The 43,566-nt window shown below is 58.5% G+C and carries 38 protein-coding genes and 2 pseudogenes (1 of these 40 running past the window's edge); 25 read left to right on the plus strand and 15 right to left on the minus strand.

What is annotated here, in order from left to right; genetic code table 11:
• Positions 1–112: the end of a MarR family winged helix-turn-helix transcriptional regulator gene (locus AC3FKH_RS30550; protein WP_488679428.1), read on the plus strand. It extends 542 nt beyond the left edge of the window; 112 of the gene's 654 nt are visible here — the last part of the coding sequence; its start codon lies off the left edge, out of view; it ends in the stop codon at positions 110–112.
• 91 nt (positions 113–203) lie between these two features.
• Here AC3FKH_RS30550 and AC3FKH_RS30555 read toward each other — a convergent pair whose 3' ends face one another.
• A complete protein-coding gene (locus tag AC3FKH_RS30555) occupies positions 204–551 on the minus strand; it encodes a hypothetical protein (protein WP_488679429.1) in 348 nt (115 codons plus the stop codon).
• A 191-nt stretch (positions 552–742) separates the two neighbouring features.
• Complete coding sequence (locus tag AC3FKH_RS30560; protein WP_488679431.1) at positions 743–1,654, minus strand: LysR family transcriptional regulator; 912 nt, start codon at positions 1,652–1,654, stop codon at positions 743–745.
• A 92-nt stretch (positions 1,655–1,746) separates the two neighbouring features.
• Between AC3FKH_RS30560 and AC3FKH_RS30565 the strand changes: the two genes are divergently transcribed.
• The 11 genes and pseudogenes from AC3FKH_RS30565 to AC3FKH_RS30615 all read left to right on the plus strand — a co-directional run.
• Positions 1,747–2,985, plus strand: coding sequence for a CaiB/BaiF CoA transferase family protein (locus AC3FKH_RS30565; RefSeq protein ID WP_488679433.1), 1,239 nt, complete (start codon positions 1,747–1,749; stop codon positions 2,983–2,985).
• Positions 2,986–3,027: 42 nt separating this feature from the next.
• Positions 3,028–4,476, plus strand: a complete 1,449-nt coding sequence (locus AC3FKH_RS30570; protein ID WP_488679434.1) for an NAD-dependent succinate-semialdehyde dehydrogenase — start codon at positions 3,028–3,030, stop codon at positions 4,474–4,476.
• Positions 4,477–4,542: 66 nt separating this feature from the next.
• Positions 4,543–5,790 carry an ABC transporter substrate-binding protein gene (locus AC3FKH_RS30575; RefSeq protein ID WP_488679435.1) on the plus strand — a complete coding sequence of 416 codons (1,248 nt, stop codon included), beginning with the start codon at positions 4,543–4,545 and terminating at the stop codon, positions 5,788–5,790.
• Positions 5,791–5,801: 11 nt separating this feature from the next.
• Positions 5,802–6,563 carry an ABC transporter ATP-binding protein gene (locus AC3FKH_RS30580; RefSeq protein WP_488679436.1) on the plus strand — a complete coding sequence of 254 codons (762 nt, stop codon included), beginning with the start codon at positions 5,802–5,804 and terminating at the stop codon, positions 6,561–6,563.
• A complete protein-coding gene (locus tag AC3FKH_RS30585) occupies positions 6,550–7,266 on the plus strand; it encodes an ABC transporter ATP-binding protein (protein WP_488679437.1) in 717 nt (238 codons plus the stop codon). Before AC3FKH_RS30580 ends, AC3FKH_RS30585 begins: the two co-directional genes overlap by 14 nt.
• 4 nt (positions 7,267–7,270) lie before the next feature.
• Positions 7,271–9,190, plus strand: a complete 1,920-nt coding sequence (locus tag AC3FKH_RS30590; protein WP_488679438.1) for an ABC transporter permease — start codon at positions 7,271–7,273, stop codon at positions 9,188–9,190.
• Between the two features lie 156 nt (positions 9,191–9,346).
• Positions 9,347–10,396 carry an alcohol dehydrogenase gene (locus tag AC3FKH_RS30595; RefSeq protein WP_488679439.1) on the plus strand — a complete coding sequence of 350 codons (1,050 nt, stop codon included), beginning with the start codon at positions 9,347–9,349 and terminating at the stop codon, positions 10,394–10,396.
• A gap of 32 nt (positions 10,397–10,428) precedes the next feature.
• A complete protein-coding gene (locus AC3FKH_RS30600) occupies positions 10,429–11,400 on the plus strand; it encodes an alpha/beta hydrolase (protein WP_488679440.1) in 972 nt (323 codons plus the stop codon).
• Positions 11,401–11,478: 78 nt separating this feature from the next.
• Positions 11,479–12,303: an SDR family NAD(P)-dependent oxidoreductase gene (locus AC3FKH_RS30605; protein WP_488679441.1), complete on the plus strand. Its 825-nt coding sequence runs from the start codon at positions 11,479–11,481 to the stop codon at positions 12,301–12,303.
• A gap of 235 nt (positions 12,304–12,538) precedes the next feature.
• A complete protein-coding gene (locus AC3FKH_RS30610; protein ID WP_488679442.1) occupies positions 12,539–14,191 on the plus strand; it encodes a flavin-containing monooxygenase in 1,653 nt (550 codons plus the stop codon).
• 450 nt (positions 14,192–14,641) lie between these two features.
• Positions 14,642–14,939, plus strand: a pseudogene (locus AC3FKH_RS30615) (IS3-like element ISAzo10 family transposase); the annotation flags it as partial.
• A 274-nt stretch (positions 14,940–15,213) separates the two neighbouring features.
• Here AC3FKH_RS30615 and AC3FKH_RS30620 read toward each other — a convergent pair.
• From AC3FKH_RS30620 to AC3FKH_RS30665, 10 genes are all read right to left on the minus strand, one after another.
• Entirely contained in the window at positions 15,214–16,011 is a 798-nt protein-coding gene (locus AC3FKH_RS30620) for a 2-keto-4-pentenoate hydratase (protein ID WP_488679443.1), read from the minus strand.
• Complete coding sequence (locus tag AC3FKH_RS30625; protein ID WP_488679444.1) at positions 16,008–16,874, minus strand: alpha/beta fold hydrolase; 867 nt, start codon at positions 16,872–16,874, stop codon at positions 16,008–16,010. Before AC3FKH_RS30625 ends, AC3FKH_RS30620 begins: the two co-directional genes overlap by 4 nt.
• Before the next feature lie 241 nt (positions 16,875–17,115).
• Positions 17,116–17,745, minus strand: coding sequence for a TetR/AcrR family transcriptional regulator (locus AC3FKH_RS30630; protein WP_488679445.1), 630 nt, complete (start codon positions 17,743–17,745; stop codon positions 17,116–17,118).
• A 117-nt stretch (positions 17,746–17,862) separates the two neighbouring features.
• Positions 17,863–18,597, minus strand: a complete 735-nt coding sequence (locus AC3FKH_RS30635; protein WP_488679446.1) for a class II aldolase/adducin family protein — start codon at positions 18,595–18,597, stop codon at positions 17,863–17,865.
• A complete protein-coding gene (locus tag AC3FKH_RS30640) occupies positions 18,594–18,932 on the minus strand; it encodes a non-heme iron oxygenase ferredoxin subunit (RefSeq protein ID WP_488679447.1) in 339 nt (112 codons plus the stop codon). Before AC3FKH_RS30640 ends, AC3FKH_RS30635 begins: the two co-directional genes overlap by 4 nt.
• An 8-nt stretch (positions 18,933–18,940) precedes the next feature.
• Positions 18,941–19,711: an SDR family oxidoreductase gene (locus AC3FKH_RS30645; protein ID WP_488679467.1), complete on the minus strand. Its 771-nt coding sequence runs from the start codon at positions 19,709–19,711 to the stop codon at positions 18,941–18,943.
• Positions 19,712–19,716: 5 nt separating this feature from the next.
• On the minus strand, positions 19,717–20,655 hold the full coding sequence (locus AC3FKH_RS30650; protein ID WP_488679448.1) for a VOC family protein: 939 nt from the start codon (positions 20,653–20,655) through the stop codon (positions 19,717–19,719).
• 11 nt (positions 20,656–20,666) lie between these two features.
• Positions 20,667–21,209 (minus strand): aromatic-ring-hydroxylating dioxygenase subunit beta, encoded by a 543-nt coding sequence (locus tag AC3FKH_RS30655; protein ID WP_488679449.1) that lies wholly within the window; start codon positions 21,207–21,209, stop codon positions 20,667–20,669.
• Between the two features lie 10 nt (positions 21,210–21,219).
• The gene (locus AC3FKH_RS30660; RefSeq protein ID WP_488679450.1) at positions 21,220–22,524 is read right to left on the minus strand and encodes an aromatic ring-hydroxylating oxygenase subunit alpha; all 1,305 of its coding nucleotides are present in this window, start codon (positions 22,522–22,524) and stop codon (positions 21,220–21,222) included.
• A 32-nt stretch (positions 22,525–22,556) separates the two neighbouring features.
• On the minus strand, positions 22,557–23,765 hold the full coding sequence (locus AC3FKH_RS30665) for an NAD(P)/FAD-dependent oxidoreductase (RefSeq protein WP_488679451.1): 1,209 nt from the start codon (positions 23,763–23,765) through the stop codon (positions 22,557–22,559).
• Between the two features lie 435 nt (positions 23,766–24,200).
• Here AC3FKH_RS30665 and AC3FKH_RS30670 point away from each other — a divergent pair, with 435 nt between their 5' ends.
• Together AC3FKH_RS30670 and AC3FKH_RS30675 are read left to right on the plus strand one after the other, a co-directional pair.
• Positions 24,201–25,295, plus strand: a complete 1,095-nt coding sequence (locus AC3FKH_RS30670) for a porin (protein WP_488679452.1) — start codon at positions 24,201–24,203, stop codon at positions 25,293–25,295.
• Between the two features lie 97 nt (positions 25,296–25,392).
• The gene (locus AC3FKH_RS30675) at positions 25,393–26,067 is read left to right on the plus strand and encodes a dienelactone hydrolase family protein (protein ID WP_488679453.1); all 675 of its coding nucleotides are present in this window, start codon (positions 25,393–25,395) and stop codon (positions 26,065–26,067) included.
• Between the two features lie 270 nt (positions 26,068–26,337).
• On the opposite strand, the gene AC3FKH_RS30680 is transcribed toward AC3FKH_RS30675, so the two are convergent.
• Positions 26,338–29,091, minus strand: coding sequence for a winged helix-turn-helix domain-containing protein (locus AC3FKH_RS30680; RefSeq protein WP_488679454.1), 2,754 nt, complete (start codon positions 29,089–29,091; stop codon positions 26,338–26,340).
• 245 nt (positions 29,092–29,336) lie between these two features.
• Here AC3FKH_RS30680 and AC3FKH_RS30685 point away from each other — a divergent pair, with 245 nt between their 5' ends.
• From AC3FKH_RS30685 to AC3FKH_RS30730, 10 genes are all read left to right on the plus strand, one after another.
• Positions 29,337–30,092: an SDR family NAD(P)-dependent oxidoreductase gene (locus AC3FKH_RS30685; protein WP_488679455.1), complete on the plus strand. Its 756-nt coding sequence runs from the start codon at positions 29,337–29,339 to the stop codon at positions 30,090–30,092.
• A gap of 48 nt (positions 30,093–30,140) precedes the next feature.
• Positions 30,141–31,625: an aldehyde dehydrogenase family protein gene (locus AC3FKH_RS30690; protein WP_488679456.1), complete on the plus strand. Its 1,485-nt coding sequence runs from the start codon at positions 30,141–30,143 to the stop codon at positions 31,623–31,625.
• A gap of 43 nt (positions 31,626–31,668) precedes the next feature.
• Positions 31,669–32,778, plus strand: coding sequence for an alkane 1-monooxygenase (locus AC3FKH_RS30695; RefSeq protein WP_488679457.1), 1,110 nt, complete (start codon positions 31,669–31,671; stop codon positions 32,776–32,778).
• Positions 32,779–32,845: 67 nt separating this feature from the next.
• On the plus strand, positions 32,846–33,364 hold the full coding sequence (gene styC, locus AC3FKH_RS30700) for a styrene-oxide isomerase StyC (RefSeq protein WP_488679458.1): 519 nt from the start codon (positions 32,846–32,848) through the stop codon (positions 33,362–33,364).
• Complete coding sequence (locus AC3FKH_RS30705; RefSeq protein WP_488679459.1) at positions 33,361–34,422, plus strand: 2Fe-2S iron-sulfur cluster-binding protein; 1,062 nt, start codon at positions 33,361–33,363, stop codon at positions 34,420–34,422. Before styC ends, AC3FKH_RS30705 begins: the two co-directional genes overlap by 4 nt.
• A 165-nt stretch (positions 34,423–34,587) precedes the next feature.
• Positions 34,588–35,355 (plus strand): OmpW/AlkL family protein, encoded by a 768-nt coding sequence (locus AC3FKH_RS30710; protein ID WP_488679460.1) that lies wholly within the window; start codon positions 34,588–34,590, stop codon positions 35,353–35,355.
• A gap of 129 nt (positions 35,356–35,484) precedes the next feature.
• Positions 35,485–36,639 (plus strand): CaiB/BaiF CoA transferase family protein, encoded by a 1,155-nt coding sequence (locus tag AC3FKH_RS30715; RefSeq protein ID WP_488679461.1) that lies wholly within the window; start codon positions 35,485–35,487, stop codon positions 36,637–36,639.
• A 76-nt stretch (positions 36,640–36,715) separates the two neighbouring features.
• A complete protein-coding gene (locus AC3FKH_RS30720; RefSeq protein ID WP_488679462.1) occupies positions 36,716–37,795 on the plus strand; it encodes an acyl-CoA dehydrogenase family protein in 1,080 nt (359 codons plus the stop codon).
• Positions 37,796–37,817: 22 nt separating this feature from the next.
• On the plus strand, positions 37,818–38,972 hold the full coding sequence (locus tag AC3FKH_RS30725; protein WP_488679463.1) for an acyl-CoA dehydrogenase family protein: 1,155 nt from the start codon (positions 37,818–37,820) through the stop codon (positions 38,970–38,972).
• 319 nt (positions 38,973–39,291) lie between these two features.
• The gene (locus AC3FKH_RS30730) at positions 39,292–41,004 is read left to right on the plus strand and encodes an AMP-binding protein (RefSeq protein ID WP_488679464.1); all 1,713 of its coding nucleotides are present in this window, start codon (positions 39,292–39,294) and stop codon (positions 41,002–41,004) included.
• A gap of 29 nt (positions 41,005–41,033) precedes the next feature.
• On the opposite strand, the gene AC3FKH_RS30735 is transcribed toward AC3FKH_RS30730, so the two are convergent.
• Positions 41,034–42,416, minus strand: coding sequence for an IS701 family transposase (locus AC3FKH_RS30735; RefSeq protein ID WP_488679465.1), 1,383 nt, complete (start codon positions 42,414–42,416; stop codon positions 41,034–41,036).
• A gap of 134 nt (positions 42,417–42,550) precedes the next feature.
• On the opposite strand from AC3FKH_RS30735, the gene AC3FKH_RS30740 reads away from it, so the two are divergent.
• On the plus strand, positions 42,551–43,144 hold the full coding sequence (locus AC3FKH_RS30740; RefSeq protein ID WP_488679466.1) for a hypothetical protein: 594 nt from the start codon (positions 42,551–42,553) through the stop codon (positions 43,142–43,144).
• Positions 43,145–43,477: 333 nt separating this feature from the next.
• On the opposite strand, the pseudogene AC3FKH_RS30745 reads toward AC3FKH_RS30740, so the two are convergent.
• A pseudogene (locus tag AC3FKH_RS30745) lies at positions 43,478–43,566 on the minus strand (AAA family ATPase); the annotation flags it as partial.

Below are 43,566 nucleotides of genomic sequence, written 5' to 3' on the forward strand. Positions count from 1 at the left end.
CATTCACGATCGGCACGCACTGGCGGGAATGCTTTCACTGATCAAGAACAATCTTTTGTCGCTGAAACAGGACAAGAATGTCGATGGTGCCCAATCCGAGTTCCCTTACTAATTTCCGGGGCATTTGGAAGGAAATACTCGCTATTCGCGCAGAGGAACACTAGTTGCCCTCACCAGAACGATTGCTCTCAAAGCGTTTTCGATCAGCTTTGCCGTTGCGCAGCCATGCTGTACCACGTGCGAGGCATGCGGCGATGTGCAGTCCAAAATAGCACACGCAACGGATAGCCCTCAAGGCCGCTGATGGCTGCGCCGACATCAGGAGGGTCGACCAATACTCCCAACTCAGCAGCGGTCGCATAACCGATGACGCGGTCACGCATTGCCGGTGAGCGCAGATGGTCTTCAAGCAGGACACGTGTCATTTCCCAGCGGTCTTTTTGGTTGATGGCATTGTGCGATGCTACATTAGCTCGTATTTCAACTGCGCGCCTCAGTGCCTTTACTTCCTGCAGAAGATCGTAGAGGGCATCAATTTTGGAAATGATCATTGGAAAAGGAGGGACGGGCGCTGCGCGAAATATAGTATGCATGCATACTATCATGAGATGTCTGATAGTCCAACTCCATCCGGAAGCCAACGCGACAGAGATGTTGGAGCGTTAGCTCGAGACTGATTGGATGGCTTTCGATTCGACATGGAGGGTTGGGATGACGCTGTCCGTAGAGACGGGGGGCGGACTCAGGTCTGCTGCTGTTCCTTGAACAGCATCTCTCGCATTTGCCGCGCGGCGGGGTTTAGCGCGTGATTCTTGCGATGGATGAAGTAGATCGGTCGCGTCATCATCTTCGGACTAATCCGCACGGCAACGGTAGGGAGCAGACTAAACTGCGGGAGCGCCGTCTGTGGAGACAGGCACACGCCGAGGCCCGCGGCAACAAGGCCGGAAAGCGTCGCAAGGGTGCTTACATCAAAACCCGTCTCAACTATGCCGGCCTCCTGGAGTACTTGTCGCGCTCCTTTCAATCCCTTGTTTGTGCGCACTAGCGTGCCGCCAGTACCTTGGATATGCAGAAACTTCACGCCCTGCATCATGCGCGGTGTAATTAATGTCTCCTTGGCCAAAGGGTGATCCGGTGGGCACACCATGTACATGGGCTCCTCGAAAAGCAGCTCTGCGTTAACTTCACGCGGCGTTCCTGGTTGCGAGTTGAGCGCAAAGTCGACCATGTTTTGACGGACCAGTTCCAAGCAACGCGTCGACGACTGGTCATAAAGCTGGAGCCGGACACCGGGGTGCCGTTTCCGGTACAGGCCAAAAATGCGGGGAAGCCACGTCACAGCGAGTGACGGAACGGCCGCCAAGGCGACATATCCCGCCTGCAGCGTGGCCACATCGCGAAGATCTGCCAGAGTCTGATCCAATTCGCTTGTAATGCGGCGAGCGGTTTCAACCAGGCGATGACCTTCAGCAGTCAAGGTCACAGACCGTGAGTCTCGGTTGAACAGCAAGACACCGACGCGATCCTCCAGCTTCGAAATCATTTGGCTTAGCGCTGACTGCGTCATATGGCACTGCTCAGCAGCGACGACGAATTGGCCACTCTCCGCGAGAGTCAGGAAGCTGCGCAGAACATGGTCAGAGAGGTGCATGGCAACAGATGACTTTAAGTATTAGTAAAAGTTAAGGATAGTGAAGAACATTTAATTTTACAAATCATTCCTCTCTTTCCACAATGACGCACATGGATACTTCCGATACCCCCGATATGTCGAAGGCGTTACTGGCCGGTGTGCGTGTGCTCGATCTCTCCAGGGTGCTGGCGGGACCTCTGTGCACGCAGTACATGGGCGACATGGGCGCTGATGTAATCAAAGTGGAAACGCCAGGGTTGGGTGACGATACCCGCTCTTGGCCGGAGTTTCGTGTGGCACCGGACGGTCGACGAGCTTCGGGACCATTCCTAAGCGCAAATCGCAACAAGCGCAGCCTCGCGATCGACCTGAAGAGTGATGAAGGCCGTGCTCTTGTGCACCGTTTGGCCCAAGAGTCGGACGTCGTTGTCGAGAGCTTTGCGCCCGGCGTTGCGGCCCGGCTGCAGGTCGATGCGCAGACCCTGAGAACTCAAAACCCTCGGTTGATCCATTGCAGCATCTCAGGCTTCGGCTCGGTCGGGCCTATGCGACACGGGAAGGGCTACGATCTCATTCTGCAAGCCTTCAGCGGCATGCTGTCAATCACCGGTGAGGCCGACAGCCCACCGATGCGGAGTCCCTTTTCGCCAGTTGACCAAGGCACAGGTATGCATGCACTGATCGGCATCCTGGCGGCCTTGAACCGGCGCGACCGTACCGGCGAGGGTTGCACGGTCGAAGCCTCACTCTTCGATACCTCGGCGGCATTCCTCGCCTATTTTCTGCAGAACTACTGGGAGAGCGGTTGCGAGCCCAGGAAGGCCGGCGTGGGCCACGCTTCTCTCTGTCCCTATGGAGTTTTCGACACGGCCGACGGTCCGCTGATTCTGGGCATTGCCAACGACACCCTCTGGCGCAAATTCTGCGCCCTTGCCGGCCTGGAGAGCCGCTACGCGCTCAATGAACTAGGCACCAACGAAGCGCGCGTTAGGCAGAGGGCGGAGACTGAGGCCCTGGTGAGTGTCACGCTGCGCCGGCGCGGACGCGAGTTCTGGGTGTCCCTGCTCGATGACGCCGGCATTCCATGTTCGCCCGTCAATACCTTGGGCGAGATGTCAGCCCATCCGCATACGGAGGCTTCAGGCATGGTGCTGCATTACGACCACCACCATTTCGGCCCGCTTAAGGGCGTGGCACAACCACTGCGCTTCGACGGCGAGCGGTCCCCGCAAAGGCGCATCCCGCCGCTTTGCGGGGAGCACACGATGGACATCCTGCGCGAGATCGGATGCACCGACAACGACATTCGTGCGCTGATGGAAAAGGGTGTGGCCTTCCAGCAAGCCTGACCTGAAACCCGGCCCCCCAATAGAAAAAACTGGAGACAAGTGATGAGTTCCAATCGAGACGGGGTCTACCCTGCGCCCCAGCAGTTTATTGACGGCTGCTGGCGCACAGGCGGCGATGGCGTTGTCGGTGCAGTGGTTAACCCGGCAACCGAAAGTATGCTGGCCGAGGTGCCGCGTGCCAGCAAGCAGGACCTGGACGACGCGCTTGCCGCCGCGGCCCGTTCATTCGAAGTGTGGCGCCACACGCCGGCGCAGGAACGTGCGGCAGTGCTGAGGCGTGCCGCGGCCCTGCTGCGCGAGCGCATGACAGCGATCGCGCTTCGCATGACGTTAGAGCAGGGCAAGACCCTGCGTGAGTCGCAGCTGGAGGTGGAGCTCAGCGCTGAGACCTTCGAATGGTACGCGGCCGAAGGGTTGCGGGCCAATGGACGGATGATGCCCGCGCGCGTTCGCGGTACACGGCAAATGGTATTGCCGCAGCCTCTGGGTCCGGTGGCGGCCTTTACCCCATGGAACTTCCCGGCTCTGCTGCCGGCCCGCAAGATTGCCCCCGCGCTTGCGGCCGGCTGCACGATGGTAATGAAGCCGTCGGAGGAGACGCCTTCGTCCGCGCTGGCCTTGGCTGAAGCACTGGCCGATGCGGGCCTCCCCAAAGGGGTTCTCAACATGGTGCTGGGTGTGCCTGCCGAGGTGTCGTCGTACCTCATTGCTTCGCCCGTCATTCGGAAGGTCACGTTCACGGGGTCCACTGCAGTCGGTCGATTGCTTGCGCACTTGGCCGCCGAGAGCGCCAAGCCCTGTACGCTGGAACTGGGAGGACATGCACCAGTCCTCATTTTCGACGACGCAGACCTGGAGCGCACTGTGGCCACATGCGTAGTCGGCAAGACTCGGAATGCGGGGCAAGTCTGTACCTCACCCACGCGCTTCTTAGTTCAGGAAGGCATTTACGACAGGTTCATTGGTGCGTTCGCAAGGGAGCTCGATCGCTTGGTAGTCGGAGACGGGACCTTCGAACAAAGCCAAATGGGTCCGTTAGTGAACCGGCGCCGGCTGCAGGCAGTCGGCGAGCTCGTCGGCGAAGCCGCGCGCGCAGGTGGCAGCATAGCGGCCGGTGGTATGCCCGTGGGCGGTCGCGGCTGCTTCTTCCGGCCCACACTGCTGGTGGATACACCAGCGGATGCACGTGTGATGCAGGTCGAGCCCTTCGGGCCAGTGGCCCTGGCAAGTGCCTTCAGCACGCTAGAGGACGGCCTGAAACGCGCCAATGACAATCCATATGGCCTCGCTGCATACGCCTTCACTCGATCAGCGGAGATTGCGATGGCAGTGAGCGAGAGGCTGGAGGCAGGCGGCATTGGTATCAACTCGTTTGCCGTGTCGCACGTCGAAGCCCCGTTTGGCGGTGTGAAAGATAGCGGTTACGGCCACGAAGGCGGCTCTGAAGGGCTAGAGGCGTTCATGCATCAGAAATACGTTCACCACGCCTAAGGCGAGAACGCTTGCACGACCGGTGGCGCTACTGGACGCCCCGGCGCACACATAAAGGAGACAGAAATGACTAGGGATACATTCAACACCGAACCCAAAGCTGGAAGCAGGCGCCGCCTGATGGCTGTTGGCGTGCTTCTCGCCGGCTTCGCACTTGCCACAACCGGGGTAGCTGCACAAGGAACAGTCGCGCCGCTAAAAATTGGCGTTCTCAACGACATGTCTGGCTTGGTTGTTGACTTGGCCGGACCTGGCTCGGTGGTTGCCGCAAAGCTTGCGATTGAGGATTTCGGCGGCAAGGTGCTCGGACGCCCAATCGAGCTCGTCGAGGGAGACCACCTCAACAAGCCCGATACCGGCCTGACTATTGCCAGGAAGTGGTACGACGACGGTGTACGCGCGATCTTCGACATCGGCATCACCAGCGTGGCCCTGGGCGTGCAAGACCTCGCTCGCGAGAAGAACCGGATCGTAGTATATGGCAGCTCTGCCAGCTCTGACCTTACGGGGAAGAACTGCTCGCCCAACGGTATCCACTGGACGTACAACACCTATGTCCAGTCGCTTGGAGCGGTAAAGGGTGGGCTCGCCGCGGGTGGAAAGACCTGGTATTTCATTACCGTGGACTACAGCTATGGCAAGAACGTGCAGCGCGACGCCACTGCCATTATCGAGCAGGGGGGAGGAAAAGTCATCGGCTCCACTACCCACCCATTTAGTGCTTCCGATTTCTCCTCGCAACTGTTGCAGGCGCAGGCCTCAAAGGCCGATGTCATCGCGCTGGCCACCACAACTGCGCACGCAGCAGCGATGATCAAGCAGGCCGACGAGTTCGGTTTGCGCGCAAAAGGCCAGAAGCTCGCACCGCTGAGCCTGGTGCTCAATGATGTGAAGGCGCTTGGTCTGCGCCCGGCACAGGATCTACTGGTCACAGAGGCCTATTACTGGGACCAGAACGACGAGACGCGAAAGTTCGCCAGCCGCTACAAGCAGCGCATGAACCGCATGCCGAACATGATTCAGGCGAGTATGTATGGCGCGGTCATGCACTATCTGAAGGCTGTTGCTGCGGCCGGCACGGACGACACGGCGACGGTGCTAGCCAAGATGAAGAGCACACCGATCAACGACTTCATGACACAGAACGGGTCCATCCGTGAGGATGGCCGCGTGCTGCGTGACTTCTACATCTTCCGGGTAAAGAAGCCCTCGGAGTCGAAGAGCGAATGGGACATCTACACGCAGATCGCTAAGGTGCCGGCGAGCCAGGCGTTCGAGCCGGCGGATCGGAAAGCATGTCCTCTCGTCAAGTGATGGGATAGGCGATGACCGACTACATCATTGAGGCACGCGGGCTTGCCAAGCAGTTTTCCGGCTATCACGCTGTCCGGCAGGTCAATCTGCAGGTCCGCCGCGGCAGCATCCACGCTTTGATTGGCCCTAATGGCGCTGGCAAGACAACCTGCTTCAACCTGCTGACAAAGGCGTTGGAGCCCAGCGGTGGCAGCATTCACTTCGATGGTCATGACATCACGCGGCTCTCACCGGCTCGTGTCGCCTTGATGGGCATGGTGAGAAGCTTCCAGATCTCGGCGATCTTCCCAACGTTGACCGTGAAGGACAACGTGCGTGTAGCCCTGCAGAGGCGGCACGGCAGGTCGATGTACTTCTGGCAGTCGGACCGCCGGCTTGCGGTTTTGGACGATCGTGCGCTAAGTCTGCTGGAGGACGTCGGCCTGGCTTCGCTGGCCGACAGCGTCGCCGGGGACCTGCCTTATGGCCGCAAGCGGGCGCTCGAGATCGCCACGACGTTGGCGATGGATCCGCAGATGCTACTGCTTGATGAGCCGACGGCTGGTATGGGAGTCGAGGATGTTCTTGCGACCGCGGCACTGATTCGGCGTGTCGCGGCTGGCCGCACCGTACTGATGGTCGAACATAATCTGGGGGTCGTGGCCGACCTGGCCGACCGCATCACCGTGCTGGCCGAAGGTCAGGTGCTGGCGGAGGGCACTTATCCCGAGGTGTCCCAAGACGAGCGCGTGCGCTCTGCCTATATCGGAAAAAGAGCCCATGTCCACGTCTGAAACTCAGCTGGCCTTACGTGTTCACGAGTTGCACGGTCACTATGGCCCTTCACATGTTCTGCACGGCATGGCGTTCGATGTGCCGCGCGGCGAGATCGTAACGCTGCTAGGCCGCAACGGTGCTGGCAAGACGACCACGATGAGAGCCCTCATCGGTTTGCTGCGCCAACGTACTGGCAGTGTGCAAGTCAATGGTACCGAGACGATCAACCGGATGCCGGAGAAAATTGCGCCGCTGGGCATCGCCTACTGCCCCGAGGAGCGCGGGATCTTTGCGTCGCTGAACGTGCAAGAGAATCTGCTACTGCCGCCCGTGCTTTGCCCTGGCGGGCTGTCGTTGCAGGAGGTGCATGCGTTGTTTCCACGCTTAGCTGAGCGCGCGCGCAGCCCAGGCACCAAGCTTTCTGGCGGTGAACAACAGATGCTTGCAATCGCTCGGATCCTGCGCACCGGCGCGCGCCTGCTCCTGCTCGACGAACCCACGGAGGGATTGGCCCCAGTCATCGTGGAGCACATCGGGAACGTGCTGCGCGAGCTTAGGCGGCGTGGGTACACCATCTTGTTGGTCGAGCAAAACCTCGAGTTCGCGATGTCGGTGGCAGACCGTCACTATGTTGTCGAACACGGGCAAGTGGTTGACTCGTTTCTCAATGATTCTCTGCTGGCTGATCGAGACAGCCTGCAGATTTACCTCGGTGTCTGACGCTATGGACCAGATCTTCGGCGTTCCCCTGCAGGCCTTGGCGGGGCAGCTTACGCTGGGCCTGATAAACGGGGCCTTCTACGCAATGCTCAGTCTCGGGCTGACCGTAATTTTTGGCTTGCTGCGGCTCATCAATTTCACGCATGGGGCTCAGTTCACCATCGGGGCGTTCGGTGCATGGATGGCACTGCAGTACTTCCAGATTCCGTATTGGGGTGCGTTAGTTCTAGTGCCGCTGTCTGTCGCAGGCATGGGCATGCTGGCCGAGCGCACGTTGCTTCGGCGGGTCTACGAGATGGATGAGTTGTTCCAGCTACTTCTTACCTTTGGGCTGGCACTGATCGCCGAAGGTCTGCTGTCGGTGTTCTATGGATCATCTGGTTTGCCTTATGACAACCCGATTCCTGGCGGACTCGATACAGGCTTCATGTTCTTACCCTACTATCGAGCGTGGATTATCACTGCCTCGCTGGGGGCATGCTTAGGCACGTGGTTGATGATAGAGCGGACCCGACTTGGCTCCTATCTGCGCGCAGCGACTGAAAGGCCGCAACTGGTGCGCACCTTTGGCATTAACGTACCGCGCATGATTACGCTCACCTATGGGTTCGGTGTAGCGCTTGCGGCCTTGGCGGGGGTGCTAGCCGCACCAATGGACCAAGTCAAGCCAACAATGGGTTCGGGCCTGATTATCACCGTGTTCGCTGTGGTCGTCATCGGCGGAATGGGATCAATCCCCGGCTCGGTTCTCACCGGCTTCGGTCTAGGGGTGCTTGAGGCGCTCACAAAGGTGTACTACCCACCTGCGTCCAGCGTCGTGATTTTTCTCATCATGACCGCGGTAATCCTCTTCAAGCGGGATAGAGAGGCTGGCGTCAACCACAGCGTAAGCATGGTTGGTATGGCGACTACCGGCACAGGGGAAGGGGCACCAAGAGGTGGTGTCCGGCAGGCTAAGACTGTTGCGTTTCTCGGCCTTCTCGCGTTGTTGGCACTTGCACCGTTGGCGGTCTATCCCATCTTCCTGACCAAGCTGTTGTGCTTCGCGCTTTTCGCCTTGGCCTTTAACCTTCTCGTGGGGCAAGCGGGACTACTGTCGTTTGGCCACGCGATGTTCTTTGGTGGTTCTGCGTACGTTACGGCCCATGCGCTCAAAGTGTGGGCACTGCCCACCGAGGTGGCGATCCTTCTAGGCACCGCCGTTGCCGCGCTGATGGGACTGGTGGTAGGGGTAGTGGCGATTCGCCGCCAGGGAATCTACTTCGCCATGATTACACTGGCGCTCGCGCAGTTGTTCTTCTATGCATGCGTGGCAATGCCGGCTACCGGGGGTGAAGACGGCATCTCGGCGGTGCCGCGAGGTGCCTTGTTCTCCGTGATCTCGATTGCTGATGACCGGGTCCTCTACTACGTTGTCCTTGTCTGCTTCATTGCATCTTTCCTGCTGGCTTACCGCATCGCACATTCTCCCTATGGACAAGTACTGCGGGCGATTCGCGACAACGAAGCGCGAGCGGTATCGCTAGGGTATCAGGTCAACCGCTACAAGCTGGTTGCCTTTGTGATGTCGGCTACGTTGGCAGGATTGGCCGGCTCATTAAAGGTGCTGGTGTTCCGCCTTGCCACATTAGTGGATGTGTCCTGGAGCACTTCAGGTGACGTAATTCTGATGGCTCTCATCGGTGGCATCGGTACCGTACTGGGACCGTTGTTTGGCGCGGCCTTCATGCTAACGCTGCAGAACTGGCTGCAGGGTCTTTCACAGTGGATGCCGGTAGTGCAGGGTGCAGTCTTCGTTGTCGCGGTGCTGTTGCTGCCCCGAGGGGTCGCCGGAACCATCGGCGCTCTCCGGATGCCGACGGTCTTGGCAAAATCCGCACGCCGATACTTGAAGCGCTCGACGACGCCCCGCGTTAGCCCATAGCCGTTGCATTGTTATTCGGTCTTCTCGACGAGGCCAACACACCCGTCGAGTTGATCGTGTCGTCCCCCCCGTGTCGATTTTGAACGCGGCCGCCTATCTTAAGAACGGCGCTCCAATCGCATTGCGCCGAACGACAATAGCTTCGAGGAGATCGAGATGAAGTGTGTGCAACTGAAGGGCTTCGGGTCATTGCTGAATCTGACAGACAGGCCTACACCTGTCCCCACGGGCACCGAGGTGCTGCTTAAAGTGTTAGGCGCCGGCATGTGTCACAGCGATGCTCACATCTGGGAAGGTCAGTACGACTTGGGCGGCGGGAAAAGTATTTCGATGGCCGAGCGCATTCGTTTTCCGTTGGTAATGGGGCACGAGACCAGCGGTGAAGTGGTCTCACTCGGGCCGCTTGCCGAAGGTGTGGAAGTGGGTTCCCGCCACGCTATCTGTAGCTGGATTGGCTGCGGCGAATGCCGTTTCTGCAGCAATGGGGATGAACACCTTTGCGTGGCGCCGCGCTTCTTGGGTGTGAATCGCGATGGTGGATATGCCGACCACATTGTCGTACCGCATCCGCGCTACCTGGTAAACATCGATGGCTTGGACCCCGTGATGGCGGCACCTTTGGTCTGCTCTGGTCTTACCACCTATAGCGCGCTGAAGAAGGCGGGCCCACTGCTGCACGAAGAAAGGATCGTAATCATTGGCGCCGGGGGGTTGGGGCTGATGGCGCTCAATCTGCTTCGCATTCTCGGTGCACCGGGGGCGGTAGTGCTTGAGCCCGACGCAATCAAGCGGGAGGCTGCGCTTGCCGCTGGAGCCATCGCTGCCGTCGATCCCAAAGCGGTGGACGCAGTGCAGCAGGTGCGCACGGCGCTAGGCAATCCCGTACGGTTCGTTCTGGATTTGGTCGGGAGCGGCGAATCGGCTGCCATGGGCTTTGAACTGCTCGACCGCGTTGGCAAGCTCGTCGTTGTCGGCCTTTTTGGTGGCGCGATGCAGCTACCCGTTCCATTGCTGCCAATGAGGGCGGTAACCGTGCAGGGTAGCTACATCGGCAGTCCCGCAGAGCTGCGTGAACTCGTTGCGCTGGTGCGTGAGCGTGGGGGCATTGCGATGCCAATCGACCGTCGCCCGCTTGGCGAGGCCGATACGGCGTTACAGGACCTGCGGGCTGGTCGTGTCGTCGGACGAGTCGTACTGGTTCCGTAAAACTACCTAGTACAACGAACATGGAGTTTGCCATGGCTCTACATCCGGTAGTCCGAAATATGCTAGAAACCATGCGTGCTGCTGGCCGGCCGGCGCTCTCAGCCGGCACACCCGAGCAAGCACGATCCCAGTTGGCCGCGATGCGCGTGGCCCTGGGCTGCGGCCCCGAGAGCGTTGCGATGGAGTCATTTTCATTGCCCACGCGCTCGGGTGCGGTGCCGGCTCGACTCTATCGCCCGCAGGCGGACCCCCGTGGTCTTGTGCTCTACCTGCATGGCGGCGGGTGGGTTCTTGGCGCGCTCGATGACTTTGATGGCTTGGCGCGCACCCTGGCCCATCTCAGCGGTTGCGCGTTGCTGTTGGTGGACTACCGCCTCGCCCCGGAGCATCCATTTCCCGCCGGACTGGAGGATGTCGACGATGCGCTCGCCTGGGCGAACAGAGAGAGCATGTCCTTCTTCGGTCGGCGCCTACCACTGGTTGTTGCAGGCGACAGCGCGGGCGCCAACCTCGGCATCGCGGCCGTACTTGGTGCCCGCGGCCGCATCCCCGTAGCGTTGCAAGCCTATTTCTATCCCGTAACAGATTGCGATATAGAGCGGGAAAGTTATCTGGCCTACAGCGATGGTATGCCCCTTACCCGGCACGACATGCGTTGGTTCTTTGAGCATTATGCATCGCCGAATGAATGGGCGAACGAGCGCATCGCGGTGCTGCGCACTCCCGACGTTTCCGGTTCGCCGCGCACTTGGATCGCCACTGCGGAGTTCGACGTACTGCGCGATGAAGGTGAGGACTACGCGCGGCGATTGCGTGACGCGGGTGTCGAGGTCGACCTGTACCTCGCCCGCGGGCTTCCTCATGGGTTCGCGCGCATGTTCAATCTCGTCGACACGGCTTCCCTCGCCGTGAAGCAGGCTGCGGCCGCAATCGCTTCGAGTTGTGAGGCGGCTGCCTTCACCTCTGGGCCCACCTCACCTTTCCCCTCGATTGGAGGGAACTGAAATGTCAAACAATTTGCTCACACCGACTCAAGTCGACAACATCGACTTCGATGTTTTCCTCGTAGGTGCTGGCTTTGTGTGCGTGAACGCTATCGTGAGGGCGGCAGGGTCGTCAATCGCACCCTTGTCGATCTGTCGATGATCCCAACGCCGGATGAAGGGCTCGCCGGCCGCGTGGCATTGGTCACCGGTGGCGCGTCGGGTATTGGACTGGCCGTGGGACGCAGGCTGGCCGCCGCTGGCGCCCGTGTTGTTCTGGCCGACATCTCAGGCCCCAAAGTAGAAGCGGCTGCCGATGCTCTGCGCCTCGAGGGTGCGCAGGTGATTGGATGCATGGCCGATGTATGCAAACCTGACGACATGGACGAGTTGGTGTCGCGCGCGGTCGAGGCCTTTGGTGCCTTGCACTTCGCGGTCAACAACGCCGGTATCTCGGGCAAGCAGGCGCCACTGGCTGACCAGACGACCGAGGACTGGCTGCGCGTGATCGACCACAACATCAATGGCGTTTTTTTTGCAATGCGCAGCCAGATTCCAGCCTTGTTGGCCTCAGGCGGTGGCGCGATCGTTAACGTGGCCTCGGTGTTGGGGCAAGTGGGATCGGCCTTGTCCCCCGCATACACCGCTGCCAAGCATGCGGTGATTGGTCTGACTCGCAGTGCAGCTCTAGCATATGCGAACAAGGATCTGCGTATCAATGCCATTGGGCCAGGCTATATCCGCACGCCCTTGCTCCAAGTGCTAGAAGATTCGGCTCTTGCTCGCATATCAGCAGCTACGCCGGCGGGTCGACTTGGTGAACCGGAAGAAATCGCGGAGCTGATCGCGTTTCTGCTTTCGGCACGTGCGTCGTTCATAACGGGCGCATTCTATCTCGCCGATGGTGGTTTCACGGCCGCCTGACTGAATAGATCAGGTCAGCATTAGAAGATGAAATGAACTGTGTACCTTTGCAGGGCTTCAGAACCTGCAACTTGTTGACAAGCCGGCGCCGGTTCCCGCTGGCACGGAAGGCTTGCTGAAGGTGCTCAGTGCTGGCATGTGTCACAGCGATGCGCACATTTGGGAAGGTCAGTATGACCTGAGGCACGCTGCAGATGGCTGTGATGAAATTTACTATTATCAATAGGAGATGGCCGTGGTGGGAATTGCAACGTCAAACAAAGTTGATGTGGTCGAAAAGTTCGATGCGCTTGTTTTGGGTGCGGGTTTTGGTGGGCTTCATATGGTCCACGAATTGCGATCTACTGGGCTCAATGTTATTGGGATCGAGGCGGGTTCTGATGCTGGGGGGGCGTGGTATTGGAATCGATATCCTGGCGCAAGATGCGATGTTGAAAGCCTTGTTTATTCATATTCATTTTCTCCAATCATTGATGCTGAGTGGAGGTGGTCAGAGAGATATGCTGCTCAGCCAGAGATTCAACGATACTTGAAGTTCGTTTGTGACAGATTGGATCTTAGAAAGCACTATAAATTTAATACACGTTTGGTAGAGGCGGTCTATTCGGATGTCGAAGATCTTTGGCACTTTCGCGTCGAAGATGGGAGGGAATTTCGAGCAAAATACTTTGTGTCGGCCGCTGGTCCGATATCTGCGCCAATTTGGCCAAATATTCCCGGGCGGGAGAAGTTCCGTGGGCAGCTAATTCATACGGCAATGTGGCCTTCGCGTGAAGAGCCAGATTTCGCGGGCAAGCGCGTTGGTGTTCTGGGCACTGGGTCGTCGGGTACGCAATTAATTCCCGTTGTGGCTGAGACGGCGAAGGAGTTGTTGGTTTTTGTACGAACGCCAAATTTTTATGCGCCTGCGAAGAATCGCCCCTTGACGGAAGATGATCACGAGAAGTGGAGTGAGATTAAAGAGGGCGTGAGGGCCAAACTACGCACCTTCGAGGTTGTCGGATCCGGCGATGTATTTATGAACGAGGAAATGATGGGGACTAGAAATTTCCCTGGTCATCATTTTTCTCGTGATGAGCGGCTGGAAATCATGAAAACGCGTTGGGAGTTTGGTGGGACTGTAATGCCTCGGGCATTCTCGGATGTCATGACGAACAAGGAGATAAATGGTGAAATCTCTGATTTTCTGAGGGAGAGGGTGCTCGAATCGGTCGAGAATAAGGAGATTGCAGAATTGCTAACGCCAAAGTTCTCGTTCGGGACTAAGCGAATTTGCATTGGAACAAATTTCTATGAGACATTTAATAGAGATAATGTTAAGGTTGTTGATGTAAAATCTTCGCCGATCGAGCAATTCACGGAAAAAGGTGTTTTGGTGAATGGCGAAGAGATAGAATTAGATGTGATGATTTGCGCGTCTGGATTCGACGCACTCACTGGTGCGCTGACAGAGATCGATGTCAGAGGGATTGATGGCAAAAGTATTAAAGATGCTTGGGCGGATGGTGTTTCTACGTATCTTGGTATTGGTGTACCTGGATTTCCCAATTTTTTCATGATTGGCGGACCACAGAGCCCTTCGGTATTGGTTAATGTGGTAATGGCAAACGAGTACCAAGTTGAATGGATTTCGAGTCTTATTAATCATATTAATAATCGCGATCTAAAGCGCTGTGATATCAATCCTGAATATGCTGAGCGTTGGTCCATAACAGTGAAGGATGTCATCAGGGGAACCGTTTTGGAAGGTGCGGATAGCTGGTATGTCGGTGCCAATGTGCCAGGAAAGAAGCGGGAAATTCTGGCATATGCCGGAGGCATTAAAAATTATATTTCCGCGTGCGAGGGAGTGGCGCAAGGGGGTTATCTCGGATTTGACTTGAAGTAAGTGTCTTTGCATATTGCACCAGATCGGGTTCATCCGGGACGAAGACTATGCGGATCGGGGGCGGCAAGAATCGGAGCGATCTGCGTGTTCGCTAGCGATTCTGCGAAGGGATGCGCTGATCGGCTGGGCGGGGTAACTGGTCGACAATATCGAGGAACGCCATCCGCTGAAGTCACGCACTCGGCATCGTGTGAGCTGACGCGTTGGCTGGAAGCGTAGCCCGCTCCCCGCCAGTTCAATTGGCAGGCTGCGAAAGGAACGCAGTTCAGTTAGGGTCCTCGCGAGGAATCGAACAGCGTAGCGTGAAGGGCGAGCTTTGACGACCCGGTCGCATGAGCGGCCGGGTCTTTTCACATTGTGCGGCGACTTTTGGTGTTCACGGGGTCGGTCGAGGCAGGCGGGTAATTTGGCATTGGCCGGCACGACGGCCGCCCACATCATCTCAGCGCTCGCCAACTCGAGCGTGAGCTGCGCCGCAAGGAGAAGGCGCTGGTCGAAGTCGCCGCCTTGTTGGTGCTATCTAGAAAGCCTGAAGCGACTTTCCAAAGGACAAGGACGAGAACGTATGATCGGCCTGGTAAATCGCCAAATGACGTCCGCCATTTCGAGACTGCTCACTCAGCCGGAGCGCGCCTGTGCTTGGCCTACGACGTGACCGGCATTACCGTGCAGCACGCTGCAACGTTGGAAGATCAACGGTGGCTTGGTTGCCGGCGACCGCCCCGCACCAGGCGGTTCTGCAGCGGACGCATGATGTCGTCTGCTGCGTCCATTATTACCTTCTCGTTGCAACAGCGGCAGGGTGGCTTCTTTCAGCGCGGAACGTTTTGCAGGCAAGAAAAAGGGGCCCTGTCTGAAGGACGGCCCCGTTCTGCGTTTCAATAGATTTAGTTCACGGCTAGCCCATCTTGATGTGTTTGCCGTGGCGCAGGATTTTCACCATCAGGTCGGTTCCGATATCGCCCGAACCGATAATGGCCACCTATTGCTTGTTTTCGTTCAAGCTCATGATCGGGTCCTGGTCAGGAAAAGATTGCCCGTACCGGGGAGAATCCTTCGATGCTCGCAATATAGGTGTGGTCAGCTTGCGCTGCCACCATGGGTCCGAGAGCCCCGGTCAGAATCACATCGCCTGCGCGTAGCGGAGTGCCAAGTTGAACAAGCGTGTCTGCGAGCCAGCGCGCCGCGTTAAGCGGATTGCCCAAGCAAGCGGCGCCGGCGCCTTGGGAGACAACCTTCTCCCCGCACGTCATTCGCATCGATGCGCCCCCAAGGTCGATATTCGACAGCGATACAGGTTGGGTGCCAAGCACGAACATGCCAGAAGATGCGTTGTCTGCGACGGTGTCCAGGAAGCGAATATTCCAGTCCGCAATGCGACTGGCGACAACCTCGATGGCCGCCAATGCATATGCGGTGGCTCCGATCAGGTCGGCGACGGTATGCCTCTCATGGAGTAGGTCCTTTTCCAGCACAAGGGCAATCTCGGCTTCGACCTTGGGCTGCAGCAGCCGCGATGTATCAATTGGCTCACCATCGACGACCGCCATATCGTCGAGAAGCGTGCCAAAGTCCGGGCGGTCAACGCCGAGTTGCTTCTGTACCGCGGGCGAAGTGAGACCGATTTTCCGGCCGACGATTCTTCGGCCGGCCGAGACTCGGCGCCGGATGTTCACCTGCTGCACTTCGTAGGCGAGTGCCTCCTTTGTCTTGGCGTCGTCGAACAGGTCGCGAATGGGGGCGCACGGGGTCATTTGCTGCTGAGCTTGCCACAGCATGTCAGCAATCACGTGTTCTGGATTTATCATTGCCGCGCTCATTCGATGGTTCCCGTCTTGAAGAATTTAGTGGCCAAGGCGTTAAACTCTTCGATGGCTTCGTATTGCGGCCAGTGAGCTGCATCGCTCGTCATGAAATAGAGGATGCTTCCCGGAACTCTGGCTTGTGCGGCCTTGACCGACTCTGTATCGTGAATCGGATTGTCGTGCGTCCAAAGAAAAAGGGTCCCTTCGGGAAGCTTCTCCAGTGGTAGCAAATAGTCGTCGTGATGTTCAATGATTTCATTGAGCTTCGGCAGGACGGCGCGGCTTTCCGGGCGGAGGTAGACGCCCAGGCGCAAATCGACAAGCTCGGCATCGACGAGGTGACGGTTGTTGGGATGCATGAGCCAGTGCATCCGCGCTTGCACCGAGTCGTAGGTCGGGGTGTTGTCGATGTTCCGCTTGTTGAGACCGATAAAGGTCTGCAGGTCCTGCTTTCCCTTTTCTGTAATGATTGGGATGCCGCCGGCGGTGTTTAGCATCAAGCGTCCGACTCGGTGTGGATTCGCGGCAGCAAAGTGACCTGACACCCAGCCACCCAATGATTCCCCCGACAAATGCGCCTTCTCAATACCCAGGGCATCCATCAATTCACCGAGCTGCTCGGCCAGCATCATCGGCGTGTACTGGCGCACCGGCTTGCTGGACAAGCCGTGACCCACGTAGTCGAATGCGACGACATGGAAGTCCTTGGACAGGGGAACGATGTTCTTCGCATATGCCTCCAGGTGGCCATTGAGGCCATGCTGGAAGATGATGGTTTCGGGATTACCTTTCCCGGCCTCGGCGATACGGATGGTGCCGAAGTTCTTCGTGTCGACATAGCGGATTTCCGCGCCGAGCATATCAAGCCAGAGACTCATAGCTTTTCCTTAATGAAAGAGGGGGACACAGCGAAGCCTGCCCTGCCGAAGGTCGCAGGGGCGAAAGCTGATTTGGGGAGTCGGGCCGAAGGATGAAGCGGCCGTAAATTGGCGTGGCTAGGCGCAGCCTCGCTCTGGGCTACTAGCCGAGCGGGCATGCCAAGCCCACCCCTGCGGAGACCGTAGGGGAGAGGTACAAAGAATGGGGACTTTGCCGAGGACGGCTTTGCGCCGACGCGCTTTAGCGCGACGTGGTTTGGGTGTCGATGTACGCGCGGGCGATTTTCGACCACTGGTCGATTGTGAAGCGTGCGTACTCCGGGTCGTTGCGAAGGAATCTTCGCATGGTCATCCCGCGATAGATGCTCTGAGTGATATTCAGTACCGTACGAGCCGCTTCCTCCGCCAATCCGGAGCGAAGTAGTGCTTCGAGCCAGGCTTTCTCGATAGGCAGCCGATACTTGCGTGACATTGCGCGCACTTTTTGCCGAAGTTCGGGCTCGTGCTCGCCAAGATTCAGCAGCGACATCGAGATAATGAAGTTCGGCCCTAGGTAGAACTTGGCAGAATCCTGCATCAGTGCTTCCAGGACGTCGTCTCCCCGCCCGAGACGGTCGATGAGCATCGTACTGGCTTCGGTTGATGCCTGATACAGCTTCTGCAGGGCGCCCAAAACCAAGTCTTCCTTGGTTGGGAAGTGGTGTGTTTGGGCGCCGCGCGATACTTGGGCAGCCAGCGCGACCTTGTCGACCCGGAATCCAGCATAGCCCTTGTTCAACAGCTCGCTGACGGCAGCGTCCAAAATCCGTGCGCGCGTTTCCTCGCTCCGCTCGGCTTGGGTGCGTCGTCGTTCTGGAACCTTTTCTGTCATCGTGGCTGGCCGCTCTTACCGGGGTTGATATTACAACACTCCGGACGCCCACTTTGCAATAATGGGAGAAGTTTGGAGCCGAATCCTCCGTTACAAATAGCGCGAAGTCTCTAGCGCTCATGGCGCTGTCCCCCATTGAGGCGGGGGAAACTCACCTTCGCCCTCGACGACTTCGGGGTCGCCGTAGCACATGTAGCTCCAAAGGCGTTCGAATACAGCGCCCGAGCTGACCTGGCGCAAGCCGACTTCCTCTTGGGTCAAGCATGCTGAATCGGCGTCTTGGGTTGCCGCTGCGGCTCGCACCATTATTTCTATCCGGGCAGCATCTTCCAGGCACCAGGCAAAGCCAGCCGCAAGCTCGATGCTCGGACCGACAGTGACAGCGCCATTGGCTCGCATAACCAGCGATGGCGCATCGGCGAGATGGATGGCGAGCTCCGCGGCGAGGCCATCGTCGCGAAGCAGGCGAGAATCCTCCCAGAGCTTGCACGCAGCGTTGAACGCGCCGACCCCATGCCGCGGCGTGGGCACCGCCTTGAGAGTGGAGAGCGCCATCGTATGGGGAGGCATTACCCGGCAAACTCCACCCACATCTGGACGACGCTTGTAGATCTGCTGGTGGATACGGACCTCCCCCAGAACGCCAGGAGGAAGCGGTGCATTGATGTCAACCACCGTGCCCGGCTCTCCAACGGCGATTACGCCCATTGGTTGGGATGCGCAAACCAGGAATGTGCGATCGTCGATTCGCGCGCTGCAGTGGCCCCACGCCTGGACCAACTGATGCCGGGCGAGTGCACGGGCCGCGACCCGCACCCGCCGCTCGAGGCTCGCCATATCTTGAGCAATCATAGCGAATGAGCTCCAGCATCGATGAAGACGCGGCCTTGCTCGATTTTCACCGGCCAGCTGCGAAGCGCGTGCTCACATGGCATCGCGCAGGGATGACCATTGCGCACGTCGAAACGACCGAAGTGCCAACTACATTCCACCTCGTAGCCATCTAGCGAGCCGTCTTCCGACAAGGAGGCTTCACCATGGGAGCAAATGTCATCGGTCGCGAAGAATTCGCCGTTGACACAGTAGATTGCGACGTTGTGGCCGCATGGCAGCGTACCGCGGCGGATCTCCCCTTCGACGACGTCATCGGTTGCGCACACATCAATCATTTCGGTAGTCATACTCATATTGCTTCTCACAGCATGGTGCTGCCGCCGTTGACGCTGATCACCTGGCCGGTGACAAAAGCGGCTTCCGGCAACGCCAGATACCCAACCATCGAGGCGACTTCTTCAATCTCTCCCACGCGTCCCATTGGAATGACATCCAAGAACTCTTGGGCGAGGGCCGGGTTGGTCTTGGCCACCTTCGCCCAGACCTCTGTGTTCACCGCGCACGGGGCAACGGTGTTGACTGTGATTCCTTGCCGAGCGAACTCCCTGGCCAAGCCGGTGGTAAGCGCATGCATGCCTCCTTTTGCCGCGTTGTAAGCAGCATGCGCGGGCAAGCCGTTTCGAACCGAATCAGCGCCAATGTTGATGATTCGGCCGTACTTCCCTGCGACCATGTCTGGGAGGAAGGCGCGGCAGCACCAGAGGACGGTCCACAGGTTCCTGTCGATGGTTGCTTTCAGCGTTTCGGGCGTATGGTCGAGGAATGGCCGAATCACGCCGCCACCCGCGCAATTGACCAGGATGTCGGCCGGTCCAAACTGTTCGAGTGTCGCAGCGCGAAGCTGCTGCGCACCTTGCTCCTCCGATAGGTCTGCTGCGTGCGTCGCGATGGCACTTCCGAAGCTTGCAGACAGCTTTTCACGGGTGGCGGACAGTCCGTCGTAGTCGATGTCGGAGGCCACAACCTTGGCACCCAACCGCAGCAATCTCTCGACGATGCCAAGGCCAATGCCGTGCGCGCCGCCAGTAACAACGGCCACTTGTCCTTCGAGGCTAGGTTGACTGGTATTCATCTTGTTCACGCGGCCACCTCCAGCTTCGTCGGAGTTACTGATGATTCCTTCTCAATGGGGCCGCTGCGGCCAAACTGCCCGTCGGGCACGGCACCCCAGGTGTCGAGCGACTCGGGTACGGGCTCGAGGTAGCGCGGCGGCCGTGCCCCGTGCTCTGCGAATTCCTCCATGCCAAAGCTGTATTCAACGGTCATTCCGTCTGGATCAAGGAAGTAGAAGAAGACGCTGTCAGAAGGCGGGTGACGGCCTGGCCCGAATACCACCTTCACATCATGTTTCTTGATTCGGTAGAGCGCTTTGCCAATGTCATCGATGTCCGTCACCATGAAGTTCACGTGATGAAAATGGCTACTGCTTGCCGGGCCGACTGCAAAGGTGTGGTGGAACGGATTCGGATGACAGCGCATGAAGACGATGCGGTCCTCGATGAGGTCAGAAATGCGGAATCCGAAGTCCCGTACCAGGGAGTCTCGACTCGCCTCGAAGTTTTCGGAGCCGATAACCACGTGGCCAATCCGAGCGATCTTGGCGACGGTCGGCACAAAGGGCCTGCTGAGATGCAAGTTGCCGGCGAACAGCTCGAACAGGAGGCCGGAATGCCTTTCGCGGACGCGAAAGCCCAGCCCCTGTTTCATTTGTTGGGCTTCCTCTTGAGGAACCCAAACTGGTGCCATTTCGAGCTTCGTAAAATGGTCGTAGGCTGCGCGTACGTCGCTTTCCTGCTCGAGCTCAAATCCAACACGTTTCAGGCCGTGCTCTTTAGCCTGGTAGAGCAGGATGTTGTGATGGTCACGACTGCATCGGAGGTATGCCACATTGGCGTCGCTGTGCACGACCTCCAGCCCGACGATCTCCTCGTAGAATTTGATCGAACGCGACAGGTCGGTCACGTTGAGCGCCGCGTAGCCGAGCTTCTTGTGGCGGAAGGGAAGTGTAATGTCCATGACCGCTCCACTCAAAGGATGATGCTCACGCGGCCATGGGGTCGCAGGGCTTCAAGGTCCAGGAAGCAACGCTTCTCGACAATGCGCAGCGTCCCGTCGATGCGACGCAGGCGATAGTGCGTACTGCCGATATACGCATCGCTATTGCCGAACTTCATCCGGTACGTCGCAAATGCTGCTGCAACCCTGATTTCATCTTCACTGGCGGCGAGGATGCGTACGTTGCTGACCAGATGACGGGTGCGAGAGCGTGGATACTCCGAGTGAGCAGTCTTTTTCATCAAGCGAACGACGCGCTCTTGCAGGCGAACGTGGTTGTCAGCGATGTAAAAGAGGCTGTCGTCTGCGCTGGCATCCCGCGGCAGGTCAGTCGCGGGAACATAGTATTCACCGTCGTCGGTGAAGAGTTCCAACCAGTCACGAAGCTGCCATGTGTCCAGCAGTTCTGCCTCATGAAAAAGGAGGTCTTCTACCTCCGTGCGGGTGACAAATGCCGCGAAATCGCTGGACGACGGCACTACAACAGGTTCTTTCTCAATTGCGACGGCGCTCATTTTGGGCTCCTTAAACTTTGGCAGCCCAGCGGACGGGCTGTTCGTTGGACGGACTTTGGGAAGCACTGCTGATGCACTGGTTCCAGCGTGTCCAGAACGCGCGCATCTGGAGCTCGTCGTCGTAGTTTGGAGTTTCCTTGCCCATACCCTTGGAGATATCACTCCACGGGACCAGCCTGTAGTTGTTGAACCCGTTCTGGCACGACTCCAGTGCCTCGACGTCATCGGGCGTGGCGAAGCCGCCCGGGCCGAGGAATTCAAGGAAATTGCTGAGCCGGAACTTGCGCGCCCATGCGGACTCTTCGTTGGGTGCCAGGGACCAGCCGTTCACCAGCATGTAGTTGGGCGATTGCGGATAGAAGGTCCGCACGGTAATCGCCATGATGTCGTTGATGACCAGGTTCGGGAAAATCAAAAGGTTTCGATTCTTGTGTGCCATGCGGTCAGCCATGGACTCGCCGTGCAGTTCAACTAGGCGGGCGTAGATTTGGTCGATTTCCTTCTTTCCCTCCTCGCCCCACAGCGGAATCCAGGATGCAATGGGGCGGCCCCACGGTGCTGTGTACTCAAGTACCGCATGCCCATTGCCGAGATCGCGGCTCGTGCCTTCCAGCTTCGTGCTCGAGAGCCCGCCGTTGGTGTTCTTGAGGTAGTCGAGGTAGGTCGCATGCGTGCTGACGGCGTGATATCCATCCACGCTGTTCTCCACCAGCAGCTTCCAGTTGGCACGAATGGCGTACTCTTGCGTCCCTTGCGAGATGCCCATGCCGCTTTCCGAGTACTTCGAGATGAGGTCCAAATACTCCTTGGCACCTGCCAGGTAGTCGGGGAGCGGTTCGACTTCCGGGTTAAAGCTGACGAAGCAGAAGCCCGCGTAGATGTCGAAGCGGGGCACCGGCACGAGGTTACCTGCGCCGGTCGCAGCGAAGTCGGCACAATACCGCTCCTTGCCAGGCTGACTCTTCAGGTTGCCGTCGCAGCCGAACACCCAGCCGTGGTAGAAGCACTGAAAGTTCTTGGAATTGCCGGAGCGTTCCCGGCACACGGTCGCGCCACGGTGGGGACACGTGTTAAAGAAGGCGTTGATTTTGCCGTCCGTTCCCATGGTCACGAGGAGATTGCGGCGAGCGATGGTTCGCGTGACAAAGTCTCCCGCCTTCTTGAACTCTGAGACGTGGCCGACATACAGCCAGCACGTGTCGAAAATCTTCTCGTACTCTTCGGCGAGAATGGGGTCGCTAACGAATGTTTCTCGGGCGACGCGGAAATTGAGATTTTGCTCGTCAATCTCCACCAGTTTCCTGTTGTTTTCCATGATGCTTTCCTTGTGGGTCTGACCGAATGCGCTCAAAGTGCGCTGTTGCGTAGTGGGGTGGCGGTGTCCGCAAGTCGATTCACATCGACTTGGGTGCCAAGCTTCACCCAGCGGCGTGCGACTGCCATGTCTTTGGGGGCATTGACGGATGTGCACCCGGTGACACGATTGTTTTCGTCGAGGCGGAAGACACTGAAGGAGTCACCATGTTCATCACCGCGGATGACACGCGTTCCTTGGGTTGCATTGCCTATGACCTGGAGATTGATGTGTCCCTGGTCGGACCAGAACCACACTGGCGACTCGTAGGGTGCGGACTCGCCCAAGAGGTTCTTGACCAGATTGATGGCATGATCCTGGGCGTTCGCCCATGTCTCGACTCGTCCAAAGCCAGTGCCATTCGGCTGCGATGCGATGTCACCGGTGGCGAAGATGCCCGCGATGGCGGTCTGGCCGCACGGATCGACGCGAACGCCCGCAGCGTCCGTAATACCGAGATGTGCGAAGCCGCCCACGTTCGGGGTAACGCCAATTCCGACCAAGACACTTTCGGCAGGGACGATGCTGCCGTCGGACAGCTTTAAGGTCCCGTCGCCGAGCAGTTCAGTAGCCTGTACGCCGTAGCGAATGTCGACGCCATTGGCTCTATGCGCTTGGTCGAGATACCGCGAGACGACTTCGTCCACGCTTCGTGACATCAGCCTGTCAGCCGCCTCTAAGAGAGTCACCGTGCAGCCCATTGCACGTGCAGCCATGGCGACCTCCAAGCCGATGACGCCGCCTCCGACAATCGCAATGGACTTGCCCGCCTCGAGGTCTGCGCGAAGTTTGTCTGCATCGTCAACAGTGCGCAGGTAATGCACGCGAACTGGGTCGTGTAGCGAATCAGGCAGTTGGCGAGGGTTTACTCCGGTGGCAATGACAAGGCGGTCGAAGTCAATAGCACGACCATCGTCCAGCAGGACACGACGCTCGTTTGCATCCGTATCCACAACCCTGCGGCCAAGGTTTAGGTGAATCTTCTGGCCTTCGTAGTCCGCCTCGGCCTTCATTGGTCGAAGGGGGGGGCGCTCCTGTTGCAGCATCTCTTTCGAGAGCTGAGGGCGCTCATATGGCAAGTGGGCTTCTTCACCCACTATGGTGATGTCGCCATCGAATCCCGCCTTGCGCAAGCCGAATGCGACGGTTGTACCAGCTTGTCCGGCGCCGACGATAACAATTCTGTTGATGCCTTGGTCCATTCTGAGTCTGTCTCCGTTCGCATACAAACCGACGAGTCTGTCTGTTTGGTTGTTTGAGCGAATTCTTGTATCGAACCCTGCGGATGTCAACCTCCTTTCATGCTGCAGAGCAGCAAGACCCCAAGTGACGTCGACGCGGTGAACGCCTGCAGAAGCCTTGCCAGATAACGCTCTGACGGTTGCGAGAACCGCTCTTCCACGCTCGCGCGAATGGCAAACATCCAGCACATCTCAGGGTATTCACTGAATTCCACTGTCGTTGACACCTACGCAGGCCACCCCTACCATCAACAAACAGACTAGTCGGTCTGTTATCGGCGGTTGACCGCACCGCTCCGCACGGAACGGCGTCCTTCATGACAAGGGGGGAATGCTGTGTGCCGGGCACAGATCGCTGCGGATGGTGGAAAAGAAGAAGACCTCAGGAGACAAACAATGAATGTTCGGACGGCGCTTGGCGCCTGCGCCTTTGCGCTTCCAATCTGCGCCTCGGCTCAGTCAAACGCTACGCTCTATGGAGTCGTTGATACCGGTGTTGCATTCGTGAACGGGGTGGGGGCAAATCGAAACTCCGTCACGTTGATGCCGGGCATTTCCGGAACGGTACCGTCACGTTGGGGCTTGCGAGGTAGCGAAGACTTGGGTGGGGGAAACAAGGCTGTATTCTGGCTAGAGTCTGGTTTCGCACCGGATACTGGCGTGTCCAACCAAGGGGGAAGACTGTTTGGCCGCCAGGCACTTGTCGGCATCGCCGGTAATTGGGGCCAGATCGCGCTCGGTCGGCAGTACACCATGCTGTTCTACTCGTTGCTGGACTCGGAATTGCTGGGACCGAACATTTTTGGCTCAGGTTCGCTCGACTCGTACTTGCCTAATGCCAGGGCTGATAATGCCGTGTCATACAAAGGCAAATTCGGCGGGTTGACGGTCGGGACGACGTACAGCTTCGGGCGAGACACCGTCAATGCCGGTCCGAGCCCATCGGGTACAAACTGCGCAGGCGAAAATCCAGCGGACCAGCGAGCTTGCCGCGAGTGGTCAGCCATGCTGATGTATGACGCCGCCAAATGGAACATCGGTGTGGCGTATGACTCTCAAAGAGGCGGCCCAGGAGCATTTGGTGGTCTGACTTCGAGTTCCCTCAAGGATGACCGGCTCGCCGTCAGTGGTTACTTCCTGGTCGGTCAGGGGAAGGTTGCTGCGGGATGGCTACGCCGCGACAACGAAGCCAGCAAAACGCCAGTGAGCGATATGTATTGGCTCGGCACCTCGTACCCGATCGCACCGGCAGTCAGCCTGGATGCAGAGGCCATCTACCAACGTTTCCACAACAGCGACAACAAGGCGTGGGTGCTTGTTGGCCGAGCGACATATGCCTTCACCAAGCGCACTTCCCTGTACGGGACGGTTGGCTACATCATTAACGGTGGCAATCTCGCGCTTTCCATCAATTCGGGGCAGGCTGGAACCAATCCTGCACCTGGTGGAAACCAGCTTGGCCTGATGGCTGGCCTCAAACACATTTTTTGAGGGAGAAGGGGCGTGGAACCTGGTTGCCAACTCGACGTAGCGACGGGTATCCGCGCCCAGAAAGCACGAGGACCTGTTTGTAGTTGAGAGAAGTGTGATGAGTCATTGGAACAACATGGTAACCAGCCACGGCTGGATGAACGGATGGGTGGCGGAGCCAGACGACAGGCCGAACGGCGGTGTCGTTCTTGTCCCCGATGTGTTTGGTGTAAATAGTGACATGCAGGCGATCGCCGAGCGCTTTGCCATCGCCGGATACCTGACAGTCGTACCTGCGCTATTCGACAAGCTTGAACGTGAAGTCGAGCTTGGCTATGGCCTTGAGTCCTTGCGCCGAGGAACTGCCCTCGCTCAGGCGCTTGGGGTCGAGGTCGCAGCAGAATTGGTGGCATGCGCTATGGATGCCATCGGACATGCAGGTGCCGTAGCGCTTGTGGGCTATGGCTGGGGTGGGACGGTGGCACTGCATGCGGCGCAATCGCTATCTACGCCCTGCGTTAGCTACTTCGGCCCCTTCGACAAGATTCCCGGTGCAGGCGGGAACCAACCGCCCATGCTCTTGCATTACGGCGTCGCGGATGGCGGGCTTCCCGATGAACTGGTGCGCGAGTATCGGGAAAAGGTAGCCGGGCTCGAGATTTGTTCTTATCAGAGTGGCGCGGCGTTTGATCGCCCCGGTGACACGGATCGCCATAACGCTGAAGACGCACGGCTGGCATTCCTACGCACGCAGGACTTCCTACGTGCGACTATCCGGCACGAAAACGACTAACCGAGCGCCGGCTTCGGCCAGGACAATCCGGGCAATCACGCCGCCGATCGGTGGGATGGTGGTCATGAGGCGGGCGCACTGGCGGATCGACGTCAGCAGCTATCTCCATCCCGGAGTATTGGTGACGCCTACGTGGATCCCGAGCAGGGCTCCGTCTTGGGCGGCAATGCGGTCGGGTCTCGCGCACTGCTCGGGCATCGTCGTGTATGCATTGTCCTGTGCGAGGGAGCCAGTCCTTTGCATCAGTCTGACCCAAGGCGCATCAGCACCTCAGGACAGGGTGATGAGACCGTATTCTCGCGCCTTGCTTAGTGCTGCCGATCGATTGCGTACCTCGAGCTTGCTGTAGAGGTTCTTCAGATGCCATTTTACGGTGGGCAGGCTGACCGATAACCGGTCGGCCAATTCCTGGTTGCTCAGGCCCTCGTTGATCAGTCGAAGCAGCTGGGTTTCGCGTTCAGTGAGGGGTTGGAGTTCGCCGAAGGAGTCGCGCTCACGTACGATGGACGAGTCGGACCTGACTATGCGCGCGCGGATGTGTTTGAGGAAATTGATCTCGCAAGCGCGAACAAAACCAAAGTCGCGCATGGTCACCTGTTCGAGAATGTTCGCGACAACATTTTCATAGAGCAGGAACGGGTAGATCAGATTTCCTGGGCACGCGATTGCAATAGCTCTGGCTAGCGCCCGCACGGCGTCGCGCCATCGTCCGAGTCTTACCAACGCGTCCATTGCCGCAAGCAGCAGCGAGACACGATCGCTATCTCGCCCCTGTGCTTGGGCAAGCTTGAGCTCAGTTTCGATAGCGTCGCGCGCTTGTTCGAGTTGTCCTTTCGCGATCATCAGTTCGATGCGGGCAAGCAACCAGTCGCCTCTCTCGCGCATCGGCAGCGAAAAGGCCGAATCAGCGGGGGGGAGGAGGCGGCGAGCAACGCTTCCTTCATCCAAGTCATGGTCCGCACGAAGCTGATGACGCAGACGTTGCGCCGACAACATGGCCATCACGCGCGGCGGGTAGCGCCGGGCGGTTTCGTCGAGGACGTCGTCCGCAAGTCCGCCCATGGCATGTTGGGCGAGCAGCGCGACGCATCCACCGAGACCGAGCTCGGCGGTCATTGCCACCCCATAGTGATGTCCGCGTGCGAGTCCATGCAGCGCGGGCGCATGCGCTTGTGGCATATCGCCTAGGTCGACCAACACCTTCGCGCGCACGAAATCGATGGTCGCGACGATACTCGCACTCTCGCCGATTTGCGGCGTGACGGCTTCGCGTGCGCTGCGCAGCAAGCGGTCGGCCATGTCGGGTCTCGCGCGCGAGAGTTCCAGCGTCGCACGAAGAATGCCGATCCACGCGCGCAAGAATGTGCTCTGCGAACGCTCGATCGCACCTTCCGCGAGATCGAGATGCTGCTGCGCTTCAGCGAGATCGCCGCGATCCAGATCCGCCATCGCCGCGACCGCGGCGACCGTTCCGGTACGGAGCGGGTCGTAATGCGGATCGTGCTTAAGCCACGTCAGTGCTTCAGCATAAGCGATGTCGAGTGTATCGAGGGATACGGCCAGCACGATCTTGAGAAACGCAAGATCGGAGTCTGCGCTTGAGTCGAGCGCGTCTTGGCCTTTGGTTTCCGACAGGCGACGGTCAAATGCGTCAAGCGCAAAGCGCGCTCGTTCGTACTGCATCAGATGGCAGAGGGCCCAGATGTACCAGCCCTGGGCCTGGAGCGGTAACTTGCCGCCGAGCGCAATCAGCCGGTCCGCCCATTCAACCAGCAGCGTCATCTGCCCACGATCCGCCGCAACCTCTCTTGCGACCCGACCGATCAAGTCCTGTGCGAGCTCGATGTCGGGGGCGTCGAGCGCGCTGACTAGCGCCGCGACGTGATCATCGCGGCTTAGATGCCAGTGTGCGACCTTCTGCAGTACCTCCATGCGCCGTGCGGCGCCGATCCGTTCTTTTCCCTCCTTCAGCAGATACTCCCGCAGCAACGTATGGAAGCGGAACCAACGACGGTCTTGATCCACGTGGAAAATCAAGACGTTACGCTGCACCAGATCGTCGAGCCACGAGCGCGCCTCGTCGTATCCGGTCATGAATTGTGCGAGTTCCACGCTGAATTCACGCACCAGCGCGATTTCCATTAAAAAGTGGAGCTGGTCGGCGCCGATGCGGGCGAGCACGCGCTCGGTGAGCACGCGGGCCACCTCGCGCTGGTCGCCGTTGAAACGGCGAATCAAGGTTGGAGGCACGTTTGAGTTCGCCGAATCGGCATTGAGATTGCGTTCCTCTGACATCAGTACCTGCAACAGACGCACAGCGGCTGGCCAGCCTTCCGTCTGCGCCTGTATTTCATCCAACGTCTGTGCCCCGAGCGCCGGGAAGCCCGCCATCTGAAACAGACGACGGGTCGCATTGCCATCAAAACACAGCTCCCTTTCACTGAGCTCTAACACGTCGATCTCGAGTTTGAGACGGCTAGCGTCGATCGGCAGGGTCCTCGTGCTCGAGACCACGAGATGCACATTGGGGCTGCTGTGCAGCAGCAGATCCTTGACAAGCTCAGGAAGCAGGGGGTCCTCGCAGACGCCGAGATTGTCGATGAACAGCACTGTCTTTCCTGGCAAGCAGCTAATGTGTTCCACCACCGCATTCAGTGTTTGAGACACGTCCATCATCTCGGCCGGGGTGGCGTGTGCATCAGCTTCAGCGCCGGGGGAAACAAGCTCGTGTTCTTTCGCTTCGCGCACGAGCGCTCCGCGAAGCAGAGCAAGCAACGAGAGTACATCGCGATTGCGATCGTCAAGAGTTAGCCAAAGGCAACGTTCTCCGTGCGCGCGCCGTTGCTTGAGTAGTCGACTCAGCAGCACCGTCTTGCCATAGCCGGGCGGCGCGCAAACAACCGTCAAGCGGGGTAGTGCGCGCGTCTCGAGTGTGGAGAGTGCTTGTGTCGGCACGTATTGGAAGCCGAAATCCGGGGGCGCAAAGCGGCCCCGGGACCATTCATCTCGCGTCATCAGACTCATTGATTGTCGATAAAGAACCGATGTTTCCGGGGCTGCAAAACCCACAGGGCTCGGGCAACGATTTTGTATGAGCAGCTTCGCTTTTTCGCCTCGGGTTTGTCCTTAGCCGACCCCATCCTTTCGGATGGGGAGAAGGGCGGCTTCTACCGCTTCAATTGATCACATGATGCCGCCTCGATTTGTGCGACGCAATATCTGAGTTACCTCGCGGCGGAAGATCAATCAACAAAACCAGGGAGACATCGATGAGATTGAGTGACAAGGTTGCAGTTATCACTGGCGGCGCCACTGGCATCGGCCGCGCAATTGCTGAGGCATATCTCAATTCAGGTGCGAAGGTTGTGATCGCAGACCTACGCGGCGCGCAGGAGGCTGCAGCCGAACTTGGCGAGCGTGCGAAAGGTGTCACCACCGACGTTTCGGACCAGCAGAGCACGCGTGCGATGGCATCAACGGTGCTCGAGCATTTCGGCCGCATCGACATTCTTGTCAACAACGCTGGCATCTTTACCGGACTCAACTACACGCCGATGGAAGAGCTTGCTGTTTCAGACTGGCAGAAGCTCATGGCCGTCAACGTGCTCGGGCCATGGCTGTGCGCCAGTGCAGTCACTCCCGCGATGCGCGAGCAGGGCGGCGGAAGGATCATCAACATCGCCTCGGTAATCGCGCACATCGGCATTCCGTTCATGCTGCATTACGTGTCCAGCAAGGGGGCCGTGGCGGCGATGACGCGTGCGATGGCACGAGAACTGGCTGCTACAAAATCAGGCATCACTGTCAATGCCATTTCGCCTGGCTACATCCATTCGCCAAATGCGCTAGCGAACAAGGCGCAGCACGAACAATTCGAAGCGGTGGCGGCACAGATGCGCACGATCGAGCGCGCCCAGAAGCCAGAAGACATCGCCGGCGCAGCGCTTTGGCTCGCGAGCGACGAGTCGTCGACGGTCAATGGACAAAACATTGTTGTGGACGGCGGCATCTTCATGAGCCTGTAAAGGCGTGAAGGGCGGTATCGCAGCGAAAGAAATATTGGAGACAAGCAGATGGTCAGTGTCGTTGACGTTGGATCGCGAATCAAGGCAGCGGAAAGCAGGAACCTCATCGGTGGAGAGTGGGTTTCGAGCGTATCCGGAGAGACGATCGATGTGGAGAATCCGGCTACGGAGGAATTGATTGCCCGCGTGCCCCGTAGCGGGGCGGAGGACATAGACCGTGCGGTGCGAGTGGCGCGTGCCACGTTCGAGAGCCGTGCGTGGAACAGGATGCGCCCGATTGATCGCGGACGCCTGCTCGAGAGGATTGCGTGCAAGCTAGAGGAGCATGCCGACGAGTTGGCATATCTCGAATCGGTAGACACCGGCAAGGCCGTTACTTTTGCGAAGATGCTCGACCTGCCGTCTACGATCGACGTGTTTCGCTACATGGGCGGGTGGTGCTCGAAGATTGCAGGCCGGACCCTCCCGGTCTCCTTCGACGGCAAGGAGTATCACGCTTACACGCGACACGAACCACTCGGCGTGGTGGGCGCAATCACCCCGTGGAACTATCCGCTGGCGCTTGGCGCGTGGAAAATTGCATCAGCGCTGGCCGCTGGCTGCACGGTAGTGCTCAAGCCGACTGAATTGACTCCGCTTAGCACGATACGGCTTGCCGAGCTGTGTCTGGAAGCCGGGCTGCCAGAAGGCGCGCTCAATATCGTCAACGGCTACGGCCACGAAGCCGGCGCCGCGCTAGCCCAGCATGTCGGCGTGGACAAGGTCACCTTTACCGGCTCTACCGAGGTCGGAAAGAGGATTGTCGAGTACTCGCTTGGGAACATGAAGCGGGTCACGCTCGAACTGGGCGGAAAGTCACCAAGCATCGTCTTCGACGACGCCGATCTCGACCAGGTCGGATTGGGCGCGGCGTTGGCCGTCTTCTTTAACTCTGGGCAGATCTGCTTTGCAGCGACCCGGCTGTTCGTGCAAGACGCCGTCTATGACAAAGTCATCGACGCGGTGGCCGGCGCCGCGTCGCAGTTCAAGGTCGGCAACGGCCTAGAAGCCGACACGATGATGGGGCCGCTGGTTTCTGCTAAGCAGCAGAGCCGCGTACTTGACTACATTGCATCGGGGCAGGCCCAGGGCGCCGACCTCGTTTACGGCGGCAAGAAGGTTGGCGACAAGGGCTACTTCGTTGAGCCGACCATTTTCGCCAATGCCAACCCTTCCATGAAGATCGTGAAGGAAGAGATCTTCGGTCCGGTCGTCAGCGTGATGCGCTTTAAGGATGTCGAGGAGGTCACGCGGCTCGCTAACGACACCACGTACGGTCTGGCCGCAAATATCTGGACCCGAGACATCAAGCGTGCACATCGGGTCGCTCACCGCCTGCAGGCAGGTTCTGTCTGGATCAACTGTCACGGCGTGATCGATGCGGCCATGCCATTCGGCGGATTTAAGCAATCAGGTTGGGGTAGGGAAGTGTCGGAAGAGGGGCTGCTGGCCTATACGGAAACCAAGTCCATCTGCGCGCTGCTTGACGACTGAATCCAATTTGAAAGCTCGCCGGAGCGGGCTTGTGGAGAAAGACATGTGGGATTACCTGAAGTATTATGCGGCCCCGCTGAGCCAGCTTCTCAGCATCGCGGGCTTCTATCTGGGTGGGGATTACGTCTGGATTGGTATTGCATTCTTCCCGTTGATGGCAGTGCTCGATACGGTGCTACCCCTGGATTTGAGTGCGCGCCGGATCGGCAGCAAGGCCTGGGCCTACGTTCCGGTTTGGATCTCGACCTTGCTTAGCCCCGCGATGTATCTGGCGTTCGCATGGTCTCTCACGCATCACGAGCTGAGTGCGTGGCAGGTGCTGGCCGGCGTGATGGGATGCGCGTGGCTGTCCGTGTTGCCTGGCGTTCCTGCGACGCATGAGCTTTACCATGCGCGCGGCCGCATCGGGCGCTTCGTGGGCCGCTATTGCCAGATTGTGTTTCTTGATGCGACTCGCATGGAAGCGCACGTTGTAAGTCATCACCGCGATGTGGGTACAGTGGAGGACAGCGATACCGCGCCGCGTGGCTCCACGTTGTATTCGTTCGCGCCGAAAGCTGTCTGGGAATCAACGGCGTTGGCACAACGGATCGAATCGGATGCGTTGGAAAAGCGGGGCTTCTCCCGCTGGTCGATTCGACACCATCTGTGGCGCGCGATTCTCGCTCAGGCGATCTTTCAGTCGTTGATCTTCTTGATTGGCGGATGGCACGCAGTGGTGTTGACGCTTGCCGGGATGGTGATCGCGCGCTTCTGGGTGGAGACGTTTAACTATTTCCAGCATTACGGCCAGGTGCGTGTACCGGGATCTCCAATCGAGCGGCGTCACGTATGGAATCATTTTGGCGTGCTATCGCGGCTGCTCGCGTTTGAAATTACCAACCACGCCGATCACCATTTGAACTCATATCTTGCGTTCTACGATTTGGTGCCACACCGCGAAGCGATTCGCATGCCGAGCGTGTTCGTCTGCTTCATGGCTGCCCTGGTACCGCCTGTTTGGTTCAAGCTGATCATCAAGCCGGCACTCAGGAAATGGGACAACGAATGGGCCACGGCGGACGAGCGCCGCCTTGCGGCACAACAGAACCGTCTGGCCGGGTGGGAAGACTGGCTTGCAAACTCGCCGGCTAGCGACCCCGTTTCTAGCTGAGATGGTGAGTAGGCGGCTACAGCTCCGCCCCTTTCTTGCGAACATGCCTTCAAGAGGGAAACTCCGAATGTTAGTAGAGATTCAACGGCGCATGGTTGGTCATGCGATGCTCATTTTGTTCATTGGAATGATTGCTGGCGTGGGATTGCTGATCAGTTTAATTGGGGGCGTGGAGTGGTGGCCCGGCAAGCTTCTATCGTTCCAGCTTCCCGGGCCGACAGATGCCTGGGTGCGTACGCATCTTGGTGGCATGCTTAACGCGTTTCTCATCTTGCTGATCGCCTTGGTCCTGCCAATTCTGCAGGCGAACGAGCAGCGCGCGCGCGTCGTGGGATGGTTGTTTGTCTGTACCGGTTGGGCCAACACGGTGTTTTACTGGGCAGCCATCTTTTCTCCAAATCGGGCACTGACATTCGGCGACAACCGGTTTGGACCTCCCAGCTTGTTATCGGTCATCGGGCTGATTCCGGGGCTCGTCTTTGTCATGGTGTCGCTGATCGCGGTCCTTATGCTTGCCTGCGCGGCATTTTCCTCACGCCCCGACGATTCCCGCGCCTTTAGTAATTCCAAGTCAATTCGCTCATGAGAAAGTTCTTTGATTCTCTGCTTTCGCGTTCTTCCACAAAGAAACAGATGCGCATCTTGCCGGAAGAAAAGACGATCGAGATTGCCGCCGGCCAGACCCTGCTTGAGGCGGCGCTGGCCAATGGTGTTCCCTATCCGCACAACTGCACGGTTGGCACCTGCGCGTCGTGCAAGACCAAGCTGAAGGAAGGGCGCGTCAGAGAGGCGACGCCGTTTGGCTACACGCTTTCGAGGGAAGAGCTCCAGGCGGGATACATTCTGGCCTGCCAGGCGTTTCCGCGGGACAACCTTACTGTGGTCGAGCTTCCGGCAACTGTCGATCTGCCCGCGCCAGAGTCGTTCGCGGGCAGTATTGTCGCCACGGAGGAACTGACACACGATATTGTGCAGGTCACGGTACGGGTAGACCGCCCGATGACATATGTGGCCGGCCAATATGCGCGCGTTGTTGCGCCTGGCCTGCCCAGAGGGCGGCACTATTCGTTCGCCCAGCCGCCAGATCGAAACGGCAGGTCAGAAGTCATGTTCTTTATCCGGAAGGTACCGGGCGGCGCGTTCACGCGGGCGTTGTTTGAGGGCCAACTCGCCCACGTGCCTCTGGCTATCGATGGTCCCCATGGCGGCTTCTATCTGCGCGGCAGCAATGCCCCAATGGTTTGCGTGGTGGGAGGCAGCGGGCTCGCACCGATGCTGAGCATTCTGGAAGAAGCGAGGAAGAACCGGGTTCGCCGCGCATGCACCCTGCTCTTTGGCGCACGTACGCAAGCTGACCTGTACATGCTGGCTGCAATCGACGACCTCGCTAAGTCCTGGCCGGAGCCGTTCGAGTTTCTTCCGGTTTTGTCGCACGAACCCGCCGACACTAACTGGTCGGGCGCACGCGGTTTGGTTAGCGATTTCATCACAACGGCGAGGGCTAGTGGAGCCGAAGCGTATCTGTGCGGGCCGCCCCCGATGATCGACGCCAGCATTGAAAGTCTCTCGCGGTGCGGTGTATCCCTGGAAGACATCTATTACGACAAATTTGTGGATGGAAGGGATGCAGAGGAGGGGCGCTGATATTTACTGACTGTGGTCAAGCTCTTGAAGAACGCAAGGTAGGGTAGAGATAATAAATCGCGAAAAGTAATTCGCGGATAAATACACATAGATCGTGAGTACCGATAGCTGGATAGGACACTATCTGCCAGAAAAATCAGGACTCATAGAATATTGGAGACAACCTTGAAAACCCCAACTCGATTTCTATTGGCCTGGCTTTTTGCCAGCGCCTTCATGGCCACATTTGCGCGTGCGCAAAGCGCTGGCAGTTTCATGGTGACAGCTGGCGCTGCGTGGATCAGCTTTCCATGGTCCCACTCGCAGGAGATCCGGAGCAGTTCGGCTTTGGGTACGTTCGATTCGGCGGGAACGGACGCGCAGGTTCACAACACATTTGCGGTTCATTTGCCGCTCACGTACTTCATTACGGATCATATTGCGGCCGAGGCCGTACTGGGCATCCCGCCGACATTGCATCTCGCTGCGCAGGGCAATATGGCCCCGTTCGGGAGCGGAGGTCCAGCGTTGCCGCTCGGCCCACTGCAGCCGGTCGCTTCCGCTCGGGTATGGGCGCCAATGCTCTTGGCCAAATACTATTTCGGATCACCAGAGAGCGTAATCCGCCCATACGTCGGCGCGGGTATCAACTACACCTGGTTCACAAACGTCGACTTGCATCCGACGCTTGCAGGCGCCTTGGGTCAGGTGGCCGGTCCGGGCGGCAGCGTACATGCTTCGCTCAGTTCCTCTTGGAACCCTGTCGTTACCCTTGGCGCGACATACAACTTTGCGAAGCGATGGTCCTTAACAGGCTCGGTTACCTATCTGCCGGTGAAGACAACTGCTTCGTTCAACTCGATCGCTCAAAACGGCTCTGTAGTGCTGGAGAACAAGACTCGAATCACGGCCGATCCGATCGCATTCTTCGTGGGCATTGGCTATCGCTTTTGAGGCTCGTGATGTGAGTGGTGTATGAAGCGTTCTCGCGAGCGCTAGGGCAAGACGGCGGGCAATTGGTATTGCGCAGTTACGTTGAGTTATCAGCGCGCGAGGCCAATTTGGCAGAATGTTGGAGGGAAGATGAACAAGGAATCGAACGTAGGCGGACCGTGTTCCGGGCTCCGCGTTGTTGAGTTCGGCTCGATGATATCGAGTCCGATGGCGGGCCAGATCCTGGCGGACATGGGAGCGGATGTCATCAAGATCGAGCCGCCAGAAGGCGATCCGATGCGAAAGGTCGGGCCTTTCCACAAGGGGATGAGCGCGTTATTCATGACGGTAAATCGCCATAAGAAGAGCGTGGTCCTGGATCTGAAAACGGATAGCGACAAGGACGCAGCTCGCAACTTGGTCTTGTCCGCCGACGTATTGATCCACAATTTTCGTCCGGGGGCGATGGACCGGCTTGGCCTGGGTTATGAGCAGTTGCGGCAAGACAACCCAAAGCTCATTTACGCCTCCATTTCCGGATTCGGGACGTCCGGGCCTTACGCTTCAAAGCCCGCCTACGATCACGTCCTTCAGGGTATGAGTGGCGTCATGTACTTGCAGGGGCGTGGCGGCGAACCAGAGCCAGTGCGCAACCTGCTGGTGGACAAATCGACCGCCACAATTACGGCAAGTGCCATTCTTGGCGCGCTTCTCTTTCGGGAGCGACACGGTGGTCGGGGGCAGAGCATAGATGCATCCTTGTTGAATGCATTCTCCTGGTTCGGTCTTACGGACAATATCGCGAATCACACGTTTCAAGACCCGGACGCACAGAAGACTCCACCCCTGGACATTCATCATCCGCTTCGTACCGCAGACGGGTGGGTGATCGGTCATATTCAAACCGATACGCAGTTTGCTGCGGCCTGCAGAGTCTTCGGGCGAGAGGACTTGCTGGAGTGCACCGATTGGAAGTCAGCGGGTCAGCGAATCTCAAAGAACGGTGACATGTGGCGGGAGCTGGCGCGGGATGCAAAGAACATGACGCGCGCGGAACTGCTGGGCCGGGCCGAGGCCGAGGGCGTCGCGCTTGGGCCGATCTATACCCTCCAAGAGTTCTTCGAGGACCCCCAGGTCAAGAACTGTGGTGTTTATGTCGACCATGAGGACCCGGAGTTTGGCCTGGTCCGACAAATGAATTTTCCGGTGACATTTGGGGTTTCGGCCGCCAACGTGCGCGCCCGTGCGCCGCTGCTCGGCGAGCATACGGAGAATGTTCTTCGGGGGCTGACGCTGTCAGATTGAGCGCTACGCAGCGATCTGGCTTCGGAAAGCTGCGGTTTCAAAGATTCCGCTTCCAGCGGGAGAACAGGAGAGACACTTGATTACCTTCGACTTGAATGAGGAGCAGGAGCTCGCTCGGACTGCGATGCGGGATTTCGCGGCCGGGGAACTGCGCCCAATTGCCAAGAAATTGGACCGGGAATCGCGGATTCCGGTCGACGTACTGAACATGTTGTGGTCTACCGGCCTTGCGCAACTGCAGGGGGACGAGAACAAGAGACGTTGTTCGGTTCTCAACGCGATTGTATTCGAGGAACTGGCAGCTGCCGACGTGACCTTGGCTCTGGCGCTTGCAACCCCAGTCGCGTTTGCGCAGGCAATTCTCGATTTCGGTTCACGTGCGCAGCGCGAGGCGCTTCTTCCACTCTTTCAGGAAGACCAATTCTATGCCGCTGCGATCGCAGTCATGGAGCCGGACTTCAGTTTCGATGTTTCTGAACTGAAGACTACCGCGGTTCGCGAAGAGGAAGGTTGGCGAATCGATGGCCGCAAGGCGCTAGTGCCGCTGGCCGCCGTTGCAAACTATTTTCTGGTAGTTGCAAGCGCTGGTGATAAGCGCGAGGCCTTCATCGTAAAACGTGATACGCCAGGGGTCCGGACGGAGGCGCCAATCCCGACTGTTGGATTGCGGGCATTGGAAATGGGCAGCGTTGTGTTCGACGGCGTGCGTGTGCCGGATTCGGCGCGACTGGGTGCGGATCGTGGCGCCGACGTCCAGCGCATCATCGATTCGTCGCGAATCGGCTTGGCAGCCATGATGACGGGCCTGTCACGCGGTGTCATGGAGTATGTGATTCCGTATGCGAAGGAGCGCGTTGTGCACGGATCGGCATTGGCGCGCAAGCAGTCGGTTGCATTTCGTATCGCAGATATGTACACAGATGTTGCCTCCATGCGCCTCATGAGCTGGCGCGCCGCCTCCGAACTCGAGCGAAATGGCGTGGCGACACAGTCGGCTCTGCTCGCGCATGTTTATGCCGCGCGCCAATTGATGCATACCGCGGACGAAGGCGTGCAGATCTTTGGCGGGCACGGGTTCGTGCGCGAGCATCCGCTCGAGATGTGGTACCGGAACGCGAGGGCGGTTTCAATGCTCGAGGGCGTGGCAGGCGTTTAACGTCGATTAAAGGAGGCTAAACATGGTCGATTTCACCCTCACACCGAGAGACGAGGAACTGGTCAACATCGCTCGCGAGGACGCGGCAATTTCGCGGAAGTATGCGCGCTACTACGATCAGCATCATGAAGAGCTCGAGCCGGTAGAACTGCCGGAGGCGAAGGGGCGTCCTGACCCCTATGCGTTGCTTCAGGAGGATGCCGCTGGAACCAGCGGCCCCATTGTCGCCCAATCGCTGCTACACCTCGAGTATCCCGACGTTCGATTGCGTCGCGATTCAAACCGGTTTCTAGGCACGAAGATTGTTGCGTACGCCGGGACCCCGGAACAGGTCGAGCGTTTTGGGCATAAACTGCTTTCAATAGCGATTACGGAGCCCGGGGCCGGCTCGGACCCGCGTGCGATGGTCGGTAGCGCGCGATATGACGAAGCGACCGATGAATGGGTGCTTAACGGGGAGAAGATCTATTGTTCGGGCTTTGGCGAGGCGGCCGGAGCGGTAGTGATGCTGCGCGGTGCTCCAGACGAACATGGCATTCGGCCGTTCTGTTCGTTCGTGGTGGAAAAGGGTACTCCAGGTTTGGAGCTAATTGGTCAAGTGGACAAGATGGGCGTACGCGCCTGGGATACGGCGGACTTCGTGCTCCAGGATTGTCGTGTTCCATCGGTCAATAAGCTCAATGCAGATTTCAAGCGGACGTTGATGGTTTTCAATGGCTCTCGTGCGATGGTCACCGCCTTTGGCCTGAAGGCGGCGCGGAACATGCTCGAGATGGTCCACGACAATTTGCTGAAGGACGGTAACGCAATTGACTACGGAAAGGGAAGAAATGGGCGTTCGGCGGTGCACGATCGCGTCATTGCGCTTGAGGCGTGGCACGATGCAACGAAGCTGCTAATCCTTCATGCCAAGTGGTCCGAGCAGAAGCAGGGAGTTGCGGATGAGGGGACGATGGTCGAAGCGGCCATGGCAAAGGCGTTGGGTGGCATGGCCTCTCGGCGGATTACTCAGGAGTGCATGGATCTGCTTGGGCCACTTGCATTGACGGAAGAGTACCTGGCGGAAAAGTGGTTCCGCGATGCGCGCATATTCGATATTTTTGAAGGAGCAGGAGAGATCAATAGATTAATCGTCGCTAGATGGCTTCTCGATTATTCGAGCAAGGAACTCAACTGAATCTAGTCCGTGCCAGAAGGCGAGAATCGCCTGGAGCGCAACTATTGCGAGAGTCCTCCCCGCGTGGGAGGCAATGGCAATCGCTATCGCTTCGGCCCTCGTGTGCGGCCCGACACTTCCGGCGCAAGTGCGTGCATTTGAGTTTTCGCGTTTCGCGGCGAGGAAGCACCATCTTGAGATGGTTGAAGTTCTCGTCGAACAGGGCCACCATCGCAAGATGTTCGACGCTCAGTAAGCCTTGATTGCGGATGGGTCCGTAGATTTTTTTCGGGATAAGGCGTAATCCGGCAACCAGGCGAAGATCTTTTATGAGATGACTATGAATAGGTATCCCAACGGGGCGCAAGCATTTGTCGAGGCGCGCGACCTCTTACTGCGTTACCGTACTGACTATGAACGTGCCTATCGCGAGTTTGCGTGGCCGAAACTCGAGACGTTCAATTGGGCGCTAGACTATTTCGATGTGATGGCACGTGACAACGAGAACCCGGCACTGTGGATCGTTGACGAACTGGCCACAAGCGGTATGCGATTTTCGTTCGCACAGATGTCGGAGCGATCGTCAAGGATGGCGAACTATTTGCGTTCGCTAGGCGTCGCTCGTGGCGACCGGATCTTGCTGATGCTGCCGAACCGCGTCGAGCTCTGGGACGTGATGCTGGCTGCAATGAAGCTCGGCGCGGTCGTGTTGCCTGCCACCATACAGCTGTCGCCGGACGACGTGCGTGGCCGCATCGAGGCTGGCGACGTGCGCGTCGTGGTGGCCGCAGCCTCTGAACTGGCGAAGTTCGATGGGCTCGCCAGCAGCCTGATGCGCATCGCGGTCGGCGCCCATGATAATTTGCCGGATGGCTGGCTTGATCTCGCCCAAGCGTATGATTTTGATCGTGTATTTGTTCCGGATGGCCTGACGTACGCGACGGACCCGCTGTTGCTTTACTTTACATCCGGGACAACGTCGAAGCCGAAGCTAGTCGAACACACACACCAAAGCTATCCGGTTGGACATCTGTCGACGATGTACTGGATCGGTCTACAGCCTGGCGATGTGCACTGGAATATCAGTTCGCCGGGCTGGGCGAAGCATGCATGGAGTTCATTCTTCGCGCCATGGAATGCGCAGGCTTGCGTGTTTGTCTACAACTATACGCGCTTTGATCCACAGGACGCGCTGGACGCAGTGGTGCGTTATGCGGTGACAACAATGTGCGCGCCTCCGACTGTCTGGCGTATGCTCATACAGGAACCGCTCGCGTCGTATTCGGTGAAACTGCGGGAGATTGTTGGCGCGGGTGAGCCGCTTAACCCAGAGGTTATTGAGCGTGTGCAGCACGCATGGGGCGTCACAATCCGCGACGGCTATGGCCAGAGCGAGACGACTTGCCAGATTGGCAACACCCCGGGGCAACCGGTTGTACCCGGGGCAATGGGGCGGCCACTGCCTGGCTACCAACCCGTACTGCTCGACGCTGACGACAGGCCTACCTGCGAAGGCGAACTTTCGCTGCCGCTTAGTGAGCGTCCGCTCGGGCTGATGACGGGTTATCAGAACGATGCCGCGGCTACCGCCCATGCAACCCGCAACGGCTATTACCATACAAGTGACCTAGCCCTACGCCGAGAAGACGGCCATTACGTATATGTGGGCCGATCGGATGATGTCTTCAAGTCTTCCGACTACCGACTCAGTCCTTTCGAGCTCGAGAGCGTGCTGATTGAGCACGAGGCAATTGCTGAAGCGGCAGTCGTGCCGAGCCCCGACGAGTTGCGCTTATCGGTGCCGAAGGCCTTTGTGACTCTGCGCCATGGCTACGAGATCAGTCCGGAACTGGCGTACAGCATATTCTGCTTCTCACGCGAGCGGCTTGCGCCGTACAAGCGGATTCGCCGTTTGCAGTTTGGCGAATTGCCAAAGACGATCTCCGGAAAGATTCGACGTGTTGAATTGCGGCGTCGCGAGCTTGAACGGGGCGAGGTGGCCCAGCGCCCGGACGGCGAATACTGGGAAGAGGATTTTCGAGAGCTGTATTAATCTTACTGTGTCACAAACGTAGTCGAACGCTAACGGCGGCGCAATGCGGGCAATGTCCCAGGGCGCCTGCGAGTGCGACGCTCAACTGAAGGCGCAGCGTCCTGATCGAGTTCGGCACGTGACGCTGCGCGCGCTGGACTTCCCCGAGGAACGTAATCTTCGGGAATGGCAGGCACCTGGCATTCGATGAAGTTTTTTTTACCGCCGGCGCTGCTGCCGGCTTTCAGTCGCTGCGCCATCAGGAAGCCATACGCGGCGATGCTCAGGCTGGCATGGTGGTGAAAGCCCCGCCAACCCCGCCCCTCATAGTGGCCCAGGCCGAGGTCCTGCTTGAGATCTTGATAATCGCGCTCGATGCGCCAGCGCATGTGCGCAGCGCGCACCAGATCGTTCAGTGCCGTGGTTTCGGGCAGCGTGGACAGGTAATACTTCTCAGGCTCGGCCTGATCTGCGGGCCACTCGATGAGCAGCCACTGCTGGGGCAGCAGACGCGCCTTGCCCACGTTACCCCCGGCGCAGCGTACCCGCAGCGCCGCAAAGCGGCCGGTCAGGCGCTCGTTGCTGCCTTCGCGCCAACTGATGTTCTGGAATGCGCTGTCGGACAAGGACTGCGCCAATGCCTTGACACTCACCGGCTGTCTCTTGGCGGTGCGCCGTGGCATCACCGGGGGACGGCCCATGCCGCTGTAGGGCTTTGGCGGCAGGGGCTCCACCCCCGGTGGCCAGACCACCACGGCCGAGGTGATCCCGACCACGTAGGGCAAGCCCAGATCGGTCAGCCCTTGACGAAACGCATAGTCGATCCCGTAGCCTGCGTCGGCCAGCACGCAGTGCTTGGGTGCTCCTTCAGAGAGCAGGCCCCGTAACTGTTGCAGGGCAATTTGAGGCTTGGTCGCAAACTCGATGTGTTCGGGAATCCCGGCCTTGAGTCTGCGCTCGGCATCTTCGGCCCAGTTGCGGGGCAAGTACAGTTGCCAAGCCACCGGTAGGCTGCCTTGTTCGCAGGCCAGCGAGACGCTGACGGCCACTTGGCAGTTGTCCTGCTTGCCCAGCACCCCGCAGTATTGGCGTGTCACGCCCACCGAGTGGACGCCCTTCTTGGGAAAGCCCGTGTCGTCGACGATCCACCAGCCGCCAGCGCTGAAGTCCATATGCGGCACCACCCACTGCGCCACGCGATTGAGCAGTTGCTGGTCACTCCATTGGGCCTTGGCGACAAAGTGATGCAGGGCTTGGTGCCGGGCGCTGGCGCGCAGCGGATCAACGCGGGCTGCCATGGGTTCGATGCTCTTGCGCGACAGAGGCAGCATCAGACCGGTGCAATACCCAGTCAATCCTGCGTGACGGTCGGCATGACCCAACCCTTCAGCCAGGTGAGCCATGTATCGATCGAACTCTTTGGATATGCCCATGGCACCTCCCATCAAAGGGAAAAATGATGGGCATATCATGCCTTACTTTTTATGACACAGTAAGATTAAGGCTTACTAGTCGGGATCATTCGAGTTTCACGGCGAATCACATCCTCGGGATGATCGATTAGAATATGGAGGTGACGCTGCGTGCGAGGGAAGCCGGCCTGACAACGGTTTGCAACCTTGTCTTTCCGGCCCTTGTGACTATTGAGCCGGTCATTGGGCCAATCTGGGGGAGCCATCGCGGACGCACCCAGCAACTACGCGAAAGCCAACGGTTCGACATTCAGCCTTTCAATGAGTTCGATCTTTCGCTCAGCGCGGGCGCTGCAGTGAAAATCGCTGTGCACGCGAGTTGGGGAGACGAACTCTCGAAGATCACCGCGCGAGGCGTGAGCCAGCCTCTCAGCCGCTTGCTGGCATTCCATACCTTTGCACGACCGGAGCTCGATTGGACACTTGAGCTTTTCTCGACTCTCGCGTGTCTGACGAAGAAGGATCTGTCGCGAAGGTTGTTCGCGGAAGGTACTAGTTTCCGGGAGGCACTACGTACCAATCGCTTGAGTCGCCTTCTCATTGACCTACCCGGACTTGGGCACCTGGCCGGTCACGGTGCCGTTCGCTATGGCTTTGCTGACCGCTGCCAGGCTGAGAACGCTGTATTTGACCGGTTCGGCCTTACGCTGTTTCAGCTGCAAGGTCTGGTTCGGCCCATTGAACGGTAGCGCGAGAAGCAACTCACAACGACCACTCACCTCCAGGTCTCAACAGCACTTGGATGCCATATACGGGCTCAAACACTTAAATGCAATTAATCGCCTGCACCACAAGCCAACACCCTGTATGCGGCTAGCAGTGGGGGCGTACCCGGCCATCGTACGGCCGTCCTGCTTGAGATGACCATCACCGAACCTGACGTAGTTTCGCGATCATGAAAGTACAAGCAGGGCAGTCGCCGAGCATGCTGCGGATTTCGGTGAAGGTGATCAGCGGTTTCGGCGAACGTGATCAGGGAAGGAAGGTGGTACTGCGCGGTCAGGAGATTGTAGCGTAGGTGATCACGATGCCCGTTTCTTGGCGTCGGTTGACGTGCGCTTGCGCATGGATTCGCCTTTGAGCGGCACCTTGTGTGCCTGGTGGACCAGCC

The organism is Cupriavidus sp. 21MJTG02-4, assembly GCF_057798975.1.

Excerpts from the sequence above, each read along its gene's own strand:
- AC3FKH_RS30575 (WP_488679435.1), top strand. The coding sequence starts at position 4,543 with ATGACTAGGGATACATTCAACACCGAACCCAAAGCTGGAAGCAGGCGC.
- AC3FKH_RS30740 (WP_488679466.1), top strand. The coding sequence starts at position 42,551 with ATGGAGGTGACGCTGCGTGCGAGGGAAGCCGGCCTGACAACGGTTTGC.
- AC3FKH_RS30620 (WP_488679443.1), bottom strand. The coding sequence starts at position 16,011 with ATGAGCGCGGCAATGATAAATCCAGAACACGTGATTGCTGACATGCTG.
- AC3FKH_RS30660 (WP_488679450.1), bottom strand. The coding sequence starts at position 22,524 with ATGGAAAACAACAGGAAACTGGTGGAGATTGACGAGCAAAATCTCAAT.
- AC3FKH_RS30635 (WP_488679446.1), bottom strand. The coding sequence starts at position 18,597 with ATGATTGCTCAAGATATGGCGAGCCTCGAGCGGCGGGTGCGGGTCGCG.
- AC3FKH_RS30685 (WP_488679455.1), top strand. The coding sequence starts at position 29,337 with ATGAGATTGAGTGACAAGGTTGCAGTTATCACTGGCGGCGCCACTGGC.
- AC3FKH_RS30675 (WP_488679453.1), top strand. The coding sequence starts at position 25,393 with ATGAGTCATTGGAACAACATGGTAACCAGCCACGGCTGGATGAACGGA.
- AC3FKH_RS30570 (WP_488679434.1), top strand. The coding sequence starts at position 3,028 with ATGAGTTCCAATCGAGACGGGGTCTACCCTGCGCCCCAGCAGTTTATT.
- AC3FKH_RS30680 (WP_488679454.1), bottom strand. The coding sequence starts at position 29,091 with ATGAGTCTGATGACGCGAGATGAATGGTCCCGGGGCCGCTTTGCGCCC.
- AC3FKH_RS30560 (WP_488679431.1), bottom strand. The coding sequence starts at position 1,654 with ATGCACCTCTCTGACCATGTTCTGCGCAGCTTCCTGACTCTCGCGGAG.
- styC (WP_488679458.1), top strand. The coding sequence starts at position 32,846 with ATGTTAGTAGAGATTCAACGGCGCATGGTTGGTCATGCGATGCTCATT.
- AC3FKH_RS30730 (WP_488679464.1), top strand. The coding sequence starts at position 39,292 with ATGAATAGGTATCCCAACGGGGCGCAAGCATTTGTCGAGGCGCGCGAC.
- AC3FKH_RS30695 (WP_488679457.1), top strand. The coding sequence starts at position 31,669 with ATGTGGGATTACCTGAAGTATTATGCGGCCCCGCTGAGCCAGCTTCTC.
- AC3FKH_RS30555 (WP_488679429.1), bottom strand. The coding sequence starts at position 551 with ATGATCATTTCCAAAATTGATGCCCTCTACGATCTTCTGCAGGAAGTA.
- AC3FKH_RS30630 (WP_488679445.1), bottom strand. The coding sequence starts at position 17,745 with ATGACAGAAAAGGTTCCAGAACGACGACGCACCCAAGCCGAGCGGAGC.
- AC3FKH_RS30640 (WP_488679447.1), bottom strand. The coding sequence starts at position 18,932 with ATGAGTATGACTACCGAAATGATTGATGTGTGCGCAACCGATGACGTC.
- AC3FKH_RS30580 (WP_488679436.1), top strand. The coding sequence starts at position 5,802 with ATGACCGACTACATCATTGAGGCACGCGGGCTTGCCAAGCAGTTTTCC.
- AC3FKH_RS30725 (WP_488679463.1), top strand. The coding sequence starts at position 37,818 with ATGGTCGATTTCACCCTCACACCGAGAGACGAGGAACTGGTCAACATC.
- AC3FKH_RS30645 (WP_488679467.1), bottom strand. The coding sequence starts at position 19,711 with ATGAATACCAGTCAACCTAGCCTCGAAGGACAAGTGGCCGTTGTTACT.
- AC3FKH_RS30655 (WP_488679449.1), bottom strand. The coding sequence starts at position 21,209 with ATGAGCGCCGTCGCAATTGAGAAAGAACCTGTTGTAGTGCCGTCGTCC.
- AC3FKH_RS30600 (WP_488679440.1), top strand. The coding sequence starts at position 10,429 with ATGGCTCTACATCCGGTAGTCCGAAATATGCTAGAAACCATGCGTGCT.
- AC3FKH_RS30705 (WP_488679459.1), top strand. The coding sequence starts at position 33,361 with ATGAGAAAGTTCTTTGATTCTCTGCTTTCGCGTTCTTCCACAAAGAAA.
- AC3FKH_RS30715 (WP_488679461.1), top strand. The coding sequence starts at position 35,485 with ATGAACAAGGAATCGAACGTAGGCGGACCGTGTTCCGGGCTCCGCGTT.
- AC3FKH_RS30665 (WP_488679451.1), bottom strand. The coding sequence starts at position 23,765 with ATGGACCAAGGCATCAACAGAATTGTTATCGTCGGCGCCGGACAAGCT.
- AC3FKH_RS30590 (WP_488679438.1), top strand. The coding sequence starts at position 7,271 with ATGGACCAGATCTTCGGCGTTCCCCTGCAGGCCTTGGCGGGGCAGCTT.
- AC3FKH_RS30565 (WP_488679433.1), top strand. The coding sequence starts at position 1,747 with ATGGATACTTCCGATACCCCCGATATGTCGAAGGCGTTACTGGCCGGT.
- AC3FKH_RS30690 (WP_488679456.1), top strand. The coding sequence starts at position 30,141 with ATGGTCAGTGTCGTTGACGTTGGATCGCGAATCAAGGCAGCGGAAAGC.
- AC3FKH_RS30585 (WP_488679437.1), top strand. The coding sequence starts at position 6,550 with ATGTCCACGTCTGAAACTCAGCTGGCCTTACGTGTTCACGAGTTGCAC.
- AC3FKH_RS30670 (WP_488679452.1), top strand. The coding sequence starts at position 24,201 with ATGAATGTTCGGACGGCGCTTGGCGCCTGCGCCTTTGCGCTTCCAATC.
- AC3FKH_RS30650 (WP_488679448.1), bottom strand. The coding sequence starts at position 20,655 with ATGGACATTACACTTCCCTTCCGCCACAAGAAGCTCGGCTACGCGGCG.
- AC3FKH_RS30735 (WP_488679465.1), bottom strand. The coding sequence starts at position 42,416 with ATGGGCATATCCAAAGAGTTCGATCGATACATGGCTCACCTGGCTGAA.
- AC3FKH_RS30595 (WP_488679439.1), top strand. The coding sequence starts at position 9,347 with ATGAAGTGTGTGCAACTGAAGGGCTTCGGGTCATTGCTGAATCTGACA.
- AC3FKH_RS30625 (WP_488679444.1), bottom strand. The coding sequence starts at position 16,874 with ATGAGTCTCTGGCTTGATATGCTCGGCGCGGAAATCCGCTATGTCGAC.